Source organism: Variovorax sucrosi, from assembly GCF_051216635.1.
Classification (GTDB): Bacteria; Pseudomonadota; Gammaproteobacteria; order Burkholderiales; family Burkholderiaceae_C; genus Variovorax.
This window is the reverse complement of sequence record NZ_JBPJZU010000014.1, coordinates 54,927-110,687: the sequence shown is the minus strand read 5'-3', so window position 1 is coordinate 110,687 and position 55,761 is coordinate 54,927. Positions and strand designations below refer to the sequence as shown.

Sequence of the window (55,761 nt, the reverse complement as noted above, 5' to 3'; positions counted from 1 at the left end):
CGTACGACTTCGGCAGCGGTGTGGCGCTGTACGGCGGCGTGCAGGGCGCCAACAAGAAGGACTTCTACGGCTTCGTGAACAAGGCGCGTGGCATCGTCACGCTCAGCAAGACGCTGTAAAGAACAAAGGCGCGACCCATGCTGCCGCGCCGACTCATTTCATCTCTAGGAGAAACGCCATGAAGCTGGTCACAGCCATCATCAAACCATTCAAGCTCGACGAGGTGCGCGAAGCCCTCTCGACGATCGGTGTCCAGGGGATCACCGTGACGGAAGTCAAGGGCTTCGGTCGCCAGAAGGGCCACACCGAGCTCTACCGCGGCGCCGAGTACGTGGTCGACTTCCTGCCGAAGGTCAAGATCGAAGCGGCCGTGGCCGACGAACTGGTCGAGCGCGTGATCGAGGCGGTCGAGGGGGCCGCCCGTACCGGCAAGATCGGCGACGGCAAGATCTTCGTCTACAACCTGGAACAAGTGGTGCGCATCCGCACCGGTGAAACCGGCCGCGAGGCACTCTGATCTCGCATCGAGGCACGAAAGAACAATCGACATGAAAAAACTGCTTGTCTCACTCGCGCTCGGCCTGAGCGTGCTCACCGCCGGCGTGACCGGTTTCGCACAGACACCCACGCCGAACGCACAGGAAGCCGGCGCAACGTCCGGCGCCGCACCCGCCGCCACCGCACCTGCGGCCGCACCGGCCGCTGCCGCTGCACCCGCGGCTGCCGGCGCGCCCGCTGCCGACGCTGCAGCGCCTGCTGCCGCCGCCCCGTCCTTCAACAAGGGCGACACCAGCTGGATGATGCTGTCGACGCTGCTGGTCATCATGATGACCATCCCCGGCCTCGCCCTGTTCTACGGCGGCCTGGTCCGCAGCAAGAACATGCTGTCGGTGCTCATGCAGATCATGGTCACCTTCTCCCTGATCGTGGTGCTGTGGCTCATCTACGGCTACAGCCTGGCGTTCACCGAGGGGAATGCCTTCATCGGCGGCTTCGACCGGCTCTTCATGAAGGGCATCTTCGATGCGGCCACCGGCACCTTCGCACCGGCCGCAACCTTCAGCAAGGGCGTCTACATCCCCGAACTGCTGTTCGCTGCCTTCCAGGCCACCTTCGCCGGCATCACCTGCTGCCTGATCGTCGGTGCCTTCGCCGAACGCGCCAAGTTCTCGGGCGTGCTGGTGTTCATGGTCATCTGGTTCACCTTCAGCTACGCGCCGCTGGCGCACATGGTCTGGTTCTGGATGGGCCCGGACGCCTACACCGCCGCGAACGTGGTGGACGCCACCAACGCCAAGGCCGGTCTGATCTGGCAATGGGGCGCGCTCGACTTCGCCGGCGGTACCGTCGTGCACATCAACGCAGCCGTCGCCGGCCTGGTGGGTGCCTACGTGATCGGCAAGCGCATCGGCTACGGCAAGGAAGCCTTCACGCCGCATTCGCTGACGCTGACGATGGTCGGTGCCTCGCTGCTGTGGGTGGGCTGGTTCGGCTTCAACGCCGGTTCGGCCCTCGAAGCCGGCACCAGTGCCGTGCTCGCCTTCATGAACACCTTCTCGGCCACCGCCGCTGCGGTGCTGGCCTGGTGCCTGGGTGAAGCAATGATGCGCGGCAAGGCCTCGATGCTGGGTGCAGCGTCGGGTGCGGTCGCCGGCCTCGTGGCCATCACCCCGGCTGCCGGCAACGTCGGCCTGATGGGCGCGCTCATCATCGGCTTCGTCGCCGGCTTCGCCTGCCTGTGGGGCGTGAACGGCCTGAAGAAGCTGTTGGGTGCGGACGACTCGCTCGACGTGTTCGGTGTGCACGGTGTCGGCGGTATCGTCGGCGCGCTGCTCACCGGCGTGTTCAACACGCAGGCCCTCGGCGGCCCGGGCCTCGTGGGTGACTGGGTCACGGCGGGCGTCGTCTCCAACGGCATCGGCGCCCAGGTCTGGATCCAGCTCAAGGGCGTGCTGCTGACCATCGTGTGGTCGGGCGTCGTGGCCTTCATCGCCTTCAAGATTGCCGACCTCACCGTCGGTCTGCGTGTGACGGAAGAAGAAGAGCGCGAAGGCCTCGACATCTCCGCACACGGCGAAACCGCCTACAACCGTTGATCGGCTGAAGCGGCCGCTGCACCGCGCAGCGGCTTCTTCGTCAGAGAATTTTCAAAGAGTTTTCAAGCGAGAGTCTCCTTTGGATGTTCAGCCCGCAGTGCCTCGGCACCGCGGGCTTTTTTTTGCCCGCATGCCGCACCGCCTCGGCGGCCCCCACAATGGGTTGCATGAACTGGACACCTCTGCACGACAGCGCCTGTGCGCTCGGCGAATCGCCGTTCTGGCACCCCGACGAACAGGCGCTCTACTGGCTGGACATCGTGGCGTGCACCGTGCTGCGCACCCGTGGTGCCGGCAGCGCGATGCGCATCGAGCGCTGGCCGCTGCCCAGCGAGCCCGGCTGCATGGCGCCGGCCCGCAGCGGCGGCCTGGTGCTGGGCCTGCGTGACGGCATCTACCGTGCCCGCACCTGGGGCGCTGAGCTGCAACTGCTGGCGCGGGCCGAGCACGACACCCGCACCATGCGCTTCAACGACGGCAAGTGCGACCCGCTCGGCCGCTTCTGGGCCGGCACCCTCAACGAGGCCAAGGACCGCGCCAGTGCGGCGCTTTTCTGTCTCGACGCACGCGGTGGGGCCACGCCGACGCTCACGAAGCGGATCGACGGCGCCACCACCGCCAACGGCCTGGCCTTCGCGCCGGACGCCCGCACGCTCTACTGGGCCGACACCCCGTCGCATGCGGTGCGCGCGTGGGACTGGGACGCGGCGGCCAACACGCTGTCGGGCGAGCGGGTGTTCGCGCGCGTCGCGCCCAAGCCCGCCGGCTGGAGCGCCGAGGCCGGCGGGCCCTACGACGGACGGCCCGACGGCGCCACCGTGTCGGCCGACGGCCACTACTGGGTCGCGATGTTCGAAGGCGCGCAGCTGCTGCGCTTCGCCCCGGGCGGCGAGCGGGTCGACGCGCTGCCGGTGCCGGCGCAGTGCCCGACCATGCCCTGCTTCGGCGGCGACGACCTGCGCACCCTGTTCGTCACCAGCGCCGCCAAGGGCCGCAGCGATGCCGAGCGGGCACGGCTGCCGGCGACCGGCAGCGTGTTCTGGACGCGCACCGAAACGCCGGGCCTTCCGGTGAACTTCTTCGAGGACTGACCCTGCCCGGCAGCCCCTGGCGCGGCAGTACCATCGGTCGCATGGACCCCGAGCTTCACGCCATCGCGCAGCGCATCCGCGCTGCCACCGCCGCCGCGACGCCGCTGCGCATCCGCGGTGGCGGCACCAAGGACTTCTACGGCGAGCCGATCGAAGGTGAATCGCTGGACACCCGGGCGCTGTCGGGCATCACGAGCTACGAGCCGAGCGAACTGGTGGTGACGGTGCGTGCCGGCACCCCGCTGATCGAACTCGAAGCGGTGCTGGCAGAACAAGGCCAGTGCCTGCCTTTCGAGCCGCCGCATTTCGCTGCACCCGACAACGAGGGCGGCACCGTGGGCGGGATGGTCGCTGCGGGCCTGTCGGGGCCAGCGCGCGCGAATGTCGGCGCGGTGCGCGACTATGTGCTGGGCGCGACGCTGATCAACGGCCGTGGCGAACTGCTGAGCTTCGGTGGCCAGGTGATGAAGAACGTGGCGGGTTACGACGTCTCGCGCGTGCTCGCCGGATCGCTCGGCGTGCTGGGCCTGATCACCGAGGTGAGCCTCAAGGTGCTGCCGGTGCCGCCGGCCGAGGCGACGCTGCGCTTCGCCTGCGGGCAGGCCGAGGCGCTCGAGCTCCTGCATGGCTGGGGCGGTCGGCCGTTGCCGCTCAATGCGAGCTGCTGGGTGCCAGAAGGCGGCGACGGCGTGCTCTACCTGCGCCTGCGCGGCGCGGTCGCGGCGGTCGAGGCCGCCTGCGCCCAGCTGGGCGGCGAGCGACAGGCCGATGTGCGGGCCGATTGGGATGCCTGTCGCGACCATCGCCTGCCCTGGTTCGCGGAGACACCGGCGGGGCACGACTTGTGGCGCCTGTCGGTGCCGCAGACGACACCGGTGCTGGCGCTGGACAGCCCGCCGCTGGTCGAGTGGCACGGCGGCCAGCGCTGGTACTTCGCGCCCGGCGGCGCGGGCGCCCGGTTGCGCGCCGCGGCCCGGGCGGCCGGTGGCCATGCCACCTTGTTCCGCGCCGCGCAGCCGGCCACCGACCTGCCGCGCTTCGATGTGCTGACGCCGCCGCTGGCGCGCATCCACCAGGCGCTGCAGCGCGAGTTCGACCCGGCCGCCATCTTCAACCGCGGTCGGCTGTACCGCGTCGAGCCCGCGCGCGGCTAGCCGGCGTCGACCGCCGTCGCCATGCGCCGCCTGCTCCACCTCACCGGACAGCACCGAACCGCGTCGATCGATCGGCTCTTCGGCCTGCTGCTGGCCTTCAATGCGGGCGCGGTGAATGCCGGCGGGCTGCTGGTGGTGCACATGTACACCTCGCACATGTCCGGCTTTGCCTCCCAGCTGGCCGATGGGCTGGTGCTGGGCAATCTGCCGCTGCTGTTGGGTGCGCTGGGTGCGCTGCTCGCCTTTGTGGCCGGCGCCGCGACCACCGCGATCGTGGTGCACTGGGCGCAGCGGCATCGCCTGCGCAGCGCCTTCGCCATGCCGCTGATGCTGGAGGCCGCGCTGCTGCTGGTCTTCGGCCTGCTCGGCGCCATCACGCTCAGCTGGCCGACGCCCTTCGCGGTGCCGCTCACGGTGCTGCTGCTGTCGTACATCATGGGCCTGCAGAACGGGTTGAGCTCCACCATGTCGCACGGCAAGATGCGCACCACGCACATGACGGGCCACGTCACCGACCTGGGGCTCGAACTCGGCCGGCTCTTCTATCGCAACCACCGCCACACGCCGCCCGAACAGCGGGTGCGGGCCAATCGCGTCGCCCTGCGTTTCTACGGCGGACTGCTCGGCATGTTCATCGCCGGCGGCGTCATCGGCGCGGCCGGCTTCAAGTACATCGGTTTCGTGTGGGTGGTGCCGCTGGCCGCGCTGCTGCTGGCGCTGTCGCTGCCGCCCTTCCGTCGGGACCTGCGGCGCTCGGTCTACCTGCAACTGCTGCTGGGCTCGGTGGCGCGGCGCTTTCGCGGCCGCGCGCCCCCCTCCAGTTCCTAGTCGCCGACAATCGACGGTACAACGAGACAACCACGATGCAAACCGAACTGGCCCCCGAATTCCAGGGTACCGCGGACGGCCGCGAGGCCGAGGCCATCCTGCGCAAGTGCGTGCATTGCGGTTTCTGCACCGCCACCTGCCCGACGTACCAGCTCCTCGGCGACGAGCTCGACGGCCCGCGCGGCCGCATCTACCTGATGAAGCAGGTGCTCGAGGGCCAGCAGCCCACCCGCGCCACGCAGCTGCACCTCGACCGCTGCCTGACCTGCCGCAACTGCGAGACCACCTGCCCGAGCGGCGTGCAGTACGGGCACCTGGTCGACATCGGCCGCAAGATCGTCGACCAGAAGGTGCCGCGCCCGCCGATGGAAGCGGCCACGCGCTGGCTGTTGAAGGAAGGCCTGAGCTCGCCGCTGTTCGCGCCGGCGATGAAGCTCGGCCAATCGGTGCGCAGCCTGCTGCCCGAGAAGCTGCGCGCCAAGATCCCGGCCAAGCAGGATGCCGGCAGTTGGCCGACGCGCACGCATGCCCGCAAGGTGCTGCTGCTCGCCGGCTGCGTGCAGCCGTCGATGATGCCCAACATCAACAGCGCGACGGTGCGGGTGCTCGACGCCGCCGGCATTCAGACCGTCGTCGCGCCCGCGGCCGGCTGCTGCGGCGCGGTGAAGTTCCATCTCAACGACCATGACGGCGCCAAGGCGCAGATGCGGGCCAACATCGATGCATGGTGGCCGCATGCCGAGCGCGACGACGTGGAAGCCATCGTCATGAACGCGTCGGGCTGCGGCGTCACGGTGCGCGACTACGGCCATGTCTTCAAGGACGACCCGGCCTATGCGCTGAAGGCACAACGCATCAGCGCGCTGACGCGCGACCTCAGCGAACTGCTGCCCGACCTCGTACCGGCGTTGAAGGGTCGCGTTGCGGCCCCTGCGGGCGTGGTGGCCTACCACCCACCCTGCACGCTGCAGCACGGCCAGAAGCTGCGCGGCGGCGTCGAGGTGAACCTGCGCGCGTTGGGCTTCGACGTGCAGGTCGCGAAGAGCGAATCGCACCTGTGCTGCGGCTCGGCCGGAACCTACTCGGTGCTGCAGCCCGAGCTGGCCTACCCGCTGCGCGACCGCAAGCTCGGGCATCTGAACCAGTTGCAGCCGACCACCATCGTGTCGGCCAACATCGGCTGCATCACGCACCTGCAGAGCGGCAGCCAAACGCCGGTGCGGCACTGGGTCGAGCTGCTGGATGCCGCGCTGACGCCGGCTTGATCGCACAGACGCCGGCGTCTTCGGCCGACGTGCGCACGCTGCGGCGTGCGGCATGCTGGGCGCATATCAAAACTTGAGGAGCCTCGCATGTCCCCCCGCCGTCTGCTGGTCGTTCAATCGTGTGTCGCGCTCGCCTGTGTAGGCGCGAGTGCGCTCACGCAGGCGCAGGCGCAGGCGCAAGGTGGGGTGCCGGCACTGCGCAGCGAAGGACCGGTGCGCTACGCTTGTGGCGGCATCGGCGTGGATGAGTCCACCGCCATGCGGGCCGCGACCAAGTCGCACCCGCTTTCGCTGCTGTTCGCCCGCGCGGACGGCGCCTACCTGGCGGACGTGGCGGTGACGCTGACCCGCTCGGGGGGCGCGCCGGTCAGCCTGCGCGCGGGCGGGCCGGTATGCCTGATCGATCTGCCGGCCGGCAATTACACGGTGGAAGCCGTCGCCGACAGCATGAGCAAACGCCAGACGGTGACGGTGGGCGGCGCGCCCAAGACGCTGGACTTCCGCTTCTAGCGCCTCAGCTGCCCGCCTCAATCGCCGCGGGCGGGGGGGATTCGGGCCCGCACTGCGGCAGGCCGATCATGAACTGGGTGCCGGCGCCCGGCTTGCTCGTCACGTCGATCCAGCCGCCATGGCGGGCCACCACCGTGTTGACCACCGCCAGGCCCAAGCCCCAGCCGTGCTCCCTGCCGGCACCCGTGCGGCGGTGGCCGGCTTCGCGCACGCGCGAGAGGCCTTCGCTGTCCATACCTTCCCCTTCGTCGCGAATCGCGATCAGCACAACGCCGCTCTGGCCGTCTTGTGCGGGGCTGGCGGCCAGGCAGACGTGCACCTCGGTGCCCGGCGCACTGTGGCGAATGGCGTTGTCGAGCAGGTTGCGCAGCGCGCGCATCAGCAATGCGCCGTCGGCGAGCACGAAGGTCTCGTCGTCGTGCAGCCGCTCGCGCAGGGTCACGCCGCGCTTTTGCGCAGAGGCCCACACCGCGTCCAGCGCGTCCATCACGACGCTGGCGATCGACACCGGCACGATGCGGTAGTCGGACGACTCGGCCTCGAGCATGGTCATGAAGCTCTCGGCCATGGTGAGCGTTCGCTGCGCCTCCCGCGCAACGGCGGCGTTCAAGTCCTTGGAGGCCATGGCCGCATCGCCGGCGTCGTTCAGCTCCAGCAGGCTCAGGATCGACACCTGCGGCGCGCGCAGGTCGTGCGAGAAAAAGGAGAACAGTGCCGCGCGTTCGCGTTCGCCTTGCCGCTCGCGGGTCAGGTCGCGCAGCACGACGATCCAGCGCGCCGATTCCGGCCCCGGTCCGCCCTGGCCCAGGCAGACGGCCTGGGCCCGGAACACCGCGCCCAGCGGCGTGGTGTATTCGCCGCTCACCGCTTCGCGCCAGAGCGACGGCAAGGCGGCGGACGGCAGCGCATCGACCACGTCGACCCGCTGCAGCGGCGCCAGAAGCCCGAACAGCTGGCGACCGGCCAGCGTGTCGCCCGGCCGGTCGGTGGGAACGCGGCCCCAGGACGACGGCGTCAGCAAGGCGCGTGCGGCCCCGTTGCTTTGCCCGATCAGGCCGTCGCCGCGGCAGATCAGCACCGGCACCGGCATCAAGGCCAGGCTGTCGCTGAGGGTGGACTGCAGCGCCACGAGCCGGGCGATGGCACGGTCGAGCGATCGGGTGCGCTGCTCCAGCGAGTCGATCGCCGGCCCCTCGGCCGCGGGCACCGGCTCGAACGCGCCGGCAGGCACGGCATTCAGCGCGTCCACCCGCTGGCGGAAGAACTGCATCAGCGCGGCCAGCCGGCGCCAGCTCCAGATCACGTAGGCGCCCGCGATGCTGGCGAGCGGCGTGCCAAGCGGCAGCGCCATGCGCGCCTCGTGCAAGGCGACGATGCCCAGGCTGGCGGTCGCCAGACCGAGGGCCAGCGCGCCGACGGCCGCATGGCGCGCCACGACGAGGAAGAGAACCATCGCCGTCCACAGCGGCACAGCGATCCACAGCCACAGCGTCTGCATCTCGGGAAATTCGATCGCCCGGCCCTGCATCAGCACATCCATCGCGTTGGCGTGCACCTCCACGCCCGGCAGCGCGGCGCCCCGCACCCCCGTGCCCATGACCGCCAGCTGATCGTCGAGCCGCGAGTCCTCGACCGCCCCGATCAGGAGGTTCTTGCCGCGGAAGCTTTCCAGGGGCACCGTGCCCAGCAGCACGTCGATGTAGGACACGGTGCGATAGCTGCCCGCCGGCCCGGCGAGCCGGAAGCCGAAGCGCGACAGCCGCGTCCACCGGCCCTCGGGCTCGAAGCTCGGCCGCGCCGGCGTGGCGTCCTGTGCGCCCGACGCGATCAGCACGCCGACATAGGGCGCCAGACGCGCCGCCGTGCCTTCGTAGCGGAACAGGGTGCGCACCCGATCGTCGCTGTCCGCGTTGGCGTTGACATGGCCCAGGCCGCGGGCGGCCCGGGCCAGCACCGGCACGGGTTCGCCGTAGCCGACCGTCTCGGGCGCGAGCCGGGTCGTGGTGGCCGGCACGGCGCCGAAATTCATCGGCAGGTAGACCGGCAGCTTGGCCATGGCGGTGGCGAGCCAGACGTCGTCCTCCGGCGGGCCGGGCGTGTCGAAGAACACGTTGAACAACACACTGCGCGGCGCGTACGGCGCCAACTGCTCCAGCAGGTGCGCATGCATCGTGCGGGACCACGGCCAGGGGCCGAGCGCCGCGATGCTGCGTTCGTCGATGCCGATGATCACGATGTCGGGCGAAGGGGCGGCGCGCTCGTCGGCCCGCATCACCTGGTCGTACAGCATGCGGTTGACATCGCCGAGCCCGGGCCGCTCGTTGGCCCACAGCAGCAACAGCGGCAGCAGCGTGGCGGTGAGCAGCGACTCGATCAGGAAGCGGCGGCGCATCAGCGGGAGGGCAAGGGTCGCGACCGTTGCCCCCTCAGGCGCCGGCCGCGGTGGCCACCGAATAGACCCACTCGAGCCGATAGCCTTGGCCGTAAACCGTTTGCAGCTGCACGCCATTGGCGGGATGCAGACCGAGCTTGCTGCGCAGCCGGTAGATGTGGCTGTCCAGCGCGCGCGACGACAGCGTTTCGCCGCGATGGCCCGCGTGTTCGAGCAGGTAGGAGCGCGACACCGGCCGCCCGATGTGGCGGAACAGTGCCAGCGCCAAGCGGAACTCGCCGTCGGTGACCTGGCAGCGCTGCGGAATGTCGCTGCACGCCGTGGTGATTTCCACCGTCAGCAACCCGCGGTCGAACAGCCAGGCCCCGTAGCGCTCCAGCGAGGGCTGCGTCGTCGTCGCCTTTGCCTGCGCCGCATCGCTGTGCTGCTTGAGCAGCCGCCGGATGCGGGCACACAGCTCCATCGTGCGGAAGGGCTTGACCACGTAGTCGTTCGCGCCCTCGTCCAGCGCCTGGGCGATCTGCCGCTCGGAACCGTGCACGCTCAGCATGAGCACCGGGGTCGTGTCCTTCTGATAGTCGCGCATCCACCGGAGCAGATCGATGCCGTCGAGGTCGGGCACGCTCCAGTCCAGCACCAGCAGGTCGAAGGTGTCCAGCCGCAGCGCCCGCCGCAACGCTTCGCCCTTGTCGAAAGGCACGACGGTGATGTGCTCTTCCGGCAGTTGCATCTGCTGGTTCAGTGCCCTGATCACATGCACCCGTTGGTGGGTGTCGTCTTCAAGAACAGCAATTCTCATGGGCTGAATGTCCTACTTACGGTCACATGGCTCGAATGTAACTTCCAAGTGAGGAATGCGAAAAAGTCACACGATCGTTTCCGAATTGATCACAAATCTCGCGAAATCTGACAATTTCCCCCCGTGCGGCGCGTGGTCCGACACCATCGGGCCCATCAAGCAGCCCCGGCGAAAGCGCAATGAGACCCGCGTTTAACCGGCGCCTTCGACAACACAACGGAAAACCGACGCGACCATGACCAACCCACACCGAACCGTCTCGAACGATTCGCTGCGTGTTGGGACTATGGGCCGCCGGTACGCCAACCCAAGACGCCGTCATGGTGCGCCAACGCTCGGGCGCACCGCAACCCTTCGCTGTCACGCCGACGCTGTACTTCCACGCCAACTCCCGCGGTATTGCTCGCGGGTCGTTGGCGTGGAATCCGTCGCGATCGGACTTTAGACGACTCGGCCCGGCCGACGGGCCCTGCCACTGCGCAATAAGTGGCGTCCTCCTGGTTTGTTGTGGCGAGTTCCTCGCGAATTGTCGCAACGGAAATATTTGCTCGCTTCCCCCGACGACCATCGCGCCCGCCGTCAAGGGCCTTCCTGGCCTCGGCAGTCCATTCACGGGCAAGTGCACACAGGGGGAACACATGAACAAGACACATCGATCGGTATGGAACGAGGCGCTGGGCGCCTGGGTAGCGACGTCCGAACTGCAGTCCGGACGCGGCAAGACGGCGCGCAGCACGCGGGCCATCAAGACAGCGGCCGTAGGCCTGGCGGTCAGCGCGCTGATGCCGATGGCTGCATGGTCTCAGGCGGCAGGCGGCGGCGTGGTCGCGCCGGGTACCAATGGCACGGCTGCGTCCGACGTCGGCTGCGCGGCACCTGCAACGGTCTCGGCGCTTCAAGGCATTGCCGTGGGTTGCGATGCCAAGGCGTCCACGACCAACAGCATCGCCGTCGGTGTGTCCGCTGGGGTGGTGAACGTCAACGACGTGTCGATCGGTGCGCAGGCCGGGAACGGGTCCACGCCCTTGGCGGCGGGCGCCGAGCCCAACGTGTTTGTCGGCGCCAGCGCCGGCGCTGGTTCGTCGCAAGGCGGTGGCGTGGCGATCGGCCTGCGTGCCGGCCAGGGCATCGTGGGCTACGGCAACCTGATGTTCGGCTACCAGGCCGGCCTGGGCACCCAGGGCACCGACAACGTCGGCGTCGGCCGCGACGTGGCGTCGGGGATTCAAGGCAACAGCAACACGGCCCTCGGCGCCTTCACGATGCAGAGCATCTCCGGCAATTTCAACACCGCGGTCGGTTCGCGCGCCGGCCAGAACTACACCGGCGGCCCCCTCGGCACCTATTGGGCTAACACGGCCCTCGGCTTCCGCGCCGGCCAGAACATGCGAGCGGGCGTCAACACCGCCATCGGCGCCAACGCCGGCCGCGAGATCCAGGGCACGGCCCACGGCATCACCTACGCGGACGGCACCAGCACCTACGAAGACGGCACACCGATCAGCGGCACCTTCAACACCGCCGTCGGCGCCGATGCCGGCGCACAGGTCAACGGTACCGACAACACCGCCATCGGCACATCGGCCGGCATCAACGTGGTGGGCGTGGGCAATGTCGCCATGGGCCTGCGAGCGGGCCAGGCTGTCACGGCGAGCAACACGGTGTCGATCGGCACCGACGCCCGCGCCACGGCCGACCGTGCCATCGCCATCGGCACCGGGGCGCAAGCCAATGGCCTCCAGTCGATCAGCGTGGGCACCGGCAACGTCGTGAACGGCGCCAATTCCGGCGCTTTCGGCGACCCCAACACCATCAACGGGACCGGCGCCTATGCGGTCGGCAACAACAACACGATCAACGCCAACAACGCTTTCGTCCTCGGGAGCAATGTGACCATCGCGGCAGGGCTCGATGGCGCCGTCGCGCTGGGTAACGGCAGTAGCGTTGCAGCCTCCAATCCGACGGCGAGCACCACCATCCTCGGGACGACCTACACGTTCGCCGGCGCGACGCCAGCAGTCGGTGGCGTCGTGAGCGTCGGGGCTGCTGGCGCTGAACGCCAACTCACCAATGTGGCCGCCGGCCGCATCAGTGCCACCAGCACCGATGCCATCAATGGCTCGCAGTTGTATGCCACCAACTCGGCGATCGAAAACCTGTCGACGACCGTGGCGGCCAACAAGACCAAGTACTACAGCGTCAATTCGACCGGCGGGGCCAACGAAGACAACCTGGGCGCCACCGGCGTTGATGGCATCGCCGCAGGCAAGAACGCCGTGACCAGTGCCGACGCGGGCGTCGCCATGGGGCTCGGCGCCACCGCCAGCGGGGCCGGCAATGCTGTCGCCGTCGGCAGTGGGGCTGTGGCCTCTGCGCAGAATGCACTCGCCTTGGGCGCGGGTTCGACCGCCAGCGCCGACAACACGATTGCGATGGGCTCGGGCTCGCAGAGCACCGCGGTCCAGGGCACGGCCATCGGCAACGGAGCCCAGGCCCTGACGGCATCGAGCGTGGCGCTGGGCAGCGGCTCGGTGTCCGACCGCGCGGTCGTGCCGACGCAGGGCCAGATCCCGGTCGCGCTGACGCCCGAAGGCGGCAGCATCAGCGTGCCCTACAACACCACCGACAAGACGCTGCTCGGCGCGCTGTCCGTCGGCAACGCCACCGGCTACCGGCAGATCATCAACATGGCCGACGGCACGGAGGCGAGCGACGCGGTCACGGTCCGTCAACTGACCGGTGCGCTTACCGCGTTCTCGACGACGCCGACCAGATACTTCCACGCCAATTCCAGCGCCGCCGATTCGCTGGCGGTCGGCGCCGAATCCGTGGCGGTCGGCCCGCAGACGGTGGTCAACGGCGACAACGGCGTGGGCATCGGCAACGGCGCCATCGTGCAACAGACGGCACCGGGTGGCATTGCGATCGGCCAGGCGGCGACGTCGCACCAGGCGGATTCGATTGCCGTCGGCACCGGCGCCTCGGCGGCGGCTGTGCAGGGCGTGGCGGTCGGCCGGGGCAGCAGCGTGACGCAGGCCGGTGGCGTGGCACTGGGCGCAGGCTCGGTGGCAAGCACGGCATCCGGCGTGGCGGGCTACATCCCGCCGACGGCGACGGCCGATCAGCGCATGGCGATCGGCGCCACCACCAGCACGCTGTCGGCGGTGTCGGTGGGCGATGCGGCCAACGGCCAGTTCCGCCAGATCACCGGCGTGGCGGCCGGCACGGTCGACAGCGACGCGGTCAACGTGAGCCAGTTGAAGGGGGTGCAGGCCCAGGTCACGCAGATCGATCAGGGCTCGGTGAAGTACGACACCAATGTCGACGGCTCGGTCAACTACAACAGCGTGACCATGGGCGGCAACAACACGACCGGCCCGGTCAGCATCCACAACGTGGCACCGGGCGTGGCCGGCACCGACGCGGTCAACGTGAACCAGCTGACGGCCGTCAACAACAACCTGAACAGCCGCATCGATTCGGTCAACAACCGTATCGACGGCGTCGCCAAGAACGCCTATGCGGGCGTGGCCTCGGCGATGGCGCTGCAGATGCCGGCCAGCTATGTGCCAGGCAAGACGGTCATGCGCATCGGCGTCGGCGCCTTCAAGGGCCAGGGCGCCGTCGGCGTCAGCTTCCGCCGCACCTCCGACAACAACGCGTGGAGCCTGACCGGCGGTGTCGCCACCAGCCGCGCGGGCGTCGGCGCCACCATCGGCGCCGAGTGGGTTTTCAACTGAACACAAGACGGACGAACTTCATCATGAACAAGCGCTTTCAAACCAAGAAGCCCTTCGCCGCCCGTGCGATGTCCCTGGCCGCCGCCTGCCTGGTGGCGCTGATGGCGGGCGGCTGCGCCAGCCCGAGCCACACCATCACGCCCGAAATGCAGGCCAAGGCCGCGGCCGAGAACCCGGTGCCGCCGAAGGACGCCGACTTTCCCGCGCTGAACACCGCCAATTGGCAGCAGGGCGCCTTCCCGAGTCTCGAGGCCCTGCGCGCGATGCGCACCGGCATGGGCAAGGACCAGGTCCGCGAGCTGCTGAGCTTTCCGCACTTCAGCGAAGGCCTGGGCGGCGTGCGCGAGTGGAACTACATCTTTCACTTCCGCACAGGTGCGGGGCCCGACTACATCACCTGCCAGTACATGGTGCGCTTCAACCAGGACGTGTTGACGCAGGGCATGTACTGGAAGGGCCCGGGCTGCGCCGACCTGCTGAAGCCGCCGGCGCCGGCGATCCAGCCCGTGGCCGTGGTCGCGCCGCCGGTGCGGCCGACCCGGATGACGCTGGGCACCGATGGCCTGTTCCGCTTCGATCGCAGCACCGAGCGCGACCTCTTGCCCGACGGCCGCGAGCGGGTGGCGAAGCTGGCTGCCGACCTGCGCGGCCAGACCTTCGACCGCGTGCTCGTCACCGGACACACCGACCGGCTGGGCAGCGATGCCTACAACGATGCCCTGTCGCTGGCACGCGCCCAGACGGTGCGCCAACTGCTGGTGCAAAACGGCGTCGACGCCGCCAAGCTGCGCGCGGAAGGCAAGGGCAAGCGCGAGCCAGTGGCGACCTGCGCCGGCACGCAGAAGACGCCTGAACTGGTCGCCTGCCTGCAGCCGAGCCGCCGCGTCGAGATCGAAGTCCTCGGTCTGCAGTAAGCGCCGACCTCGTGGGCGCCCTCTGGCTCTGCCTGCTGTCGGTGTGGAGCCTGGCGGTTCTGCTCGTGCTGCGCGGCGTGCTCGCCTGCAGCACGGCATCGCTGTGGCCCGCGTTGAACTTCGCGCCGACCGAGTCGGTCTCGCCGCGGCAACTGGGTGCCTACCTGCTCAGCGCCAACCTGGCGCTGCTGGCGAACGACGACTTCAACCAGTTGAAGAGCGCGCTGCCCAAACGCAAAGTGCGGCAGCTGCTGCGTGGTCAATGGCAGATCCGCTCGCGGCAGGATTTCGAATGCGTGCTGGCCGATCGCCTCGAATGGTGCGGCGTCGGTACGGCCGAGGAAATGCAGGCCCTGTCGACCTGGCACCAGGGCCACGCCCAGACAACGCCGGCCGGCGCCGCGCTCGAAGACATCTGCAGGTTCCTGTCGGTGCACGCGGGCATCGTTCATCCGCGCACCATCGGCGACTTTCACCTGAACCTGGTGGCGTGGGATGTGCAGCAACTGGCCTACATGGTTCGGCTGGGCGCCAGCCTGGACTACCTGTCGACGTCGCGCGCGCACGCACTGCTGACCATGCTGCATCGCGAAGCCCGCATGCATTACACCTCCTGGGGCGAGTACTCCTTGTCCTCGCTGATCGGCATGGGCCTGCGCAGCCCGGTCGACCTGCACCAGGCCAGCGGCTGGCACCGCATCGCTGCGAGCCATGCCGCCTTGCTCCGCACGCCCACCAGCCCGATGGTGCGGCTCGGCCTGTGGAGCACGGCGGCGTCCCCGGCCCCACCGGCCCCGCCGACGGCAGCGCCGCATGCGCAGCCCTGGCACGTCAGGCCGCTGTCGAGTTTCTTCGACACCCTGCGTTAGCCGATGTCGCCGCGCGGCCCTGCGCCAAACCGTATGCGATGGCCCGACATCGATGCGAAGCCTTTTGTTTTAGTCCACTGATTGTTGCGAACTAGTTTGCAATTTCGATGCGGAATGCAGCCGCAATCTCGCTGAATCTCGCCAACCCCACTCAACCCGATGGTCGCTTGCCACCATCCGCTCCCTCAACAAGTCAGGGCCAGCGCAGCGGCGCAAACGTTCGCGATGGGCCCTCCATTCGCAAACACAGGGAGCGAGAAGACCATGAACAAGACACATCGAACCGTTTGGAACGCGTCACTGGGTGCCTGGGTGGCCACCTCGGAAATCGCCGGCCGCCAGGGCAAGGGAACGTCGCGCGCCGGCATGGGGGTCGCGCTCCTGTTGCTGGCAACCGGGCTGGCGCATGCGCAGGTCAAGATCGGCAACAACCCGACCACCATCAACCCCGGTTCCGTGCTCGAAGTCGAAAGCACCAACCGCGGCGTCCTGATGCCGCGCATTGCGCTCACGGACCGCGCGACCTGGACCCTCAACGGCAACCAGCCGGTCGACGGCATGATGGTCTACAACACGAACGCCACGGCCGGCGCGAACGGTCTGCAGGCCGGCATGGCCGTCTGGAAGGGCGGCCAGTGGGTCAGCGTCGACGAGACGCCTTACTTCCATGTCAATTCCACGGCGGTGGGCAATTCGACCCTTGCAAACTCGGGCGCGTTCGGGGCGAACGCCCTGGCGGCGGGTGTCAATGCCATGGCCACGGGCATCAGCAGCGTGGCCGTGGGTGACACTGCCCGGGCTGCGTTCACATCCGCTATTGCGGTAGGCGCTAACGCCACTGCCTTTGGGGATAATGCGCTGGCGCTAGGCAGCCAGAGCATGGCACTGGACAAAAACACCGTTGCGATCGGCTCCAGCGCCATCGCCACTGTCGCACAAGCCACTGCAGTTGGATATCAGGCCAATGCCAGCTATGCCAATGCAAGCGCATTCGGTGATCGGGCCACGGCCGGCGGCGTAGGCAGTACGGCGCTCGGCAGCCAGGCGATGACCAGCGGGGCGAGGGCCACTGCCGTGGGGTATGGCGCGTCCGCCGCAGACGCCGATGCCACGGCAATCGGTTCCGGTGCGACGGCCGCCCTCTCGGCCACAGCCGTCGGTAACGGTGCCGGGGCGTATTACGACAGAGCCGTTGCCATGGGCAACGGTGCCACTGCTTCGGGATTCGATGCCATTGCCATCGGCACCAATTCTGTTGCCGATTCCGACGAGGCCGTTGCCATCGGCACCGGCGCGGTCGCCACCGGCGGCCGGGCGGTGTCGATCGGGTCGGGCAATGTCGCCAACGGCGATGGCGCCGTGGCCATCGGCGACCCCAACACCGCCACCGGCACCGGCACCATCGCAGCGGGCCGCGACAACACAGCCACCGGCGACGGTTCGGTGGCGATGGGCAACACCAACATGGTCGGCGGCGGCGGCCAGGCGGTCAGCGCCCCGGGCACCGCGGCGCAAGGCGCCGTTGGCATCGGCTACCAGAACACCGTGGTCGGCCAGGGGGCCGTGGCCGTCGGCAACAGCAACACTGCCCAGGGACAAGGCGCGGTGGCGCTGGGCAACGCGTCCTCGGTGACCGCCGCCGGCGGCGTCGCCTTGGGCGATACCGCCAGTGCCAGCGCAAGCAACGCCCTGGCACTGGGCTCAGGCGCTGTGGCAAGCAATGCGGGCGCCGTGGCGCTGGGCGCAGGCTCGACCACGGTCGCAGCGGTCGGCACCACGAGCACCGTGATCCATGGTGTCACCTACAACTTCGCGGGCACCACGCCGGCCAGCACGGTCAGCGTGGGCGCGGTGGGGGCTGAGCGCACCATCACCAACGTGGCGGCTGGGCGGATCAGCGCCACCAGCACCGACGCCATCAACGGCTCGCAGCTCTATGCCACCAACTCGGCGATCGCGAACCTCTCGACGGCCGTGGCGGCCAACAAGACCACGTACTACAGCGTCAATTCGACCGGCGGCACCAACGAAGCCAACGAAGGCGCCAGCGGTGTCGACGCGATCGCGTCCGGCAAGAACGCCGTGGCATCGGGTGCCAACAGCTATGCAGCAGGCTTGGGCGCCACGGCCGCGTCCGCCAACGGCGTGGCACTCGGCGCCGGCAGCAACGTGACGCAGGCCGGTGGCGTGGCACTGGGCGCAGGCTCGGTGGCATCGACCGCGGCCGGCGTGGCGGGCTACATCCCGCCGTCGGCCACGGCCGAACAGCGCACCGCGATCGGCGCGACCACCAGCACGCTGGCGGCGGTGTCGGTGGGCGATGCGGCCAACGGCCAGTTCCGCCAGATCACCGGCGTGGCGGCAGGCACGGTCGACAGCGACGCGGTCAACGTGAGCCAGTTGAAGGCGGTGCAGGGCCAGGTCGCGCAGATCGACCAGGGCACGGTGAAGTACGACACGAACGTGGACGGCACGAGCAACTACAACAGCGTGACCATGGGCAGCAAAGGCACCGGCGCGGTGACGGTGCACAACGTGGCCGCCGGTGTCGAGGGCACCGACGCCGTCAACGTCGACCAGCTGAACGCCGGCCTCGAGGGCAACCGGCAGTACACCGACCAGCGCTTCAACCAGCTGAGCGGCGACCTGCGCAAGAACGCCAAGCGCGCCAGCGCCGGCACGGCCGGCGCCATCGCGATGGCGAACCTGCCGCAGGCCTACATCCCCGGCAAGAGCATGGTGTCGGTGGGCGTGGGCGGTTACGACGGCGAGGCCGGGCTGGCCCTGGGCGTCTCGAAGCTGTCGGACAACGGCCGCTGGGTCATGAAGTTCAGCGCCACCGGCAATTCGCGCGGCAAGTTCGGTGTGGGCGCCGGTGCCGGCTTCCACTGGTAAGCCGTGCACGACCAACGCATCACAGAGGAAACGAACATGACGAACAAGATGATTCAACGCACCGCGCTGGCCACGGGGCTGGTGGCACTGCTGGCCCTGCAGGCCTGCGGCACGTCAACCGTGAGCAAGCGCATTTCGGACGAGGGGGTGGCGGGCGAGGTGGTCTTTCCGGCGCAGAAGGACGCCTGGTTCCGGGAGGGCACCTTTCCCAACCTCGACAACCTGCGCCGCATTGCGCCGGGCGTGACCAAGGACCAGCTGTACGACTTCGTCGGTCGGCCGCATTTCAGCGAGGGGATGGGGGCGGTGCGCGAGTGGGACTACATCTTCCACTTCCGCACGCCCACCGGCGTGAAGACCTGCCAGTACAAGGCGATCTTCGACAAGAACGTGGTGGCGCAGACCTTCCATTGGCTGCCGACCGACTGCGCCGACGTGCTCAAGAGCGCTGCCGCGGCGGCCGCCCCGGTGCCTGCATTGGCGGCACGCCCGGCACCCCAGCGCATGGAGCTGTCGGCCGACGCACTGTTCGCCTTCGACGGCGCCCGCCAGGACGACCTGCTACCGGCGGGCCGCGGCGAACTCGACGCGCTGGCGGCCAGCTTGCGCAACGCGAAGAGCATCGAGCGCATCGACATCACCGGCCACACCGATCGGCTGGGTTCGCCCCCCTACAACCAGCAGTTGTCGATGGCCCGGGCCGCCACGGTGCGCGACTACCTGGTGAAGGCCGGCGTGCCGGCGCGCGGTATCCAGGTGCGCGGCCTGGGCGAGACGCAGCCGAAGGTCCAGTGCGCACAGGCGGATCGGCGCGCACTCATTGCCTGCCTTGCACCCAACCGGCGCGTGGACATCAGCGTCCAGTCGGCGTCCTGAGCCGTGGGCGGGCCGCAGCCGCGCTCAGGCCGGTGCGACCGGTACGGCCAGCGCGGCCTCGATGTCCTTGGCCAGCGAGGCGGGTGTGTCCAGCGGTGCGTAGCGCCGGATCACTGCGCCGTCGCGGCCGACCAGGAATTTCGTGAAGTTCCATTTGATGGCGGTGCTGCCGAGCAGGCCGGGCTTTTCCGCCGTGAGCCAGCGGTACAGCGGCGACGCCGCGGCGCCGTTGACCTCGATCTTCGCCATCATGGGAAAGCTCACCCCGTAGTTCTTGGTGCAGAAGGCGCCGATCTCCTCGTTGCTGCCGGGGTCCTGCGCGCCGAACTGGTTGGATGGGAAGCCGAGCACGACCAGGCCGCGCTTCGCGTATTGCTGGTGCAAGGCTTCCAGGCCGGCGAACTGCGGCGTGAAGCCGCACTGGCTCGCGGTGTTGACGATCAACAGGACCTGGCCGCGGTAGCTGCCCAGTGCCACCGGCTGGCCATCGATCCGCTGGGCTTCGAAGTCGTAAAGGCGGGTCATCGCGGCGCTCCAGGGTGAGAGAGAGCTGCGCATCCTACGCCGGGCCGTGCAGGCCCCGCCTGCTCAGTGGTGCTTGTCGCTGCGCGCGATCGACAGCAGCCGGTCGACCTCTTCGGGGTGGCGGCGCAGGTTGTTCTCGTGCCAGCGCTTGATGAGCCACATGAAGCCCGCCACGACGACGCCGAAGGCGGTGATCGCCGTATAGGCCGACAGGCCCAGGCCGGTGCATGCGCTGTAGAAGGCGCCGAGGATCAGGATGCAGGCCTGTTCGTTGAAGTTCTGCACCGCGATCGACCGGCCGGCGCCCATCAGGTTGTGGCCGCGGTGCTGCAACAGCGCGTTCATCGGCACCACCAGGAAGCCGCCCAGGCCGCCCAGCAGGATCAGGAATGGCACGGCCACCCAGATGTTGCCGATGAAGTTCATGCCGATCACCAGCAGGCCCATGCTGATGCCCAGCGGGATCACGCGCGTCGCCATGTCCAGGCGCATCTTCATCGACGCCACCACCGCACCGACGGCCGTGCCGATCGCGACCACGCCGGTCAGCGAGGACGCCTGCGCCGTGTTGTAGCCCAGCGCCAACGAGGCCCAAGCCAGCACGATGTACTTGAGGTTGCCGCCGGCGCCCCAGAACAGCGTGGTGGTGGCCAGGGAGATCTGGCCCAGCTTGTCGCGCCAGAGGCGCGCGTTGCAATGCCAGAAGTCGGGCAGCAGCGCCACCAGGTTGCGCGCAAAGCTGTGCTGCGGGTTGGCGCGCAGCGGGCGCATCTCGACACCGGTGTGCGGGATGCGTGTGTTGAACCATGCCGCCAGCATGTAGACGAAGATGAGCGCGCCGATGGCGGCTTCGGGCGGCGTGTCGATGCCGGTGTCGAGCACCGGGAAGTCCCAGGCCAGCAGATGGCTCGACACCGCGTGGCCCACCAGCTGGCCGCCCAGCACGATGCCCAGGATGATCGACGCGATGGTGAGCCCCTCGATCCAGCCATTGGCCTTGACCAGCTGCGATGCGGGCAGCAGTTCGGTGAGGATGCCGTACTTGGCCGGCGAGTAGGCGGCGGCGCCCAGGCCGACGATGGCGTAGGCCAGCAGCGGGTGCGAGCCGAACAGCATCATCAGGCAGCCCACCACCTTGATGGCGTTGCTGATGAACATGACCCGCCCCTTGGGGTAGGCGTCGGCGAAGGCGCCCACCAGCGGTGCCAGCGCCACATAGAAGAGCGTGAAGATCGGCACCAGGGCCGCTCGCTGCCATTCGGGGGCGCCCGAGGACCGCATCAGTTCGACGGCCGCCACGAAGAGCGCGTTGTCGGCCAGTGACGAAAAGAACTGGGCCGACATGATCGTGTAGAAACCGCGCTTCATCGATGGGCTGGCTGGCCAGGAGGGACTCTGGCGGTGTGTGGGTGCGGTAGAAAAAAGACCTCGCCCGCTGGCGAATGCGCGGTTATAGCATGGGGGTGCGATGCCAAAATGGCGTTCCCCTGTGGGGGCATTCCCCCATTTCGCAGGGCTTTCCCGCAGCCTGAGAGGTCCTTGTTTCGTGCCCCGTCCCATCCTCGCCACCATCCATGCCGGCGCCCTGCGCCACAACCTCGAGCGCGTGCGCCGCTCGGCGCTCGAATCGCGCGTCTGGGCCGTCGTCAAGGCCAACGCCTATGGCCACGGCATCGAGCGCGTTTTCGATGCGTTCCGCGGCGCCGACGGCTTCGCGCTGCTCGACCTGGCGGAGGCAGAACGCATTCGCGCACTGGGCTGGCGCGGCCCGATCCTCCTGCTCGAAGGCGTGTTCGAGCCGCGCGACCTGGAGCTCTGCTCGCGCCTCGGTCTGTGGCATGCGGTGCACTGCGACGCGCAGATCGACATGCTCGCCGCGCACAAGACGCAGGTGCCGCACCGCGTCTTCCTCAAGATGAACTCCGGCATGAACCGCCTGGGCTTTTCGCCCGAACGCTTCCGTGCCGCCTGGACCCGGCTCAATGCGCTGCCCCAGGTCGACGAGATCTCGCTGATGACGCACTTCAGCGACGCCGACGGCCCGCGCGGCATCGCCGATGCGTTGGCCGCCTTCCACCGCGCCACGCAAGACCTGCCGGGCGAGCGCTCGATCGCCAACAGCGCCGCCGTGCTGCGCCATGCGCCCGAGACGCGCATCGACTGGGTGCGCCCCGGCATCGTCCTCTACGGCGGCGTCCCCGACTTTCCGGAGCACGACAGCGCGCATTGGCAATTGCAGCCGGGCATGACGCTGTCGACGCGGCTCATCGGCACGCAGGAACTGCAGGCCGGCGCGACCGTCGGCTACGGCTCGCACTTCGTGGCCGAGGCATCGATGACCATCGGCGTGGCCGCGGTGGGCTATGCCGACGGCTACCCGCGCCATGCGCCGACGGGCACGCCGGTGCTGGTCGACGGCGTGCGCACCCGCGTGGTCGGCCGCGTCAGCATGGACATGGTCACCGTCGACCTCACGCCCCTGCAGGCGGCCGGGCGCCCGGTCGGCTTCGGCAGCGAGGTCACGTTGTGGGGCCGCGCGTCGAACGGCGCGGCGGTGCTGCCGATCGACGAGGTAGCGCGCGCCGCCGGCACCGTCGGCTACGAGCTGATGTGCGCGGTGGCGCCACGGGTGCCGGTGGTGCTGGGCGACTGACGCACCGCTGGCCGCGCAGCGGCGGTGCGTCAGTACAGCCCGAGCTGCCGCGTGCGCAGGCGCGCCAGCCCGAGCAGGGCGGCGGTGAAAGGCGCCGGCACGCCGGTTCGCTGGCCGAGCTCGTGCACGACGGTCACCAAGGCATCGAGCTCGACCGGCCGCCCGGCCTCCACGTCCTGCAGCATCGAGGTCTTGAAGGCGCCGAGCTTTCGCGTCACCACGTGGCGGTCTTCGGGCATCTCGGCGATCGGGATGCCGATGCGCGCGCCGATCTCCTTGGCCTCCAGCATGACGGCCGAGATGAAACCACGCACCTCGTCGTCGGCCAGGATCAGGTCGGTGGTGGCACCGGTCAACGCGCTGATCGGGTTGACCGTCATGTTGCCCCAGAGCTTGTACCAGACGTCTTTCTGGATCTGCGGCGACACCTTCGCATCGAGGCCGCCGCGCACCAGCAGCGCCGCCAGGGCGTTCACGCGCTCGCTCGCTTCGCCCGATGGCGTGCCGATGATCAAGCCGCTGCCGAAGTGATGGCGCACCACGCCGGGCGCATCGAGCGCGCAGCTTGCGTGCACCACGCCGCCGACCACCTGGCGCGACGGGATGGCCGCCGCGATCGCGCCGTCGGGGTCGATCGCCTGCAGCCGCGTGCCCGCCAGCGCACCACCGAAGCCGCCGTCGAGGAACCACCAAGGCACGCCGTTCATGGCCGTCAGCACGAGGGTGTCGGGGCCGATCAGCGGTGCGATGCGCGCGGCCACGGCAGCCAGCGATGGCGCCTTCACCGCGATGACGACCACGTCCTGCACGCCGAGCGCGGCCGGGTCGTCGACCGCGTTGACGGGCACCTGCGTGCGCTGGTCGCCGCGCAGCAGCACCAGCCCATCGCGCCGCAAGGCGTCGAGCGTGGCGCCGCGCGCCACCACGTTGAGTCGTTCACCGGCCTGCGCGAAGGCAGCACCGATCCATCCGCCGATCGCGCCGGCGCCGTAGATGCAGATGTTCATGGGTGCGATGGTGCCAGATGCGCGGCGCTCTACCGAACGCCTAGCCTTCGGCCGTGAAGCCGACCTCCTTGACGATCGGGCCCCACTTCGCCGTGTCCTTCTTGACGAGGTCGGCCAACTCGGTGGGCGACGAGGCCATCGCTTCCAGGCCGAAGGTGCTCAGGCCGTCGACCACATCCTTCGAGGTGAGCGCCGCCTTCATCGAGGCGTTCAGGCGCGCGACCAGTTCCGGCGACGCCTTGGCCGGCAGGAAGAAAGCGAACCATTCGCTGTGCGCCATGTTCGCGATGCCCTGCTCGCCGTAGGTCGGCACGTCGGGCGCGAAGCGGCTGCGCTTGGCGCCGGAGACGCCCAGGATGCGCACCTTGCCGCTGGGCAGGTGCTGCGTCAGGTCGCCGATCGGGCCGGACACCGCCGAGACGTTGCTGCCAAGCAGGTCGAGCATGGCCGGCTGCGTGCCGCGGTAGGCCGCGTGCTTCAGCTCGACCCCGGCGCTCTTGCCGAGCAGCGCGCCGATGAAGTGCGGCGTGGAGCCGGCGGCCGGCGAGCCGAAGTTGGCGCCCGCCGGGTTGGCTTTGGCCCAGGCCAGGAACTCGGGCACGGTCTTGACGCTGAGCGGCACCGCTGGCCCCACCGCCAGGCCGAAGTCGAACACGCAGCCCAGCGACACCGGCGTCAGGTCGACCTGCGGGTCGTACGCCAGCTTCTTGTAGATGTGCGGGTAGATGGTGAGCATCGACGTCGGCGTCTGCAGGATGGCCGAGCCGTCGGCCGGGCGGCCCTTGATGTAGCCGATGGCGATCTGGCCGCCGGCGCCGGTGCGGTTTTCCACCACCGCCGCCTTGGCGAATTCGGGGCTCAGCTTCTGCGCCACGCGGCGGCAGATGGTGTCGGACGTGCCGCCGGCGGCGAAGCCGGTGACGATGGTGGTGGTCTCGAGCGTGGCCTGTGCGAAGGCGTGCTGGCCGATGCCGGCCAGCAGGACCGAGGCACCGGTGCCTTGCAGCAGATGGCGGCGGGTGAAATTCATGGCGTCTGTCTCCGAGGGTTGAAGGTCGCAGCGCAGAGCGAAGCCCGGCGCGCGCCGAACCGGTATTTTTCCAGCAGGGCGGGTGCCTCGACCCCCGCGTTTACGCCACGTCGGGCCGACTTTTTCAGTAGCCGTTGGGTGGTGCGGCCGGCGCGTCCTGCTTGTAGCGGGCCAGCAGTTGCCGGGCGGCGGTCGTCAGCACCGCGGTGTCGACGCCGACGGCGACGAAGAGGGCACCGGCGGCCAGCCACTTGCGCGCCTGCTCCTCGGTGGTCGCGAGGATGCCCGGCGCCTTGCCGGCCTTCAGGATGCGCGCGATGCCGTCGGCGATCGCGGCCTGCACCTCGGGATGGTTCGGCTGGCCGGAGAAGCCCATCGAAGCCGACAGGTCGGCCGGGCCGATGAAGACACCGTCGACGCCCGGCGTGCCGGCGATGGCGTCGAGGTTCTTCATGGCCTCGACCGTTTCCGCCTGCACCAGCAGGCAGGCCTGCGCATTGGCTTCATGGATGTAGTTGGGATGCGCCTGCCAGCGCGACGCGCGGGCCAGGCCGCTGCCCATGCCGCGGATGCCCTCGGGCGGGTAGCGCATCGCCTGCACCAGCTGCGCGGCCTGCTCGGCGGTGTCGACCATCGGCACCAGCAGCGTCTGCGCGCCGATGTCGAGGTATTGCTTGATCAGCGCCGTCTCGCCGACCGGCACCCGCACGATCGGCTGCGAGCGGTGCGGCAGCGCCGCCCAGGCGCTGGAGATGGCCTGCAGCTGCGCCAGCACCGAGCGCAGGTCGTTGGGCGCGTGCTCGCCGTCGATCAGCAGCCAGTCGTAGCCGACGCCCGCGAGCAGCTCGGCGGCATAGCCGTCGGCCAGGCCGACCCACAGGCCGATCTGGGCCTGACCGTCCTGCATGGCTTTCTTGAAGGGGTTGAGTGGTGTCTGCATGGGGTCAGCCGGCGAAAAGCGGCGTGAGATTGTTGTGCTTGCCGTTGTAGACCATGCCGGGGTTTTCGTCGATCTGCAGCGTGAGCCCCAGGTGCTGTCGCGCGAAGACCGGCGCGAAGTGGGCCTGGGCCGCGGCCAGCACGGCATCGCCGATGCGCTGATGTGTGGCGCTGGTGCGCCCGGCCGCCATGCGCAGGTTCAGGTAGACGAAGCCATGGTCGCCCGAGCCGTCGGCCACCGCGTAGTGGGCGGCCGGGTAGGCCAGCACGCGCGTGCCGTCGATCGGGAAGACCTGCTTGTCGGCGTCGTCGCGCTGGGCGAGCAGGGTGTCGCACAGGGTGCGGCACAGCGCGTTCATGTCGGTGCCTTCGGCCACGTTCGGCGTGTAGAGGATCACGAGATGGGGCATGGCGGTCTCCGTTCGTTCGGGTGAATGGCCGATTATTGAATGGCGTGGCCGCCTGCTCCCTACACTCGTGCGATGGCCAAGGAAAAAACCAACTACGTCTGCACCGAGTGCGGCGGCACCAGCGCCAAGTGGCTGGGCAAGTGCCCCAGCTGCAACGCCTGGAACACGCTGATCGAACAAGTCGCGCAGCCCGCCGGCGCCGCCAACAACCGCTTCGGCACGCAGTTCGCGGCGCTCGGCGGCACGGCCGACCTGGCGGTGCTGTCGGAGATCGAGGCCAGCGACGTCGATCGCACGCCCACCGGCATCGACGAGCTCGACCGCGTGCTGGGCGGCGGCATCGTGCCCGGCGGCGTGACGCTGATCGGCGGCGACCCGGGCATCGGCAAGTCGACGCTGCTGCTGCAGGCGGTCGATGCGCTGCAGCGCCAGGGGCAGAACGCGCTCTATGTGTCGGGCGAAGAGAGCGGCGCACAGGTCGCGCTGCGCTCGCGCCGGCTCGGGCTGGAGCGCTCGCAGGTGCAGGTGCTACCCGAGATCCAGCTCGAGAAGATCATCGCCACGCTCGATGCGCACCGGCCGGGCATCGCGGTGATCGACTCGATCCAGACGGTGTATTCGGACCAGCTCACCTCGGCGCCCGGCTCGGTGGCGCAGGTGCGCGAATGCGCGGCCCACCTCACGCGCTTCGCCAAGGCCAGCGGCACGGCGATCGTGCTGGTCGGCCACGTCACGAAGGAGGGCGCACTGGCCGGCCCGCGGGTGCTGGAGCACATGGTCGACACGGTGCTGTACTTCGAGGGCGACACCCATTCGAGCTTCCGCCTGGTGCGCGCCATCAAGAACCGCTTCGGCGCGGTCAACGAGATCGGCGTGTTCGCCATGACGGAGCGCGGCCTGAAGGGCGTGAGCAACCCCAGCGCGATCTTCCTGAGCCAGCACAGCGAGCCGGTGCCGGGCAGCGTGGTCATGGTCACGCTCGAAGGCACGCGGCCGATGCTGGTCGAGATCCAGGCGCTGGTCGACAACGGCGGGCCGAGCCCGCGGCGCCTGTCGGTCGGCCTCGATCGCGACCGGCTCGCGATGCTGCTGGCCGTGCTGCATCGCCATGCCGGTGTGGCCTGCATGGACCAGGACGTGTTCGTGAATGCAGTGGGCGGTGTGCGCATCACCGAGCCTGCAGCCGACCTGGCCGTGATGCTGTCGATCACGTCCAGCCTGCGCGGCAAGCCGCTGCCCAAGGGCTTCATCGCCTTCGGCGAAGTTGGCCTGGCCGGCGAGGTGCGGCCCGCGCCGCGCGGGCAGGAGCGGCTGAAGGAAGCCGCCAAGCTCGGCTTCAGCGTCGCCGTCGTGCCCAAGGCCAATGCGCCGAAGAAGGGCAGCAAGGAGATCGAGGGTCTGACGATCCATGCCGTCGAGCGCGTGGAAGAAGCGTTGGACATCGTGCGCCGGCTGGACTGAAGCCGCTGGCCGTGGACCGTCGGCCGCCACAGCGACAATGCGCCCCATGAATTTTCAGAAAGTCTTCGTACCGCTGGGCGGACTGGTGCTGCTCGGGCTGGCCTACCGCAGCTTCGGCTGGCAGGGCGTGCTGGTGACGGCGGGCGGCATCGTCATGTTCCTGCTGCTGCACTTCACCCGCACGATGCAGGTGCTCAAGCGCGCGGCCAACCGGCCGATCGGCTATGTCGCCAGCGCGGTGATGCTCAACGCCAAGCTGAAGCCCAAGGTCACGCTGCTGCACGTGGTGGCCATGACGCATTCGCTCGGCGAGCTCAGGACGCCGAAAGACCAGCAGCCGGAAATCTACCGCTGGACCGATGGCGGCGAGTCGTATGTCGAAGCCGTCTTCGTGAGCGGCAAGCTCCAGAGCTGGGCGCTGTCACGGCCGCCGGTCGAGCCCGACGCGGCGCCCGCCGGCGGGCAGGACGACAGCGCCCCGCCGGCTGCCTAGAAGGGCGCGTCTTCGACTTCGGCTGCCGACGCGGCCGCCGGCTGCTGCGGCTCCGCCACCGCGGCGGTGAAGGCGGCTTCGCCACCGAGCGCCTCGAGCAGCGCCGGTACCAAGTCGCCCAGCTCGCCGGTGGCGATGGCCACGTCGGCATCGAAGTTGTCTTCCTTCTTGCCGTCCTGGGCGCCGTCGGTGCCCTCGAGGAACACGATCTTGCGCAGCTGCATCGCTTCGCTGAGCTCGAAGGACACGCGGTCTTCCCAGGTCATGGCCAGCCGCGTCGGGCGCTTGCCGGCGGCGATGTGCTGCTTCACTTCCTCGATGTCGAGCGGGTGCTTCGCGTAGCGCACCACCGCTTTCGATTCGTCGGTGGCCTTGAGCTCGCACTCGCGGTCGATGGTGAAGCCGGCCGGCGGCTCCTGGCTCGACAGCCAACCCGACATCGCGGTGGCTGGCTCGATCTGCGTGTTGATCTGTGTCACCGCGAAGCCGTCGAGCGATTTCACCAGGCTGGTCACCACCTCGTCGGCGCGCGCCGCGTTGCTGGCGTTGACGACCAGGCGGCGTGCCTGCGGGTCGATCCACACCGCCACGCGTGCGTGGCGGGTGAAGGCCATCGGCAGCAGCTCGTGGGTGATCTCTTCCTTCAGTTCCTTCTTTTCCTTCTTGCCCGGTTTGCGGCCGGTGGTGGTCTCGATCTGCGCGCAGCGCTCGTCGACCTTTCGGCGCACCACCGAGCCGGGCAGCGTCTTGGCTTCGATCATGAATTCGAGCACCCACTGGCCGCCGACGGATTCGACCAGCGGGCCGTGGTCCTGCCCGCGCGGCTCGGACCAACCGGTGGACTTTTCCTGCGAGGGGCTGCACGGCACGAAACGGAACTTGTCCAGGCCTGCCTCGGCGTCGGTCAGCGATTGCGACCAACCGGCTTCGATGCGATAGACGATGACGTTCTTGAATACGGACACGGAATCCCTTTTCTGGCTGATTGGCAAAACCCGCCATTGTCGCGGCCCCGGCTCCGGGCGCCGCCGTAAAATCGAAAGCTTTTGCGACATCTCCCCCCGGAGGTCCCCGGATCTCCCACCCCCCAAGGACAACCCAACATGAGCGTGCTCCCCCCTTCGCTGGAAGACCGTGACGGCAAGATCTGGATGGACGGCCAACTCGTGGAGTGGCGCGACGCCAAGATCCACGTCCTGACGCACACGCTGCACTACGGCTGCGGCGCCTTCGAGGGCGTGCGGGCGTACAAGACGGTCGACGGCACAGCGATCTTCCGCCTGCAGGAGCACACCGACCGCCTGTTCAACAGCGCGAAGATCCTGCGCATGACGCTGCCCTTCAGCAAGGAAGAACTGAACGAGGCGCAGAAGCAGGTGGTGCGCGAGAACAAGCTCGAAAGCTGCTACCTGCGTCCGCTGGTCTGGATCGGCTCCGAGAAACTCGGCGTGAACCCGCGCGGCAACCGCATCCACGCGATGGTCGCGGCCTGGGCCTGGGGCGCCTACCTCGGCGAGGAAGGCATGAAGCGCGGCATCCGGGTGAAGACCTCGAGCTACACCCGCCACCACGTGAACATCACGATGACGCAGGCCAAGGCGGTCAGCAACTACAGCAACTCGATCCTCGCCAACATGGAGGCGCTGGACGATGGCTACGACGAAGCCCTGCTGCTCGACGCGAGCGGCTTCGTCTCCGAAGGCGCCGGCGAGAACGTGTTCGTGGTGAAGGACGGCGTGGTCTACACGCCCGATCTGTCGGCTGGTGCGCTCAATGGCATCACCCGCAACACCATCCTGCACATCTGCAAGGACCTTGGCATCGAGCTGGTGCAAAAGCGCATCACCCGCGACGAGGTCTACATCGCCGACGAAGCCTTCTTCACCGGCACCGCTGCCGAAGTGACGCCCATCCGAGAGCTCGACCGCATCGAGATCGGCAACCGTGGCGATGGCGGCTCGCGTGGCCCGGTCACCGAGAAGATCCAGGCGGCCTTCTTCGACATCGTGAACGGCAAGAACCCCAAGTACGCCCACTGGCTCACCAAGATCTGATCATGGCCACCACCGCTGTCGTCGAACTCCTCGCCACCGACCTGAACCACCAGGGCGGCGTCTTTTGCCCGAGCCCGAAGGCCGACATGAAGCTCTGGAACACCCACCCCAAGGTGTACCTGGACATCGCCCGCACCGGCGAGGGACGGTGCCCGTACTGCGGCACGCTGTACCGGCTGAAGGCCGGTGAAGCCGTCGGCCACGGCCATTGAGCCCGCGCGCGTGCCCGAGGCGACCCGCGCCCGACCGACGCTGACCATCGGCGTCCTGGCGAAGAACGAGGCGCACCGCATCGAGGCCTGCCTGCGCAGCGCTACCTTCGCCGACCAGTTGCTGCTGGTCGACAGCGGCAGCACCGACGACACCGTCGCGCGCGCGGAAGCTGCGGGCGCCACCGTCGTCGCCTACCCCGACTGGCAGGGCTTCGGCGTGCAGCGCACGCGGCTGCTGGCGCACGTTCGCAGCGACTACATCTTCTTTCTCGACGCGGACGAAGTCGTCACGCCGGAATTGCGCACGAGCATCGAGGCGGCAGTGGCCTCCGGCGAGGCCGGCGTCTGGCGGGTGCGTTGGCGGATGGTCGCCTATGGCCATGAGCTCAAGGCCTACCGGGCCGGGGGGCCGGAGCGCCTGTTCCGGCGTGACACCGTTTCCTCTTTCGAGGGCGCGGTGCACGAAGAAGCCGTGCTGCTGCCCGCCTTCGTCGACGTGCCGCGGCACGTGTTGTCCGGCAAGCTGCTCCACCATTCGTGGCAGACCGTGCGCGGAAGCCTCGAAAAGCTGACGCAGTACGCGATGCTGGGCGCCGCCAAGCGCGCGGCACTCGGCAAGCGGGGCGGCGTGCTGCGCGGCATGGCCGGCGGCACGGCCATGTTCGTACGCTTCTATTTCCTGCGCCTGGGTTTCCTCTGCGGCGGCGCCGGTTTCCTCTTCTGCTTTTTCGTCTCGCTCGAGGCGTTCTTTCGTTATGCCGCGCTCCATTACGACCGCGAGCAACTCAGCAACCAGGTGGGCCGATGAAGGGTGAGCAAGGTTGGCGGCTGACGGCTTCGGCCGCCGCTTTTCTGTTTCCGGCGTTGAGCATCGCGGTCGCCAACGGCTACTCGGTCGCCGCCGTGTTTCTTCTGGTCGGCGCGCTGGCCGCTCTACCGACGTGGTGGAACAAGCCGCTCGAACCGCGGACGGTCTGGGGGCTGGTCGCGGCCTTCCTGTTGATGGCCGCGGTCTGGCAGGTCGACGGTTTGCGCAGCCACGGGGGGTGGCGATCGGTCGACAAGCCGATCAAGTTCCTGATCGTGCTGCCGTGTCTGTTCTTCCTGCTGCGCTTCCCGCCTCGGCAGGCGTGGCTGTGGGCCGGCATTGCCTGTGGTGCGGTGGCGGCGGGCCTGCGGGCCTTGTACGAAGTTCTGTGGCTGCATCTGCCGCGCGCCGAGGGTGCGATCAACGCCATCCAGTTCGGCGATCTCAGTCTTCTGCTCGGCCTGATGTCCATCGTTGGCTTGATGATGTGGCGGCCGCCGCAGCGCCCGCGCGTTTGGGCCGTCCTGTTGGCCGCCGGTGCGGCCATGGGCCTGCTGGGTTCGCTGCTGTCGCAGGCGCGCGGCGGCTGGCTGGCGTTGGTGCTGCTGGTGCCGGCGATGGTGGCGATCAAGGCGCGCTTCCTCGATCGCCGCTATCTGCTGATCTCCGGCCTGATCGCGTTGCTGCTGGGCGCGGCCCTGGTGTCGCTGGCGGCGCGGCAGCTCGGCGAACGCCTCGAGCGCGCGCGTCTGGAGGTCGATGTGTACGAGACGACCGGCAATGCCGAGTCGTCGGTGGGGCAGCGCCTCGCGCACTGGAAGGCGGCCTGGCACATGGGCCTTGAAAAGCCGCTGGTCGGCTGGTCGCAGCAGGGTTACGAGACAGAGAAGAAGCGCATGGTGGCGGCCGGGCAGGTGCATCCCTTCGTGCTGAAGTTCAGCCATGCGCACAACGAGTTTCTGGATGCGTTTGCCAAGCGTGGCCTTGTCGGGCTGGCGGCGCTGCTGCTTCTCTACGGCGTTCCCTTGCTGATCTTCTGGCCGAGAAAAAGCGATGACGCGTCCGCTGCCGCTGCTGCGATCGCGCCGCTGCAACTCATCGGCGTGCTGGTTCCCGTGGGCTACATCGGCTTCGGGCTGACGCAAGGCTTCCTGGGCCACAACAGCGGCACGATGTTCTTCCTCTTCATGACGACGCTGATCTTCTGCGCCATCCAGGGCGAGCGCGCCGCCGCGTCAGCGCACGTCGCGCGGTAGCTCGATCACGAAACTCGCCCCGCCGCCCGGCCGGTCTTCGCAGCGCACGCTGCCGCCATGGCGCTCGGCAATCGACTTCACCAGCGCCAGGCCCAGGCCCACACCCCCTTCGCGCTCACTCGCGCCGGGCAGGCGGTAGAAGGGTTCGAAGATGCGCTCGCGCAATGCGGCGGGTACGCCCGGGCCGCGGTCGTCGACGCGGACACGGGCCCAGTGGCCGTCGGATTCGAGACGCAGCTCGATCGTGCCGGCGCCATAGCGGCCCGCGTTCTCCAGCAGGTTGCGGATCGCGCGGCGCAGCAGGCGCGACACGCCCTGCACCTGCAGCGTGGCGCTGTCGGTGCCTTCGGTCAGGTCGAGTTCGGCGTCGACACGCGCGCTCTCCTCGGCGGCCAGGCCGATCAGGTCGACCGTTTCGATCGTGCCCAGGTCGGCCTCGCTGGCGTCGAGCCGGCTCGACAGCAGGATCTCGTCGATGAGCTGGTCGAGCTCGCCGATGTTGCGCGAGATCTCGTCGCGCGCCGCCACGCTAGGGCGTTCACCCATCAGCTCGAGCCCCATGCGGATGCGGGTGAGTGGCGAACGCAGTTCGTGCGAGGCATTGGCCAGCAGCGACTTGTGCGAGCGCACCAGCGTCTCGACCCGCGCTGCCGCCGAATTGAAGCGGATCGAGAGGTCGGCTACCTCGTCCTGCCCGTCTTCCGGCACGCGCGCGGACAGGTCGCCGTCGCCCCAGCGCTGCACACCGCGCTGCAGGGTTTCCAGGCGCTGTGTCAGGCGGCGCACGATGGGGAAGAGGCCGATGGCCGTCGCCAGGCCGACCAGGCCGAGCAGCCAGAAAAAACCGGTCTGCGGGCGCACCCACGGCGGCGGGCCGCCTTGGCGGTCCTGACGCGGGCCGAACTGCATCTGGAACACCTGGCCGTCCTTCAGCGAGATGGTGAACTCCAGCGCTTCGCCCGGCCGGCTGGTGCGCAGCGAGGTGCCGGTGCCGATCACCCGGTCCTGGGTGTCGCGCAGCACCACCTCGCGCGGCAGCGGCGCCGAACGTTGCTCGTCGGCCATCTGCCAGGCCCAGCCGGCCGCGAAGGTGACCACCGCCACGCCGGCCAGCACCGCCAGCCAGATGCGGACGTAGAGGTGGCGCGTGAACAGCTGGATCATCGGTGGCGTCAGTCCTGCTGCTTGGCGAAGACGTAGCCCACGCCGCGCACGGTGAGGATGCGCTTGGGGTTCTTGGCGTCGGCCTCGATGGCGGCGCGGATGCGGCCCATGTGCACATCGATCGAGCGGTCGAAGGCCTCGAGCTCGCGGCCGCGCACCGCTTCCATGATTTGGTCGCGTGTGAGCACCCGGCCGGCGCGCTCGGCCATCGCGACCAGCAGATCGAACTGATAGGACGTGAGGTCGGCCAGCGCGCCACCGACGCTCACGGTGCGCGCGTTGCGGTCGATCTCGAGCGTGCCGAAACGCATCATCGTCGCCGCGGTCGCGTCGCTGCTGTGATCGCCACGACGGCGCAGCACGGCGCGGATGCGCGCCAGCAGTTCGCGCGGCTCGAAGGGCTTGGGCAGGTAGTCGTCGGCGCCGATCTCCAGGCCGATGATGCGGTCCATCGGGTCGCCCTTGGCCGTGAGCATGAGGATCGACACCTTGGCCATCGCGCCAGGCAGCGCGCGGATGCGGCGGCAGACTTCGAGGCCGTCGATGTCGGGCAGCATCAGGTCGAGGATGACCAGGTCGGGCGCATGCTGCTGCAGCTGCTCCAGGCCGGCGTGGCCGTCGGCCGCGTGCGCCATGCCGAAGCCCGACTGCGCCAGGTACTCGCTCACCATCTGCGCCAGGCGGGCGTCGTCTTCGATCATCAGGATCTGGGGAGTGCTCATAGCGGCCATGATGGATCGGCGCCGCCAAGGCGGCTTGAATGCTCCGTAAAGTTAAGGTAAATGGCTCGCCCCCAGGGCCGCGCACTGCGTGTCGCTTCGCCAACCCCTGCCGGGGCAGCGCCAGCGGGCCGGCTAAGCCGGTTCCGCGGTGTTCCCGGAACTGGCTTCGGAAGCCGCTTCGAACAGCATGGTGCATTCGGCGGCTGCGCTTGCGGGCCAGGACTGGGTGAGCAGGGCGCGCAGTGCGCTGTCATCGAGCGCAGGATCGCAGCCCAGCGCGCGCTCGCGGATCTCGGCAGCCAGCTGGCGCAGCAGCGCGACCGAGGCATGGATGCGAGCGCTGAACTGCGCGTCGTCCAGCGTGTCGGTCAGGCTGCGGTTGAGCTCGGCGAACCAGGGCAGCGCGGCGTGGTCGAGCATCGCGGGCGGGTTGCGCTTCTCGCTCGAACCCGACCACGCGCGCAGCAGTGCCTGCACCGCGATGTTCAGCCGCTGGCAGTGCTGCAGCTCCTCTTTCAGGCTGCCGAGCAACGCCAGGTCGGTCAGGCGGTCGTGGAAGAAGATCTGCGAGAGCACGCCCCAGTAGTAGCTGTAGTCCCAGATCACCTTCACCGGCAGCACCTCGGGGTCGCCGAACAGGCCGTACTGGTCCTGGTAGAGCGCCAGGGTGCTCTCGTAGAACGAGTGGTAGATCTGGTCGTAGAGCTGCGCCCGCGCTTCCACCGAATGGCCGGCGCGGTCGTGGCCGATCAGATCGGTGATGTAGGTGTTCGCGATGGCGATGAAATCGCTGCCCGGCGAATAGAACGGGTCGAGGAACAGGCCGGCCTCGCCGGTCAATGCCCAGCGCTGGCCCGAGAACACCTGCTTGCAGCCGTACGAGAAGTTCTTGAAGAAGGCGAAGTCCTGCAGCAGGTGGCGCTTGCCGTCGAGCTCGTCGAACAGGCGCGGCTGGTACTGCGCGAACCAGTCCATCGCTTTCTCGAAGCTGTCCATGGTGTCGAGCGCGTGGTAGCGCGGGTCGGCCACGATGCCGACCGAATGCGAGCCCGAAGCCAGCGGAATCAGCCACACCCAGTAGCCCGCGCCGACCAGGTGGTTGGTCGACAGCCAGCGCGCCTGCGGCGTGCAGCGGGCGCGCCATTCGGGGTCGTCGCTCCAGCTGTCGAGCGTGATGCGCTCGCCGATGCGAAACCACACCGCGTGGGCGTCGTGCGCATTCGGCTCGGCCAGGCCCAGCTTGCGCTTGAGCAGGCCGGCGCGCCCGCAGGCGTCGACGATCCAGCGCGCGGCGATGACGTTGGTCTGCCCGTCCTGCGTCCAGCTCAGGCGGTGCAGGCCCTGCGCGTCGTCGGCCAGATCGATCTGTCGCACCATCGCGTGGTCGGTGAACTTCACGCCGCGACGCGCGGCCTCTTCGGCCAGGTAGTTCTCGAAGATGCCGCGGTCGATCTGGTAGCTGGGCACCGAGAGGTAGCGGCTGGCGCCGATCTCGGTGACCTGGTCGATGTCGCGGCGGCCTTCGCTGAAGAAGAAGCGGAAGCCGAACTTGCGCAGCTGTTCGCCATGCATGTGCGGCTCCAGGCCCAGCACCGTGTCGAAGTAGTGAGCGCCGATCTCCACCGACGACTCGCCCACCTTGTGCGCCGCATGCGGCACCGGGTGAGCGCGGCGCTCGAGCACCAGCACGTCGATCTCGGGAAAGCGCTTCTTGAGCTGCAGCGCCAACGTCAGCCCGGCCAGGCCGCCGCCCATGATCACCACGTCGTGCTGCTGTTCCTGCGTTGTCGTGGCGATCGTCATCGGCTTCAGCCTTGGGTGAGTTGGAGCTGCAGCGACAGGCGCGCCGACAGCGGCATCGCGAGTGTCTCGCTGCGGCCCGCGGCCAGCGCCTCGAACAGCGGCAGCGCGTCGGCCATTGCGTTGGTGGCCAGCGCCTGCGCCGCCTCCGAGCGCGGTGCGATCGGTTGCGACGCGCCAGGCAGCAGCGACCAGTCGAAGGCCGCCACGGTGCGCTCGGTGCGCTGCGGCGCGATCACCAGCGCCACCGCCAGCAGGCCGCGGCTGCGCGTGATCGACGCGAGCGCGCCCACGGCCGGCATGTCGTAGCCCACCAGCAGCACCGGTTGGTCGTCGGCTGCGCACTGCGCCGCGGCTTCGAGCAGGGCCGACGCGAAGGTCGTCTCGTAGGCCGCGATCGAATTGCTGGCCGCCATGCAGCCGACGCCGATCGTCCAGTAGCCGACCGCGGCGTTGTGCACCGAGTTGTGGAACTTGATCGGCGACAGCACCGTCGGGTCGCTGGCGAGCACGCTGCACATGTAGTCGTTGATGCCGAGGTCGCCGTGCGCCGAGGCGAAGATGCAGGGCAGGTCCTTGGCGTCGCGGCCCGATGCAGCGATGGCGTGGGACGCCACCTCGAGCGCGAGCGCCACGGTGTCGGGCGCGCGGCGGCGCTCGGCCGGGGCCAGCACCTGCGGGGAGGGCCGCTTGGCCGGCGGGTCGACCGGCGCGCCGGTGCCGGTGAAGGCGGCGCGGGCAATGTCCCAGCCGGGCAGCGTGGGCGCCCAGAAGGCCGGGCCTTCGATGTACAGCGTCGGGGTCTTCACAGTGGTGCTCATGCTTGCACTCCCTTGCCGAAGACCAGCGCGCAGTTGTTGCCGCCGAAGCCGAAGGAATTGGACAGCGCCACCTTCACGTCGCCGCGTGCGGGCGCGAGCTTGATCTGCGGGCCGCAGTCGGTGTCGAGCTGCGTGGTGTTCACGGTGCCCGGCATCAGGCCGGTCTCCAGCGACAGCAGGCTGATGGCGGCCTCGACGATGCCGGCCGCGCCGAGCGTGTGGCCGGTGAAGCCCTTGGTCGAGCTGGCGTGCGTGCTTTCAGGGAAGCGCCGGGTCACCAGCGCGCCTTCGACCTCGTCGTTCTTCATGCTGGCCGTGCCGTGCATGTTGATGTAGTCGACCGCATCCGTCGTCAGGCCGGCGCGGGCCAGCGCGTCGTCGAGCGCCCGCTCGGCGCCCAGGCCCTGCGGGTGCGGCGTCGACATGTGGTGCGCGTCGCTCGCCTCGCCGTAGCCCAGCAGGTACAGCCCGTCGGCCGTCGTCGACTCGGCGCGTTCCACCAGCGCGAAGCCCGCGGCCTCGCCCAGGCTGATGCCGTCGCGCGTGGCGTCGAAGGGCTTGCACGGCTGGGGCGACACCAGCTCCAGCGAGTTGAAGCCGTACAGCACGCTGCCGCACAGCGTGTCGACGCCGCCGACCACGGCCGCGTCGATCAGGCCCAGGCGAATCAGCCGCTCGGCCGACGCGAAGACCTTGCCACTCGACGAGCAGGCGGTCGAGATCGTTTCCGACGGCCCCTCCAGGCCCAGTGCGGCCTGCACGAACATGCCCAGCGAATGCGGCGTGTGCACCAGCGGGCGCTCCTGGCCGGGCGGGAAGCGGCCATCGGCGGTCAGGTGCGTGTAGGAATCCTCGGTCTCGCCGATGCTCGACGTCGACGTGCCGAGGATCACCGCGATGCGCGACGGCCCGTACTTGGCGCGCGCCGCCGCCACCGCGTCCATGAAGCCGTCGGCCTGCAGGCCCATCCAGGCCAGCCGGTTGTTGCGGCAGTCCCAGGCGGCGAGCGATCCGGGCAGCCGCGCCTCTTCGACGCCGGCCACGCGGCCGATCCAGGTCGTCAGGCGCGCGCCGCTGGCGGGCACCTCGCCGAAGTCGTTGGCCCGCAGGCCGCTGCGGGAGGTTTCGAGCGCGTCGAGCAGCGACGCCTTGCCCACGCCGACGGCCGAAGTCGCGGTGTAGGCGCTGATCTGGAGGGGGGGGATGCGGGACGGCACGATGGTGGAAGGTAAGTGGCGGAGCGCGAACAATGCCACAGACTAGCAGCCGGCCGGGCACCCGCGCGTCGGCCGGCATCCCGTGCCGGGGGCTTGGTCGGGGCTTGATCGGGGCTTATGCGGCGCCGTTGCGCTGCGAGCGCGCGGCCAAAGCCACCAGCACCAGCACCGGCAGACCGAGCAGCGCCGTGCCGACGAAGAAGGGCACGTAGCCGTAGGCGTCGACGAACACGCCCGAATAGCCGGCGATGAACTTGGGCAGCAGCAGCATCAGCGAGCTGAACAGCGCGTACTGCGTGGCCGAGTAGCTGATGTTGGTCAGGCTCGACAGGTAGGCGATGAAGGCCGCCGACGCGATGCCGCCGGCCAGGTTGTCGGCCGACACCACGAAGACCAGCATCGTCAGATCGTGCCCGCGCGAGGCCAGCGCCGCGAAGAGCAGGTTGCTCGCGGCGCTGAGCACCGCACCCAGCATCAGCACGCGCATCACGCCGAAGCGCATCGACAGCACGCCGCCGACGAAGGCGCCGACCAGCGTCATCACCACGCCGTAGATCTTGCTGACCGTGGCCACCTCGTCCTTGCTGAAGCCCATGTCGACGTAGAAGGGGTTGGCCATGATGCCCATCACGACGTCGCTGATGCGGTAGATGGCGATCAGCGACAGGATCAGCACCGCCTGCCACTTGTAGCGACGCACGAAGTCGGCGAAGGGCTCGACCAACACGTTCTGCAGCCACTCGGCTGCGTTGCGCGCCCGGGGCATCACGCGCTGCGCCGGTTCGGACGACAGCAACACCGTGACCACGCCGATCGCCATCGAGGCCGCCATCGTGAGGTAGGCGGCGCGCCAGCCGATGTTCTGGTAGCCGGCGCTGCCGCCCAGCTCGGCCCAGGCCGCGATCCACAGCACGCCCGCGCCGGCCCAGATCATCGCCAGGCGGTAGCCCGTCTGGTAGGCGGCGGCCAGCGCGGCCTGCTTGCGCGTCTCGGCCGATTCGATGCGGAAGGCATCGAGCGCGATGTCCTGCGTGGCCGAGCCGAAGGCCACCAGCAGCGCGCACCACACCAGCGGCGCCAGCCCGCCGCGCGGGTCGGCCGTCGCCATGCCGACCAGCCCGCCGATCACCAGCGCCTGCGCCAGCAGCAGCCAGCTGCGGCGGCGGCCCATCAGCCGCGTGACGATGGGAATCGGCAGCCGGTCGACCAGCGGTGCCCAGGCCCATTTGAAGGCGTACACCAGGCCGACCCAGCTGAGGTACCCGATGTCGCTGCGCGCCACGCCGGCTTCGCGCAGCCGAAAGCTCAGCGTGCCCAGTACCAGCAGCAGCGGCAGACCGGCCGAGAAGCCCAGCGCCAGCATGCGCAGCGTCGCCGGTTCGAGGTACACCGTGAGCGCGTCGCGCCACGAGAGCGGCGCTGCAGGCGCAGGGGTGGGCGTGGGGGAGGTTTCGGCAGCCGAGGGTGGGGACATTGAAGGGTCGATCGGGGTGACTGCTTATTATTCCCGCATGTGTACACGCTGCGAACTCTCCATCGGTCCCTGGCACGCGCGCCGGGCTTTCCTGGCGTTGGCGGGGGCTGCCGCAGTGACGACGGCAGCGACCCCCGCGCTGGCGCAAGTCGCGGTTGGCAAGGCCTCGGTCGCGCGCAACCTGGTGCCCGCTGACGCCATCGAGCAGGCCGGCGTGCAGCAATACGACCAGTTGCTCCAACAGGCGAAGGCCAAGGGCGCCTTGGCGCCCGACGGCCACCCGCAACTGCAGCGGCTGCGCACCATCGCTGCGCACCTCATCCCCTTCGTCGGCCCGTGGAACGCGCGTGCCGCGGAGTGGAAGTGGCAGATCAGCCTGATCGGCAGCCAGCAGATCAACGCCTTCTGCCTGCCGGGCGGCAAGATCGCCTTCTACACGGGCATCCTCGACCAGCTCAAGCTCAGCGACGACGAGGTCGCGATGGTGATGGGCCACGAGATGGCGCATGCCCTGCGCGAGCACGCCCGCGCACGCCTCGCCAAGAGCGCCGGCACCGGCGCGGCGCTGTCGATCACCGCGCAGCTGCTCGGCCTGGGACAGATGGGCGACATGGCAGCGCGCGCCGGCACGCAGCTGCTGTCGCTGAAGTTCAGCCGCGGCGACGAGACCGACGCCGACCTGGTCGGGCTCGAACTCGCGGCGCGGGCCGGCTACGACCCGCGGGCCTCGGTGGCGCTGTGGAAGAAGATGGCCACCGCCTCGAAGAACCAGGGTGGCCTGAGCTTCCTCTCGACCCACCCCAGCGGCACCGACCGCATCCGCATCCTCGAAGCCAACATCGGCAAGGTCGACGGGTTGTACCGGGCGGCCAAGCGCGGCTAAGGCTGCACCCACTTTTTTCCTGACGCACCGAATCCGACCTGCCAGGGCTCCCTGAGCCCCGGCAGGCGTTGGCACGCCACTTGCATCTCAACATGTACACAAGACAGGATGCTTGATGATGGTGCATACGACGACTTCGCAGACGACCGATGACGGGCTCGACACCAACCCCGGCGCCGCCGCCTGGATCATGCGGATCGACCCGCCGATCGCCGCCTCGGACGCTGCGGCGGACGGCCCGCTGGCCGGGCTGCGCTTCGCGGTCAAGGACAACATCGACGTGGCCGGCCTGCCGACCACCGCCGCCTGCCCGGCCTTCGCCCGAGACGCGACGGCCCACGCCCAGGTGGTGCAGCGCCTGCTCGACGCCGGTGCGGTACTGGTCGGCAAGACCAACCTCGACCAGTTCGCCTGCGGCTTGAACGGCACACGGTCGCCCTACGGCGCCGTGCCGAACAGCTTCGATGCGCGCTATGTGTCGGGCGGATCCAGTTCCGGCTCGGCGCGGGTGGTGGCCACGGGCGAGGTCGACTTCGCGCTCGGCACCGACACGGCCGGCTCGGGCCGCGTGCCGGCGGGGCTCAACAACATCGTCGGCCTCAAGCCGACCAAGGGATTGATCAGTACGCGCGGCGTGGCGCCGGCGGCGCAGAGCGTCGACTGCGTGTCGATCTTCGCGCGCACCGTCGAGCTGGCGGCCCGCGTGCTGAGCGTCGCGATGGGGCACGACGCGCACGACCCGTACTCGCGCGCACTCACGCCGATTACCGCACCGCTGCCGCTGCGCCTGCGCATCGGCGTGCCATCGACGCTCGAATTCTTCGGCGATCACGACTCGGCTGCGGCCTTCGAGCGATCGCTCGCGCAGCTCGAGGCGCTCGGTGCCACGCGCGTGCCGATCGACTACGCCCCGCTGGCCGAAGCCGCGGCGCTGCTCTACGACAGTGCGCTGGTGGCCGAGCGCTACGCGGCGGTGCGCCCGTTCTTCGACGCACATGAGGCCGAGGTCATCGAACCGGTGCGCAGCATCCTGGCCAAGGGCCGCAGCTACAGCGCCGCCGACTTCGTCGACGCACAGACCCGGCTGCGTGCGCTGGCGCAGCAGGCCGCACCGATGTGGAAGCACATCGACCTCCTGGTGGTGCCGACCTCGCCCACGCACTACACCATCGAGGCGATGCAGGCCGACCCGGTCGCGCTCAACCAGAACCTCGGCGCGTACACCAACTTCGTCAACCTGCTCGACTATGCGGCGCTGTCGGTGCCGACGTGCCTGCGCAGCGACGGCCTGCCATTCGGCCTGACGCTGATCGGCCCCTGCGCCAGCGACTTCCAGCTGGCCGAACTGGGGCAGCGCCTGCACCACGCGAGCGGGCTCACGCTCGGCGCGACCGGCGCACCGATGCCGTCGCCCGTCGCCCTGCCGCTGCTGAAGCCGGTCGCCACCGTGAAGGTGGCCGTGGTCGGCGCGCACCTGTCGGGCATGCCACTCAACGGCCAGCTCACCGAGCGCGGCGCCGCGCTGCTGCGCGAAACCCTCACCGCCCCGCAGTACCGCCTCTACGCGCTTCCCGGCACCGTGCCGCCCAAGCCCGGCATGGTGCGCGTGCCCTCAGGTGGCGCATCGCTCCTCGTCGAGGTGTGGGAGATGCCGGCCACCGCCTACGGCTCCTTCGTCGCACTCATCCCCGCGCCGCTGGGCATCGGCACGCTGACGCTGGACGACGGCAGCAGCGTGCAGGGCTTCGTCTGCGAGTCGATCGCGCTCGAGGGCGCCGAAGACATCACGCACCACGGCGGGTGGCGCGCGTACATCGCTTCACGCCAGGCGGCGCTCGCCTGAGCGCGTCCTCTTTCCTTTTCGCTTCAACCATCACGCAGGAGTCGGCCCATGGAATCCCCGAACAAGTCATTTGCGACGCGCGCGCCCCACCCATCGCGCCGCCATGTGCTGCAGGCCGGTGCCGCGGGCATCGCCGCGCTCGCCGCGCCGTCGCTGGTGCGGGCCCAGGCCACGCCCAAGATCCGCATCGGCTTCTGGCCGGTGGCCGCCGGCCTGCCCTTCTTCGCTGCGGTCGACAAGGGCTACTTCAAGGAGGCCGGCCTCGACGTGGAGCCGCTCAAGTTCGCCGGCGCGCAGCAGGTGATGGAAGCGATGCTCTCGGGCCGCTCCGACGGCAGTTCGAACGGCACCGGCTCGGCCAACCTCGCCATCGGCGAGATCGCGCAGCCGGGGCTCTTCAAGATCTTTTGCACCAACCCGAGCAACGCCAAGTTCGTGCTCGACGAGTTCATCACCGCCAAGGACAGTCCCATCAAGACGATGGCCGACCTCAAGGGCAAGAAGGTCGCCTCGGGTCCCGGCATTCAGAACGTGACGCTGTGCAAGACCATGCTCGAACGTGCTGGCGCCACCGGCGCCACGGTGACCGAGCTGCCCATCGGCCAACACGTTGCCGCGCTGGTCGCGGGCCAGGTCGACGCCTGCTACACGCTGGAGCCCACCGGCACCATCGGCCGCATGAACGGCACCACGCGGGTCATCGAAGCGGGCGTGGTCGCGAAGTACATCCTGGGCGACCCGATGGCCCCGTGGCATGGCGGCGCGGCCAGCCTCACGACCGAGTTCATCAAGAAGAACCCCGAGGCGACGAAGAAGTACATCGCCGCGTATGCGCGCGGCGTCGAGCTGGTGCGCACGAAGCCCGACGAGGCCCGCCAGTTCATGAAGGGCTACACCGCCATCGAAGGCGCGCTCACCGCCGAAGTGCCGCTCGCGTCGTACATGCTCTACAACGAATTCAAGCCGAGCGACGTCGCCTACTTCCAGAAGTTCTACGACCTGTTCACCGAGAAGGGCATCTTCGAGAAGAAGGTCCTGGTGGACGGCTTGCTCTACAAGGCCTGAACCATGGCCGATTCAACCGTCGCGCCCGTCGGCGCCGCCACCAAGCCCTGGTCGCCGCCCGCCAACGGCGCGGCCTCGGCCGTGCCCAAGCCGCCGCTGTGGGACAAGCTGCTGCCCTTCATCGGGCCGGTCGTGCTCTTCATCCTGTGGGACCTGGTGGTGCGGCTCGGCTTCATCAAGCCGATCCTGCTGCCGGCGCCGGCGGACACCGTCACCACGCTGATCACCGGCCTGGCCGGCGGCCCGCTGCTCACCGACTTCGCGGTGACGGTGTGGCGCACGCTGCAGGCCTTCCTGATCGCGGCCATCGTCGGCGTGCCTTTGGGCGTGCTGCTGGGCAGCAACGAGCGGGTGTACCGCAGCGTGGAGTTCCTGATCGACTTCTTCCGCTCCACGCCGTCGTCGGCGCTCATTCCGCTGTTCCTCTTGATCTTCGGCGTGTCGGACATCAACAAGGTCGCGATCGCGGCCTTCGGTGCGTTCCTCATCGTGATCTTCAACAGCGCCTACGGCGTCATCAACGCACGCAAGCAGCGCGTGATGGCGGCCAAGGTGATGGGCGCCTCGCGCTGGCAGGTGTTCAAGGACGTGCTGATCTGGGAAAGCCTGCAGCCGTCCTTCGTCGGGCTGCGCTCCGCCGTGTCGATGGCATTGGTCATCGTGATCGTGGCCGAGATGTTCATCGGCTCCGACGCCGGCCTGGGCAACCGCATCATCAACGCGCAGCAGGTGCTCAACGTGAAGAGCATGTATGCGGCCATCCTCGCGGCGGGTGCGTTGGGCTATGCGCTCAACATCCTGTTCCTCATTGCCGAACGCAAGATCGTTCACTGGAGTGGAAGATGAGTGCAGTCCTCAACGGCCCGGTGTACGCCGACGTGCCCGCCCCCGCGTTCCAGCCCGGCCCGGCCGGCACGCACATCACCATCCGCGGCCTCACCAAGTACTTCGCGGGCTGGCCGCTGTACGAGAACTTCGACCTCGACATCCCGAAGCACAAGATCGTCTCGGTGTTCGGGCCGAACGGCTGCGGCAAGTCGACGCTGATCAACATGATCGCGGGGCTGGTGCCCATCGACAGCGGCGAGATCCTGTTCGACGGCAAGTCGCTCAAGGACACCAAGATCGGCTACGTGTTCCAGAACTACCGCGAGGCGATGTTCCCGTGGATGCGCACCATCGACAACATCGCCTATCCGTTGAAGCTCGAAGGCCGGTCGAAGGCGGAGGTCGATCGCCGCATGGAAGAACTGGTCGCGTCCTTCGACGTCAAGTTCGACCTCAAGCGCTTTCCGTACGAACTCTCGGGCGGTCAGCAGCAGACCGCGTCGATCATGCGGGCGCTCGCACCCAACCCCGAGGTGCTGTTCCTCGATGAGCCCTTCTCGGCGCTCGACTTCGAGATGACGCTCTTCATCCGCGAGAAGCTGCAGGAGGTGTTCATCCAGACCGGCACCACCATGCTGCTGGTGTCTCACGACCTGGAAGAGGCGGTGTACCTGGCCGACGAGGTGCTGCTGCTGACCAAGCGCCCGACCAAGGTGGCGGAGATCCTGAAGTACGACGACGCGCGCCCGCGCACGCTCGAGACGCTCAGCTCTGCGAGCTTCGTCGCAATGAAGAAGCTGAGCCTCGAAATCTTCCAGCGCGAAGTGCGCCGCTGACCATTCGCACCGAAGGAGAGCCTGCATGACCCCCGCCCAGACCGAAGCCTATGTCGATGCGGCGGCCGCCGCGCTCGACCTGAACTTGCGCCCCGACCACCGCCCCGGCGTGCTGCGCTTCTTCGCGCTGGCCGCCGAGATGGCGGCCGTGGTCGACGCGGTGCCGCTCGAACCGCACGCCGAATCGGCGGTGTCCTTCGTGCCGGTGAGTCCGTCGGAGAGGGATGCATGAACGCCGATGCACTGCTGTTGAAAGACGGCGCGGCCATGGCCGAGGCCGTACGCAGCGGCGCCGTGAGCGCGGTCGCGCTGGCGCAGGCCAGCCTCGACCGCATCGCGGCGACCGAGGGTCGCGTCAACGCCTTCACCGACGTGGTGCGCGAACGCGCGCTGCGCCGCGCCGGCCAGGTCGATGCATCGCTGGCCTCGTCGCATGGCGACCGCACCCGCACGCTGCCGCTGCTAGGCGTGCCCTTCGCGGTGAAGAACCTGTTCGACATCGCCGGCCTGCAGACGCTGGCCGGCTCGAAGATCGAGCGCGACAGCACGCCCGCGCGCAGCGACGCGCTCCTGGTGCGCCGACTCGAAAGCGCCGGCGCGGTGCTGGTCGGTGCGCTCAACATGGACGAGTACGCCTACGGCTTCACCACCGAGAACAGCCACGTCGGCCCGGCCCACAACCCGCACGACCTGACGTGCATCGCGGGTGGCTCGTCGGGCGGTTCGGGCGCCGCGGTGGCGGCTGGCCAGGTGCCGCTCACGCTGGGCTCCGACACCAACGGCTCGATCCGCGTGCCGGCCTCGCTGTGCGGCATCTTCGGCCTCAAGCCGACCTTCGGCCGGCTGCCGCGCACCGGCAGCTACCCTTTCATTTCCAGCCTCGACCACCTCGGGCCCTTCGCGCGTTCGGTGCGCGATCTGGCGCTGGCCTACGACGCGATGCAGGGCCCCGAAACGCCCGCGCCACTCGACCCGGGCTGTGTGCAGCGTGCCGTCGAGCCGGTGGCGGCGCAGCTGTCGCACGGCACGCACGGTCTGCGCATCGGCGTACTCGGCGGCTACTTCCGCGAGCGCGCCCAGCCCGAGGCGCTGAGTGCGGTCGACCGCGTGGCCGAAGCGCTGGGTGCCCCGCAGATGGTCGAGCTGCCGATGGTCGAAGCCGGCCGCGCTGCCGCCTTCCTCATCACCAACGCCGAAGGCGCCGCGCTGCATCTGCACGACCTGCGCCAGCGCCCGCAGGACTTCGAGCCGCTGTCGCGCGACCGCTTCCTGGCTGGCGCGCTGATCCCGGCCGCCTGGGTGGCGCGTGCGCAGCGCGTGCGGCGCCTCTATGCCGAGCAGGCCGCCAAGCTCTTCGAGCGCTTCGACATCCTGCTGGCGCCATCGACGCCCTGTGCCGCGACCCCCATCGGCGCCGAGTGGTTCGAGCTCAACGGCCAGCGCCTGCCGGTGCGCCCCAACATGGGGGTGCTGACCCAACCGATCTCGTGCATCGGCCTGCCGGTGTGCGCCGTTCCGGTGTGGGGCGCGCACGCCAGCCTGCCCATCGGCGTGCAGGTGATCGCGGCGCCGTGGCGCGAAGACCTGGTGTTGCGCGTGGCCGCGGCGTTGGAGGCCGCGGGCGTGGCGCAGGCACCGGTCGCCGCGCTGGCCTGAAGGCGTACGCCTCATTCGACACGGGCACACTTTATGCACACCGTCTTGTATCCAAGAAGGAACAAGCCGATGACCTTGCCGCGTTCTATCTCCGTCGAGTCTTCTTCGCGCTGCGATGCGCTGCCGCGTCGCACCGTGCTCAAGGCCGCTGCGCTCGCGCCGCTGCTGGGGCAGGCGGATTTCGGTATGGCGCAGCCCACTGCCTATCCGAATCACGCCTTGAAGATGGTGATCCCGTTCCCTGCGGGAGGCGCGACGGACTACGCGGGCCGCGCGATCGGCACGGCCCTGTCGACCACCTGGAAGCAGTCCGTGGTCTTCGAGAACCGCGTCGGCGCGGGCTCGACCATCGGCACCGAGGCCGGTGCCCGAAGTGCGCCCGACGGCTACACGCTGGTGATGGGCATCCCGGCGGGCGTGACCATCGCGCCGCACATCTACCCCAAGCTGGGCTACGACCCGATCAAGGACCTGGTGCCGGTGGCCGGCTTCGCGACCTCGCCGCTGGTGGTGGTGGTGCCGGTCGATTCGCCCTTCAAGACCTTTCCCGACCTCGTCGCGTATGCCAAGGCGCACCCCGGTGAACTGAGCTACGCGTCCAACGGCAGCGGCTCGCTGCCGCACCTGACGGCCGAGTGGTTCCTGTCCGAGGCCAAGCTGAAGATGACGCACGTGCCCTACCGCGGCAGTGCGCAGGCGCTGCCCGACCTGATCGCGGGCCGCACGCAGGTGATGTTCGACATCATCGTGTCGGCCCTGCCGCTGATCGAAGGCGGCAAGCTGCGCGTGCTGGCCGTCACCGGCGCCAAACCGACCACGCGCTTGCCCGGCGTGCCGACCGTCGCAAGCTTCGGCTACCCGGGATTCGCAGCCGACCAGTGGTACGGCCTCTTCGTGCCCGCCGGCACGCCCGACGCGATCGTGCGCAAGGTCGAGGCCGACGTGCAGGCCGCCACCGCCGACCCGCGGCTGCGCGGTCAGATGTGGCAGCGCGGCGCAGAAATCCAGTACCTGCCGGCCAAGGCGCTGTCGGACGCGGTGCGCGCCGACTCGCAGCGCTGGGCCGTCATCGCCAAGGCCACCGGTGCGCGTGCCGAGTAGCCGGCACCGCCATCGATTCACCCCTCTCGTTCGTCCCCGTTCTCCAATCCATCCTTCGGAGCCAAGCCATGAGCCAGATCAATCGTCGCGATTCCCTCAAATCCATCGCCGCGCTCGGCGCCGCCGGCACGCTGGGTAGCTGGGGCGTGCTCGCCAACGCGCAGGCCAAGCCGCTGACCGTGGGCGTGATCTACGTCGGCCCGCGCGACGACTATGGCTACAACCAAGCGCATGCGCAGGCCGCGGCCGAGGTGAAGAAGATGCCCGGCGTGAAGGTGGTCGAGGAAGAGAACGTGCCCGAGACCGCGGCGGTGCAGAAGACCATGACCGGCATGATTTCGCAGGACGGCGCCAAGCTGCTGTTCCCCACGTCCTTCGGCTACTTCGACCCGCACATCCTGGCGCTGGCACCCAAGAACCCCGACGTGCGCTTCTCGCACTGCGGCGGCATGTGGACCGAAGGCAAGCACCCGAAGAACGTCGGCAGCTTCTTCGGCTACATCGACGAGTGCCAGTTCCTGAACGGCGTGATCGCCGCGCACATGACCAAGAGCAACAAGATCGCCTTCGTCGCGGCCAAGCCCATTCCGCAGGTGCTGCGCAACATCAACGCCTTCACGCTCGGTGCGCGCTCGGTCAAGCCCGGCATCACCTGCAGCGTGATCTTCACCGGCGACTGGTCGATGGCGGTGAAGGAAGCCGAAGCCACCAACAGCCTGGCCGACCAGGGCTGCGATGTGTTCACGATGCACGTCGACGGCCCGAAGGTCGTCGTCGAGACCGCAGCCAAGCGCGGCAAGATGGTCTGCGGCTACCACGCGAGCCAGGCCAGGCTGGCGCCGCAGGCCTACCTCACGGGCGCCGAGTGGAACTGGCTCACTGCGTACAAGACCATCATCGACGCGGCCCAGGCCGGCAAGCCGCACCCCAACTTCCTGCGCGGCGGCCTGAAAGAAGGCTACGTGAAGATGTCGGCCTACGGTCCGGCCGTGACCGACGCCGCCAAGAAGCAGGCCGACGGCATCAAGGCCCAGATGATCGCGGGCAGCTTCGACATCTTCAAGGACGGCATCAAGGACAACAAGGGTGCCGTCGTGGTGCCGGCGGGCAAGTCGCTCAAGCAGACCGACCTCGAACTGGAGAAGATGAACTACCTGGTCGAAGGCGTTCTCGGTTCCATCTGATCGCACGGCCATGCGCACCGCGCTGAAGGAAATTGCCCTGCCGGCCTTCGCCATCGCGGCGGCGCTGCTCGTGTTCGGGGTGCTTGTCTGGTTCGCCGGCGTGAGCCCGGTGGACGTCTGGGTCACGCTCTTCAAAGGCGCCTTCGGCGACTGGTTCTCGTGGCAGAACACGCTGCAGCGCGCCGCACCGCTGATGCTCACCGCGCTGTGCGTGGCGATCCCGGCGCGCGCGGGCCTGGTGATCATCGGCGGCGAAGGCGCGGTGGTGCTGGGCGGACTGGCCTGCGCGGCGCTGCCCTATGCAATTGCGCTGCCGGGCAACTTCGTCGGCACGGTCGCCATCTGCATCGCTGGCGCGGCGGCGGGGGCGCTGTGGATCATGCTGGCCGGCTGGCTGCGCCAGTACCGCGGTATCAACGAAACCATCAGTAGCCTGCTGCTGGCCTACATCGCCATCGGCATCTTCAAGCACCTGGTCGAAGGCGCGCTGCGCGACCCGGCCAGCCTGAACAAGCCGTCGACGCGCTCGCTGCCCGAGGGGCTGGCCATCGGCGGCATCGCGGGGTCGGACGTGCACTGGGGCCTCGTCATCGGCATCGTGGCCTGCATCGGGCTCGGCCTGTGGTTGCGCGCGACCGCATCGGGCTTCTCGGTGCGCGTGGTGGGCGGCAACCCGCGCACCGCGCAACTGGTCGGCCTGCCGGCCACGCAACTGATCCTGGTGGCCTGCGGCGTCGGCGGCGCCTGTGCCGGCGTGGCAGGCGCGGTCGAGGTGGCGGCGGTGCACACCAACGCCAACGCATCGATCATCGCGGGCTACGGCTATGCGGGCATCCTGGTGTCGTTCATCGCGCGGCACAACCCGATCGCGATCATTCCGGTGGCCATCTTGTTCGGCGGTTTCGGCGCGGCGGGCAGCTTGCTGCAACGCCGGCTCGGGTTGCCCGATGCGTCGGTGCTGGTGCTGCAGGGCATCGCCTTCGTGCTGATCCTGGCGAGCGAAGGGCTGCGCATGATCGATTGGAGGACGCTGCTGAAGAATCGCATGCCGCGCGCGGTGCAGCCCAAGCTGGTGAAGGAACGCGCATGACCGCCGACCAGTGGATCGCGTTGGTCGCCGGCATCGTCGGCGGCGCGCTGCGTGTGGGCGCACCCTTTCTCTTCGTGAGCCTGGGCGAATGCCTCACCGAGAAGTCGGGCCGCATCAACCTCGGCCTCGAAGGCGTGTTGGTGCTGTCGGCCATGGCGGCCTTCGGTGGCGCCTACCTCACCGACTCGGCCTGGCTCGGCGTGCTGATCGGCGCGGCGGCCGGTGCGGTGCTTGCGCTGCTGCACGGCCTGCTGTGCTCGCTCGATCGCGTGAACGACGTGGCCACCGGCATCGCGTTGATGCTGCTGGGCACCGGGCTCGCGTTCTACCTCGGCAAACCGCTGATCCAGCCGCAGGCGCCGCAGCTGCCGTCCATACCGCTTGGCTTCTGGAGCGACAACACGGTCGTGCAGTCGGCGCTGCAGATCAACGCGCTGGTGCCGATCGGGATCGCGCTGGCCGGGCTCATGGCCTGGGGCTTCGCGCGCACCCGCGCTGGTTTGCTGGTGCGTATGGCCGGTGATTCGGCCAATGCGACACGTGCGCTGGGCTATTCGGTGTCGGGCATCCGCATCGCGGCGACCACGGCGGGCGGCTTCATCGCCGGGCTCGGCGGCGCGTCGCTCACATTGTTCTATCCCGGCAGCTGGAACGAAGGCATTTCCAGCGGGCAGGGCCTGATCGCGGTGGCGCTGGTGATCTTCGCGCGCTGGAGCCCGCTGCGCTGCGTGGGCGCGGCCTTCCTCTTCGGCGGCGCGGGCGCGATCGGCCCCGCGCTGCAGTCGATCGGTGTCGGCTGGGGCTACCACCTGTTCAACACCGTTCCCTACGTGCTCACGCTGGTCATTCTGGTACTCACGTGCAAGCCGGGCAGTGTCGCCATCGGCAGCCCGGGCGAGCTTTCGTCGACCCGATAAGGAACTGGAATGAGTGGTTTTGGTGGACTGAACAAATCGGCCAACGGCGTGGTCATCGGCCTCGTGCAATGCCAACTGCCGGTGGTGCGCACCCCCGATGAACTTGCTGCGCAGACGCAGCGCATCGTCGAGCTGGTCGGCAAGGCGCGGCGCAACCAGGGCACGATGGACCTGGTCGTGTTCCCCGAGTATTCGCTGCACGGCCTGTCGATGGACACCTCGCCGGAGATCATGTGCACGCTCGATGGCCCGGAGGTCGCGGCCTTCCGCAGGGCCTGCATCGACAACACCATCTGGGGCTGCTTCTCGATCATGGAAGCCAACCCCGGCGGCAATCCGTACAACAGCGGGCTGATCATCGACGACATGGGCGCCATCCGCCTGTACTACCGCAAGATGCACCCGTGGGTGCCGGTCGAGCCTTGGGAGCCGGGCAACCTGGGCATCCCGGTGTGCGACGGCCCCAACGGCAGCAAGCTCGCGCTCCTCATCTGCCACGACGGCATGCTGCCCGAGATGGCGCGCGAGGCCGCGTACAAGGGCGCGGAGATCATCATTCGCACGGCCGGCTACACCGCACCCATCCGCCACGCCTGGAAGATCACCAACCAGGCCAACGCCTTCTGCAACCTGGCCTACACCACGAGCGTGTGCATGTGCGGCAGCGACGGCACCTTCGACTCGATGGGCGAAGCCATGTTCTGCAGCTTCGACGGCACGGTGATGGTCGAGGGCGGCGGCCGCGTCGACGAGATCATCACCTGCGAACTGCGGCCCGACCTGCTGCGCGAGGCCCGCACCGGCTGGGGCGTGGAGAACAACATCTACCAGCTCTACCACCGTGGCTACGTGGCGGTAAAGGGCGGCGCCCAGGACTTTCCGTACACCTACATGCAGGACATGGCGTCGGGCCAGTACAAGCTGCCGTGGAGCGACCAGGTGAAGGTGGTCGACGGCACCTCGTGCGGTTTCACCGCGCCGCTGCGCGCGTACAAGGGCCCCGAGTCGCACCCACTGGTGCCCCAGGTGCCCAAGACCGTGCCCGACATTCCGGATCAACCCGACTCCTCGCATCGCAAGGCCACCGGTTCATGACGACCGTCTCAGCCCAACCCTACGCGTGGCCGTACAACGGCGACCTGCGCCCGGAGAACACCGCGCTCATCGTCATCGACATGCAGACCGACTTCTGCGGCAAGGGCGGCTATGTCGACGTGATGGGCTACGACCTGTCGCTGGTGCAGGCGCCCATCGAGCCGATCAGGAGGACGATGGCGCGCCTGCGCGAACTCGGCTTCCCCATCATCCACACGCGCGAAGGTCATCGGCCCGACCTGGCGGACCTGCCGGCCAACAAGCGCTGGCGCTCGCGGCAGATCGGCGCCAACGGCGTGGGCATCGGCGACAACGGGCCGTGCGGGCGCATCCTGGTGCGCGGCGAGCCGGGCTGGGAGATCATTCCCGCGCTGGCGCCGCTGCCCGATGAAGTCGTCATCGACAAGCCGGGCAAGGGCTCGTTCTACGCGACCGACCTCGAACTGATCCTCCGCACGCGCGGCATCGAGAACCTGATCCTGGCCGGCATCACGACCGACGTGTGCGTGCACACGACCCTGCGCGATGCCAACGACCGCGGCTTCGAATGCCTTCTGTTGTCGGACTGCACGGCAGCCACCGACCACGGCAACCACCTCGCGGCGCTGAAGATGATCACGATGCAGGGCGGCGTGTTCGGCGCGCATGCCGATTCCGCCGCGCTGCTGGCCGCGCTCGAGTGACGCCCCTCGCACCTTCGCCAAGGACCGAGCCCATGAACGCTGTCGCCACCCCCATCGGTGCCTTGCCCGCCGCCACCGGCGCCCTCGCGCTCGACACCTACCAGCTCACCAAGCGCTTCGGCGCCTTCACCGCGATGGACAGCGTGACCATGCGCGTCGAACCGGGCACGGTGCACGCACTGCTCGGCGAGAACGGCGCGGGCAAGAGCACGCTGGTGAAGTGCGTCGCCGGCTTCCAGCGTGCGGAGGAGGGCAGCATCCTGATCGACGGGCGCGAACAGGACATCGCCAACCCCATCGTCGCGCGCGCGCTCGGCATCGGCATGGTCTACCAGCACTTCACGCTGGCACCGGGCATGACGGTGGCCGAGAACCTGCTGCTGGCCGGCGGCAAGACGCCCGCGCTGATCGACTGGAAGAAGAAGCGCGCCGAACTCGAAGCCTTTCTTGCGACCACACCCTTCAGCCTCGACCTCGACGTGACGCCCTCGTCGCTCGCGGCTGGCGAGAAGCAGAAGCTCGAACTGCTCAAGCAGTTGTACCTGCGCCCGCGCCTGCTGATCCTCGACGAGCCGACCTCGGTGCTGACGCCGCAGGAGGCCGACGAGGTGCTGGGCCATGTCCGCGACTTCGCGAAAAGCGGCCTGTGCACCGTGCTCATCATCACGCACAAGTTCCGCGAGGTGATGGCGTACGCCGACAGCGTGACGGTGCTGCGCCGCGGCAAGGCGGTGCACCATTGCCAGGTGAGTGATACCACGCCGACGCTGCTGGCCGCGGCCATGATGGGTGCCGGCGCGGCACCGCCGCCCGAGGGCGACACGCCGGCCATTGAAGCGGCGACCGGCCGCGCGCTGCACACCCTGAAGACCGTGGCCCCTGACGCGCCGATCGCGCTGAACGTCGAGCGCCTGCAAGCCATGGGCGACCGCGGCACGCTGGCCGTTCACGACCTGAGCCTGTCGGTGAAAGCGGGCGAGATCCTCGGCGTCGCCGGCGTGTCGGGCAACGGCCAACGCGAGCTGGTCGAAGCGCTGGTCGGCCAACGCGCGCGACTGTCAGGCCAAGTCACGGTGATGGGCCAGCCCTACGCCGCCACCCGCAGCGAGAACCGCGAGCTGAAGGTGCGCAGCCTGCCGGAAGAGCCGCTGCGCAACGCCTGCGTCGGCGACCTGAGCGTGGCCGAGAACATGGCGCTGCGCGACTTCGACCGGCCGCCACTCGCGCGGGGCGGCCTGCTGAACTTTCCGATCTGGCGCAGCCGCGCGCGCGAGTGGATCGCCGAGTACGGCGTGAAGACCCAGGGCGAGGGCGCTCCGATCCGCAGCCTCTCGGGCGGCAACGTGCAGCGGGCGGTGCTGGCCCGCGAACTGGCCGGCGACATCAACGTGCTGATCGCGGCCAACCCGGTGTTCGGCCTCGACTTCGCGGCCGTTGCGGAGATCCATTCACGCATCGTGCAGGTGCGGGAGAAGGGCGGGGCGGTGCTGCTGATCAGCGAAGACCTCGATGAGCTGCTGGAGCTGTCGGACCGCATCGTCGTGATGAGCGAAGGGCGCGTGGTGTTCGAGACGGCGGCGGCGACGGCGGAGCGGCATGAGTTGGGGGCGCATATGGGTGGGGGGCATCACTGATGCTCTCTTTCGCTAGCTTTGGTGAGGGCTTGAGGTGGCGCAATCGCTCCGCCCGCCGACGCCCCACGCACGACCCAAGCAGCACGTCCAGAGGTAAGAAATGCGCATAGACCAAGCCCAACCTTTCCCCTACGATTTCGACCTGCAGACAACCGCGCTGGTCCTCATCGACATGCAGCGCGACTTCATCGAACCCGGCGGCTTCGGCGAGACCTTGGGCAACGACGTGTCGCTGCTGGAAGCCATCGTGCCGGCGACGAAGAAGGTGCTGCAGTCGTGGCGCGCGGCCGGTGGCCTGGTGGTGCACACGCGCGAGGCGCATCAGCCCGATCTGTCCGACTGCCCGCCCGCCAAGTTGAACCGCGGCAACCCGACATTGCGCATCGGTGACGAAGGCCCGATGGGCCGTATCCTCGTGAGGGGCGAGCCGGGCAACCAGATCATCGACGCGCTCGCGCCCATCGTCGGCGAGTGGGTCATTGACAAGCCCGGCAAGGGCATGTTCTACGCGACCGGTCTGCACGAAAAGCTGCAGGCACGCGGCATCACGCACCTGCTGTTCGGCGGCGTGACGACCGAGGTGTGTGTGCAGACCAGCATGCGCGAGGCCAACGACCGTGGCTACGACGGCTTGCTGCTCGAGGACTGCACCGAGAGCTACTTCCCCGCCTTCAAGGCCGCCGCCATCGAGATGATCCGCGCGCAGGGCGCCATCGTCGGATGGACGGCGCCGAGCGCGCAGTTGCTGGCTGCGCTCAAGGGCTAACATCGACCCCGTGTCCGCCCTCGCTCCCACCTCGACCCCCGAACCCGACGTCGCCGTGTTCCGCACGCGCGCCGACGAGGTCTACGCGCAGCTCAAGCGCGACATCTCCGAGTTCAAGCTCGTCCCCGGCGACCGCTTCACCGAGAGCGAGATCAGCGAACGCCTGGGCGTCTCGCGCACGCCGGTGCGCCAAGCATTGTTCCGACTGCAGCAGGAAGGCTTCGTCGAAGTGCTGTTCCGCAGCGGCTGGCGCGTGCTGCCCTTCGACTTCGACCAGTTCGAGCAGTTCTACGACCTGCGCATGATTCTGGAAACGACGGCCGTGCACCGCCTCTGCGAAACGGATCGCCATGTCGACCGCGGCATGCTCGATGCGCTCGCCGGCATCTGGCTCGTGCCGGCCGCACAGCGCAGCAGCGATACCGTGCAGGTCGGCCTGTGGGACGAAGACTTTCACTGCGCGTTGGTGGCCGCGGCCGGCAATGCCGAGATGGCCCGCGTGCACCGTGACGTGACCGACCGCATCCGCATCATCCGACGGCTCGACTTCACCAAGCAGCCGCGCATCGACGCCACCTACGACGAGCACGCGAAGATCCTGAAGGCCGTGCGCGCCAACCGCGGCGACCAGGCCGCGATGCTGCTGCGTGCGCACATCGAGACCAGCCAGGCCGAGGTCCGCAAGATCACGCTGCACCAGATGCA

50 protein-coding genes (1 of these 50 cut by a window edge) are annotated in these 55,761 nt (G+C 68.8%); 35 read left to right on the top strand and 15 right to left on the bottom strand.

All coding sequences use genetic code 11. The annotated features are described in order from the left end of the window. Positions 1 to 178 precede the first annotated feature (178 nt). From glnK to ACSFBE_RS23310, 7 genes are all read left to right on the top strand, one after another. The gene (glnK, locus tag ACSFBE_RS23340) at positions 179 to 517 is read left to right on the top strand and encodes a P-II family nitrogen regulator (RefSeq protein ID WP_140844855.1); all 339 of its coding nucleotides are present in this window, start codon (positions 179 to 181) and stop codon (positions 515 to 517) included. A gap of 31 nt (positions 518 to 548) precedes the next feature. Next, positions 549 to 2,096, top strand: coding sequence for an ammonium transporter (locus ACSFBE_RS23335; RefSeq protein WP_435492783.1), 1,548 nt, complete (start codon positions 549 to 551; stop codon positions 2,094 to 2,096). Between the two features lie 167 nt (positions 2,097 to 2,263). Beyond that, entirely contained in the window at positions 2,264 to 3,187 is a 924-nt protein-coding gene (locus ACSFBE_RS23330; protein WP_435492782.1) for an SMP-30/gluconolactonase/LRE family protein, read from the top strand. 41 nt (positions 3,188 to 3,228) lie between these two features. Continuing rightward, on the top strand, positions 3,229 to 4,341 hold the full coding sequence (glcE, locus tag ACSFBE_RS23325) for a glycolate oxidase subunit GlcE (RefSeq protein ID WP_435492781.1): 1,113 nt from the start codon (positions 3,229 to 3,231) through the stop codon (positions 4,339 to 4,341). Positions 4,342 to 4,362: 21 nt separating this feature from the next. Further along, positions 4,363 to 5,169 carry a YoaK family protein gene (locus ACSFBE_RS23320; protein ID WP_435492780.1) on the top strand — a complete coding sequence of 269 codons (807 nt, stop codon included), beginning with the start codon at positions 4,363 to 4,365 and terminating at the stop codon, positions 5,167 to 5,169. Between the two features lie 35 nt (positions 5,170 to 5,204). After that, complete coding sequence (gene glcF / locus ACSFBE_RS23315) at positions 5,205 to 6,434, top strand: glycolate oxidase subunit GlcF (protein WP_435492779.1); 1,230 nt, start codon at positions 5,205 to 5,207, stop codon at positions 6,432 to 6,434. Between the two features lie 87 nt (positions 6,435 to 6,521). Continuing rightward, entirely contained in the window at positions 6,522 to 6,944 is a 423-nt protein-coding gene (locus ACSFBE_RS23310) for a carboxypeptidase regulatory-like domain-containing protein (RefSeq protein WP_435492778.1), read from the top strand. 4 nt (positions 6,945 to 6,948) lie between these two features. Here ACSFBE_RS23310 and ACSFBE_RS23305 read toward each other — a convergent pair whose 3' ends face one another. Together ACSFBE_RS23305 and ACSFBE_RS23300 are read right to left on the bottom strand one after the other, a co-directional pair. After that, a complete protein-coding gene (locus ACSFBE_RS23305; protein ID WP_435492777.1) occupies positions 6,949 to 9,336 on the bottom strand; it encodes a CHASE2 domain-containing protein in 2,388 nt (795 codons plus the stop codon). A gap of 34 nt (positions 9,337 to 9,370) precedes the next feature. Further along, positions 9,371 to 10,135, bottom strand: a complete 765-nt coding sequence (locus ACSFBE_RS23300; protein WP_435492776.1) for a response regulator transcription factor — start codon at positions 10,133 to 10,135, stop codon at positions 9,371 to 9,373. A gap of 638 nt (positions 10,136 to 10,773) precedes the next feature. Between ACSFBE_RS23300 and ACSFBE_RS23295 the strand changes: the two genes are divergently transcribed. The 5 genes from ACSFBE_RS23295 to ACSFBE_RS23275 all read left to right on the top strand — a co-directional run bounded on the left by ACSFBE_RS23295 (position 10,774) and on the right by ACSFBE_RS23275 (position 19,429). Further along, the gene (locus ACSFBE_RS23295) at positions 10,774 to 13,875 is read left to right on the top strand and encodes an ESPR-type extended signal peptide-containing protein (RefSeq protein ID WP_435492775.1); all 3,102 of its coding nucleotides are present in this window, start codon (positions 10,774 to 10,776) and stop codon (positions 13,873 to 13,875) included. A gap of 23 nt (positions 13,876 to 13,898) precedes the next feature. Beyond that, complete coding sequence (locus tag ACSFBE_RS23290) at positions 13,899 to 14,789, top strand: OmpA family protein (protein WP_435492774.1); 891 nt, start codon at positions 13,899 to 13,901, stop codon at positions 14,787 to 14,789. A gap of 11 nt (positions 14,790 to 14,800) precedes the next feature. Beyond that, on the top strand, positions 14,801 to 15,658 hold the full coding sequence (locus ACSFBE_RS23285; RefSeq protein WP_435492773.1) for a DUF1266 domain-containing protein: 858 nt from the start codon (positions 14,801 to 14,803) through the stop codon (positions 15,656 to 15,658). Between the two features lie 264 nt (positions 15,659 to 15,922). Then, positions 15,923 to 18,553, top strand: coding sequence for a YadA-like family protein (locus ACSFBE_RS23280; protein ID WP_435492772.1), 2,631 nt, complete (start codon positions 15,923 to 15,925; stop codon positions 18,551 to 18,553). A 36-nt stretch (positions 18,554 to 18,589) separates the two neighbouring features. Then, on the top strand, positions 18,590 to 19,429 hold the full coding sequence (locus ACSFBE_RS23275) for an OmpA family protein (protein WP_435492771.1): 840 nt from the start codon (positions 18,590 to 18,592) through the stop codon (positions 19,427 to 19,429). A gap of 24 nt (positions 19,430 to 19,453) precedes the next feature. Here the strand turns inward: ACSFBE_RS23275 and ACSFBE_RS23270 are convergent, their stop codons facing one another. Both ACSFBE_RS23270 and lplT read right to left on the bottom strand, forming a co-directional pair. Further along, the gene (locus ACSFBE_RS23270) at positions 19,454 to 19,954 is read right to left on the bottom strand and encodes a glutathione peroxidase (RefSeq protein WP_435492770.1); all 501 of its coding nucleotides are present in this window, start codon (positions 19,952 to 19,954) and stop codon (positions 19,454 to 19,456) included. Between the two features lie 63 nt (positions 19,955 to 20,017). Beyond that, entirely contained in the window at positions 20,018 to 21,322 is a 1,305-nt protein-coding gene (gene lplT, locus ACSFBE_RS23265; protein ID WP_435492769.1) for a lysophospholipid transporter LplT, read from the bottom strand. Positions 21,323 to 21,500: 178 nt separating this feature from the next. On the opposite strand from lplT, the gene alr reads away from it, so the two are divergent. Beyond that, positions 21,501 to 22,607 (top strand): alanine racemase, encoded by a 1,107-nt coding sequence (alr, locus tag ACSFBE_RS23260; protein ID WP_435492768.1) that lies wholly within the window; start codon positions 21,501 to 21,503, stop codon positions 22,605 to 22,607. A gap of 29 nt (positions 22,608 to 22,636) precedes the next feature. Here alr and ACSFBE_RS23255 read toward each other — a convergent pair whose 3' ends face one another. The 4 genes from ACSFBE_RS23255 to ACSFBE_RS23240 form a co-directional block, all read right to left on the bottom strand. Next, complete coding sequence (locus tag ACSFBE_RS23255; protein WP_435492767.1) at positions 22,637 to 23,614, bottom strand: 2-dehydropantoate 2-reductase; 978 nt, start codon at positions 23,612 to 23,614, stop codon at positions 22,637 to 22,639. A 40-nt stretch (positions 23,615 to 23,654) separates the two neighbouring features. Then, the gene (locus ACSFBE_RS23250) at positions 23,655 to 24,644 is read right to left on the bottom strand and encodes a Bug family tripartite tricarboxylate transporter substrate binding protein (RefSeq protein ID WP_435492766.1); all 990 of its coding nucleotides are present in this window, start codon (positions 24,642 to 24,644) and stop codon (positions 23,655 to 23,657) included. A gap of 124 nt (positions 24,645 to 24,768) precedes the next feature. Further along, complete coding sequence (gene hpaI, locus ACSFBE_RS23245; RefSeq protein ID WP_435492765.1) at positions 24,769 to 25,584, bottom strand: 4-hydroxy-2-oxoheptanedioate aldolase; 816 nt, start codon at positions 25,582 to 25,584, stop codon at positions 24,769 to 24,771. A gap of 4 nt (positions 25,585 to 25,588) precedes the next feature. After that, positions 25,589 to 25,993 carry a 5-carboxymethyl-2-hydroxymuconate Delta-isomerase gene (locus tag ACSFBE_RS23240; protein WP_435492764.1) on the bottom strand — a complete coding sequence of 135 codons (405 nt, stop codon included), beginning with the start codon at positions 25,991 to 25,993 and terminating at the stop codon, positions 25,589 to 25,591. Positions 25,994 to 26,065: 72 nt separating this feature from the next. Here ACSFBE_RS23240 and radA point away from each other — a divergent pair, with 72 nt between their 5' ends. Both radA and ACSFBE_RS23230 read left to right on the top strand, forming a co-directional pair. Then, the gene (radA, locus tag ACSFBE_RS23235) at positions 26,066 to 27,454 is read left to right on the top strand and encodes a DNA repair protein RadA (RefSeq protein WP_435492763.1); all 1,389 of its coding nucleotides are present in this window, start codon (positions 26,066 to 26,068) and stop codon (positions 27,452 to 27,454) included. A gap of 37 nt (positions 27,455 to 27,491) precedes the next feature. Further along, entirely contained in the window at positions 27,492 to 27,947 is a 456-nt protein-coding gene (locus ACSFBE_RS23230) for a glycerate kinase (protein ID WP_435492762.1), read from the top strand. Here the strand turns inward: ACSFBE_RS23230 and ACSFBE_RS23225 are convergent. Next, positions 27,944 to 28,912 (bottom strand): recombination-associated protein RdgC, encoded by a 969-nt coding sequence (locus ACSFBE_RS23225; RefSeq protein WP_435492761.1) that lies wholly within the window; start codon positions 28,910 to 28,912, stop codon positions 27,944 to 27,946. The genes ACSFBE_RS23230 and ACSFBE_RS23225 overlap by 4 nt on opposite strands. Positions 28,913 to 29,050: 138 nt before the next feature. Between ACSFBE_RS23225 and ACSFBE_RS23220 the strand changes: the two genes are divergently transcribed. From ACSFBE_RS23220 to ACSFBE_RS23205, 4 genes are read left to right on the top strand one after another with little or no spacing between them, the layout of a single operon-like run. Further along, positions 29,051 to 30,001: a branched-chain amino acid transaminase gene (locus ACSFBE_RS23220; RefSeq protein WP_435492760.1), complete on the top strand. Its 951-nt coding sequence runs from the start codon at positions 29,051 to 29,053 to the stop codon at positions 29,999 to 30,001. Between the two features lie 2 nt (positions 30,002 to 30,003). Continuing rightward, complete coding sequence (locus ACSFBE_RS23215) at positions 30,004 to 30,213, top strand: zinc-finger domain-containing protein (protein WP_435492759.1); 210 nt, start codon at positions 30,004 to 30,006, stop codon at positions 30,211 to 30,213. Positions 30,214 to 30,223: 10 nt separating this feature from the next. Beyond that, positions 30,224 to 31,021, top strand: coding sequence for a glycosyltransferase family 2 protein (locus tag ACSFBE_RS23210; RefSeq protein ID WP_435492786.1), 798 nt, complete (start codon positions 30,224 to 30,226; stop codon positions 31,019 to 31,021). Continuing rightward, positions 31,018 to 32,277, top strand: a complete 1,260-nt coding sequence (locus ACSFBE_RS23205) for an O-antigen ligase family protein (RefSeq protein ID WP_435492758.1) — start codon at positions 31,018 to 31,020, stop codon at positions 32,275 to 32,277. Before ACSFBE_RS23210 ends, ACSFBE_RS23205 begins: the two co-directional genes overlap by 4 nt. Here ACSFBE_RS23205 and ACSFBE_RS23200 read toward each other — a convergent pair. The 6 genes from ACSFBE_RS23200 to ACSFBE_RS23175 form a co-directional block, all read right to left on the bottom strand. Next, on the bottom strand, positions 32,257 to 33,441 hold the full coding sequence (locus ACSFBE_RS23200) for an ATP-binding protein (RefSeq protein WP_435492757.1): 1,185 nt from the start codon (positions 33,439 to 33,441) through the stop codon (positions 32,257 to 32,259). The genes ACSFBE_RS23205 and ACSFBE_RS23200 overlap by 21 nt on opposite strands. A gap of 8 nt (positions 33,442 to 33,449) precedes the next feature. Next, on the bottom strand, positions 33,450 to 34,172 hold the full coding sequence (locus ACSFBE_RS23195) for a response regulator (protein ID WP_435492756.1): 723 nt from the start codon (positions 34,170 to 34,172) through the stop codon (positions 33,450 to 33,452). A 123-nt stretch (positions 34,173 to 34,295) separates the two neighbouring features. Continuing rightward, positions 34,296 to 35,966, bottom strand: a complete 1,671-nt coding sequence (locus tag ACSFBE_RS23190) for an NAD(P)/FAD-dependent oxidoreductase (RefSeq protein WP_435492755.1) — start codon at positions 35,964 to 35,966, stop codon at positions 34,296 to 34,298. A 5-nt stretch (positions 35,967 to 35,971) separates the two neighbouring features. Beyond that, entirely contained in the window at positions 35,972 to 36,784 is an 813-nt protein-coding gene (locus ACSFBE_RS23185; RefSeq protein ID WP_435492754.1) for a beta-ketoacyl synthase chain length factor, read from the bottom strand. Further along, positions 36,781 to 38,001, bottom strand: coding sequence for a beta-ketoacyl-[acyl-carrier-protein] synthase family protein (locus ACSFBE_RS23180; protein WP_435492753.1), 1,221 nt, complete (start codon positions 37,999 to 38,001; stop codon positions 36,781 to 36,783). Before ACSFBE_RS23180 ends, ACSFBE_RS23185 begins: the two co-directional genes overlap by 4 nt. 115 nt (positions 38,002 to 38,116) lie before the next feature. Continuing rightward, positions 38,117 to 39,475 carry an AmpG family muropeptide MFS transporter gene (locus ACSFBE_RS23175; protein ID WP_435492752.1) on the bottom strand — a complete coding sequence of 453 codons (1,359 nt, stop codon included), beginning with the start codon at positions 39,473 to 39,475 and terminating at the stop codon, positions 38,117 to 38,119. Positions 39,476 to 39,512: 37 nt separating this feature from the next. On the opposite strand from ACSFBE_RS23175, the gene ACSFBE_RS23170 reads away from it, so the two are divergent. The 16 genes from ACSFBE_RS23170 to ACSFBE_RS23095 all read left to right on the top strand — a co-directional run. Next, positions 39,513 to 40,358, top strand: coding sequence for a M48 family metallopeptidase (locus ACSFBE_RS23170; RefSeq protein ID WP_435492751.1), 846 nt, complete (start codon positions 39,513 to 39,515; stop codon positions 40,356 to 40,358). 115 nt (positions 40,359 to 40,473) lie between these two features. Further along, on the top strand, positions 40,474 to 42,201 hold the full coding sequence (atzF, locus tag ACSFBE_RS23165) for an allophanate hydrolase (protein ID WP_435492750.1): 1,728 nt from the start codon (positions 40,474 to 40,476) through the stop codon (positions 42,199 to 42,201). Between the two features lie 48 nt (positions 42,202 to 42,249). After that, positions 42,250 to 43,266, top strand: a complete 1,017-nt coding sequence (locus ACSFBE_RS23160) for an ABC transporter substrate-binding protein (protein ID WP_435492749.1) — start codon at positions 42,250 to 42,252, stop codon at positions 43,264 to 43,266. Between the two features lie 3 nt (positions 43,267 to 43,269). Continuing rightward, positions 43,270 to 44,112, top strand: coding sequence for an ABC transporter permease (locus ACSFBE_RS23155; RefSeq protein WP_435492748.1), 843 nt, complete (start codon positions 43,270 to 43,272; stop codon positions 44,110 to 44,112). Then, the gene (locus ACSFBE_RS23150; RefSeq protein ID WP_435492747.1) at positions 44,109 to 44,930 is read left to right on the top strand and encodes an ABC transporter ATP-binding protein; all 822 of its coding nucleotides are present in this window, start codon (positions 44,109 to 44,111) and stop codon (positions 44,928 to 44,930) included. The genes ACSFBE_RS23155 and ACSFBE_RS23150 overlap by 4 nt, the downstream gene beginning before the upstream one ends. A 25-nt stretch (positions 44,931 to 44,955) precedes the next feature. Beyond that, positions 44,956 to 45,162, top strand: coding sequence for an AtzG-like protein (locus ACSFBE_RS23145; RefSeq protein ID WP_435492746.1), 207 nt, complete (start codon positions 44,956 to 44,958; stop codon positions 45,160 to 45,162). Further along, entirely contained in the window at positions 45,159 to 46,586 is a 1,428-nt protein-coding gene (locus tag ACSFBE_RS23140) for an AtzE family amidohydrolase (RefSeq protein WP_435492745.1), read from the top strand. Before ACSFBE_RS23145 ends, ACSFBE_RS23140 begins: the two co-directional genes overlap by 4 nt. Before the next feature lie 69 nt (positions 46,587 to 46,655). Further along, positions 46,656 to 47,687 carry a Bug family tripartite tricarboxylate transporter substrate binding protein gene (locus ACSFBE_RS23135; RefSeq protein WP_435492744.1) on the top strand — a complete coding sequence of 344 codons (1,032 nt, stop codon included), beginning with the start codon at positions 46,656 to 46,658 and terminating at the stop codon, positions 47,685 to 47,687. A gap of 68 nt (positions 47,688 to 47,755) precedes the next feature. Then, a complete protein-coding gene (locus tag ACSFBE_RS23130; protein WP_435492743.1) occupies positions 47,756 to 48,871 on the top strand; it encodes a BMP family ABC transporter substrate-binding protein in 1,116 nt (371 codons plus the stop codon). Between the two features lie 10 nt (positions 48,872 to 48,881). Continuing rightward, positions 48,882 to 49,961: an ABC transporter permease gene (locus ACSFBE_RS23125; RefSeq protein ID WP_435492742.1), complete on the top strand. Its 1,080-nt coding sequence runs from the start codon at positions 48,882 to 48,884 to the stop codon at positions 49,959 to 49,961. Further along, a complete protein-coding gene (locus tag ACSFBE_RS23120) occupies positions 49,958 to 50,878 on the top strand; it encodes an ABC transporter permease (protein WP_435492741.1) in 921 nt (306 codons plus the stop codon). Before ACSFBE_RS23125 ends, ACSFBE_RS23120 begins: the two co-directional genes overlap by 4 nt. 9 nt (positions 50,879 to 50,887) lie before the next feature. Beyond that, a complete protein-coding gene (locus tag ACSFBE_RS23115) occupies positions 50,888 to 51,973 on the top strand; it encodes a formamidase (RefSeq protein WP_435492740.1) in 1,086 nt (361 codons plus the stop codon). Next, positions 51,970 to 52,656: a biuret amidohydrolase gene (gene biuH / locus ACSFBE_RS23110; RefSeq protein ID WP_435492739.1), complete on the top strand. Its 687-nt coding sequence runs from the start codon at positions 51,970 to 51,972 to the stop codon at positions 52,654 to 52,656. The genes ACSFBE_RS23115 and biuH overlap by 4 nt, the downstream gene beginning before the upstream one ends. A gap of 32 nt (positions 52,657 to 52,688) precedes the next feature. Continuing rightward, positions 52,689 to 54,290 carry an ABC transporter ATP-binding protein gene (locus tag ACSFBE_RS23105; RefSeq protein WP_435492738.1) on the top strand — a complete coding sequence of 534 codons (1,602 nt, stop codon included), beginning with the start codon at positions 52,689 to 52,691 and terminating at the stop codon, positions 54,288 to 54,290. A 100-nt stretch (positions 54,291 to 54,390) separates the two neighbouring features. After that, on the top strand, positions 54,391 to 55,056 hold the full coding sequence (locus tag ACSFBE_RS23100; protein WP_435492737.1) for a cysteine hydrolase family protein: 666 nt from the start codon (positions 54,391 to 54,393) through the stop codon (positions 55,054 to 55,056). Positions 55,057 to 55,066: 10 nt separating this feature from the next. Beyond that, positions 55,067 to 55,761: the 5' portion of a GntR family transcriptional regulator gene (locus tag ACSFBE_RS23095; RefSeq protein WP_435492736.1), read on the top strand. 34 nt of this gene lie beyond the right edge of the window; only the first 695 of its 729 coding nucleotides appear in the window; the start codon lies at positions 55,067 to 55,069; the stop codon falls past the right edge of the window.

Excerpts from the sequence above, each read along its gene's own strand:
- glnK (WP_140844855.1), top strand. The coding sequence starts at position 179 with ATGAAGCTGGTCACAGCCATCATCAAACCATTCAAGCTCGACGAGGTG.
- ACSFBE_RS23335 (WP_435492783.1), top strand. The coding sequence starts at position 549 with ATGAAAAAACTGCTTGTCTCACTCGCGCTCGGCCTGAGCGTGCTCACC.
- ACSFBE_RS23330 (WP_435492782.1), top strand. The coding sequence starts at position 2,264 with ATGAACTGGACACCTCTGCACGACAGCGCCTGTGCGCTCGGCGAATCG.
- glcE (WP_435492781.1), top strand. The coding sequence starts at position 3,229 with ATGGACCCCGAGCTTCACGCCATCGCGCAGCGCATCCGCGCTGCCACC.
- ACSFBE_RS23320 (WP_435492780.1), top strand. The coding sequence starts at position 4,363 with ATGCGCCGCCTGCTCCACCTCACCGGACAGCACCGAACCGCGTCGATC.
- glcF (WP_435492779.1), top strand. The coding sequence starts at position 5,205 with ATGCAAACCGAACTGGCCCCCGAATTCCAGGGTACCGCGGACGGCCGC.
- ACSFBE_RS23310 (WP_435492778.1), top strand. The coding sequence starts at position 6,522 with ATGTCCCCCCGCCGTCTGCTGGTCGTTCAATCGTGTGTCGCGCTCGCC.
- ACSFBE_RS23305 (WP_435492777.1), bottom strand. The coding sequence starts at position 9,336 with ATGCGCCGCCGCTTCCTGATCGAGTCGCTGCTCACCGCCACGCTGCTG.
- ACSFBE_RS23300 (WP_435492776.1), bottom strand. The coding sequence starts at position 10,135 with ATGAGAATTGCTGTTCTTGAAGACGACACCCACCAACGGGTGCATGTG.
- ACSFBE_RS23295 (WP_435492775.1), top strand. The coding sequence starts at position 10,774 with ATGAACAAGACACATCGATCGGTATGGAACGAGGCGCTGGGCGCCTGG.
- ACSFBE_RS23290 (WP_435492774.1), top strand. The coding sequence starts at position 13,899 with ATGAACAAGCGCTTTCAAACCAAGAAGCCCTTCGCCGCCCGTGCGATG.
- ACSFBE_RS23280 (WP_435492772.1), top strand. The coding sequence starts at position 15,923 with ATGAACAAGACACATCGAACCGTTTGGAACGCGTCACTGGGTGCCTGG.
- ACSFBE_RS23275 (WP_435492771.1), top strand. The coding sequence starts at position 18,590 with ATGACGAACAAGATGATTCAACGCACCGCGCTGGCCACGGGGCTGGTG.
- ACSFBE_RS23270 (WP_435492770.1), bottom strand. The coding sequence starts at position 19,954 with ATGACCCGCCTTTACGACTTCGAAGCCCAGCGGATCGATGGCCAGCCG.
- lplT (WP_435492769.1), bottom strand. The coding sequence starts at position 21,322 with ATGAAGCGCGGTTTCTACACGATCATGTCGGCCCAGTTCTTTTCGTCA.
- ACSFBE_RS23255 (WP_435492767.1), bottom strand. The coding sequence starts at position 23,614 with ATGAACATCTGCATCTACGGCGCCGGCGCGATCGGCGGATGGATCGGT.
- ACSFBE_RS23250 (WP_435492766.1), bottom strand. The coding sequence starts at position 24,644 with ATGAATTTCACCCGCCGCCATCTGCTGCAAGGCACCGGTGCCTCGGTC.
- hpaI (WP_435492765.1), bottom strand. The coding sequence starts at position 25,584 with ATGCAGACACCACTCAACCCCTTCAAGAAAGCCATGCAGGACGGTCAG.
- ACSFBE_RS23240 (WP_435492764.1), bottom strand. The coding sequence starts at position 25,993 with ATGCCCCATCTCGTGATCCTCTACACGCCGAACGTGGCCGAAGGCACC.
- radA (WP_435492763.1), top strand. The coding sequence starts at position 26,066 with ATGGCCAAGGAAAAAACCAACTACGTCTGCACCGAGTGCGGCGGCACC.
- ACSFBE_RS23230 (WP_435492762.1), top strand. The coding sequence starts at position 27,492 with ATGCGCCCCATGAATTTTCAGAAAGTCTTCGTACCGCTGGGCGGACTG.
- ACSFBE_RS23220 (WP_435492760.1), top strand. The coding sequence starts at position 29,051 with ATGAGCGTGCTCCCCCCTTCGCTGGAAGACCGTGACGGCAAGATCTGG.
- ACSFBE_RS23215 (WP_435492759.1), top strand. The coding sequence starts at position 30,004 with ATGGCCACCACCGCTGTCGTCGAACTCCTCGCCACCGACCTGAACCAC.
- ACSFBE_RS23205 (WP_435492758.1), top strand. The coding sequence starts at position 31,018 with ATGAAGGGTGAGCAAGGTTGGCGGCTGACGGCTTCGGCCGCCGCTTTT.
- ACSFBE_RS23200 (WP_435492757.1), bottom strand. The coding sequence starts at position 33,441 with ATGATCCAGCTGTTCACGCGCCACCTCTACGTCCGCATCTGGCTGGCG.
- ACSFBE_RS23195 (WP_435492756.1), bottom strand. The coding sequence starts at position 34,172 with ATGGCCGCTATGAGCACTCCCCAGATCCTGATGATCGAAGACGACGCC.
- ACSFBE_RS23190 (WP_435492755.1), bottom strand. The coding sequence starts at position 35,966 with ATGACGATCGCCACGACAACGCAGGAACAGCAGCACGACGTGGTGATC.
- ACSFBE_RS23185 (WP_435492754.1), bottom strand. The coding sequence starts at position 36,784 with ATGAGCACCACTGTGAAGACCCCGACGCTGTACATCGAAGGCCCGGCC.
- ACSFBE_RS23175 (WP_435492752.1), bottom strand. The coding sequence starts at position 39,475 with ATGTCCCCACCCTCGGCTGCCGAAACCTCCCCCACGCCCACCCCTGCG.
- ACSFBE_RS23170 (WP_435492751.1), top strand. The coding sequence starts at position 39,513 with ATGTGTACACGCTGCGAACTCTCCATCGGTCCCTGGCACGCGCGCCGG.
- atzF (WP_435492750.1), top strand. The coding sequence starts at position 40,474 with ATGATGGTGCATACGACGACTTCGCAGACGACCGATGACGGGCTCGAC.
- ACSFBE_RS23160 (WP_435492749.1), top strand. The coding sequence starts at position 42,250 with ATGGAATCCCCGAACAAGTCATTTGCGACGCGCGCGCCCCACCCATCG.
- ACSFBE_RS23155 (WP_435492748.1), top strand. The coding sequence starts at position 43,270 with ATGGCCGATTCAACCGTCGCGCCCGTCGGCGCCGCCACCAAGCCCTGG.
- ACSFBE_RS23150 (WP_435492747.1), top strand. The coding sequence starts at position 44,109 with ATGAGTGCAGTCCTCAACGGCCCGGTGTACGCCGACGTGCCCGCCCCC.
- ACSFBE_RS23145 (WP_435492746.1), top strand. The coding sequence starts at position 44,956 with ATGACCCCCGCCCAGACCGAAGCCTATGTCGATGCGGCGGCCGCCGCG.
- ACSFBE_RS23140 (WP_435492745.1), top strand. The coding sequence starts at position 45,159 with ATGAACGCCGATGCACTGCTGTTGAAAGACGGCGCGGCCATGGCCGAG.
- ACSFBE_RS23135 (WP_435492744.1), top strand. The coding sequence starts at position 46,656 with ATGACCTTGCCGCGTTCTATCTCCGTCGAGTCTTCTTCGCGCTGCGAT.
- ACSFBE_RS23130 (WP_435492743.1), top strand. The coding sequence starts at position 47,756 with ATGAGCCAGATCAATCGTCGCGATTCCCTCAAATCCATCGCCGCGCTC.
- ACSFBE_RS23125 (WP_435492742.1), top strand. The coding sequence starts at position 48,882 with ATGCGCACCGCGCTGAAGGAAATTGCCCTGCCGGCCTTCGCCATCGCG.
- ACSFBE_RS23120 (WP_435492741.1), top strand. The coding sequence starts at position 49,958 with ATGACCGCCGACCAGTGGATCGCGTTGGTCGCCGGCATCGTCGGCGGC.
- ACSFBE_RS23115 (WP_435492740.1), top strand. The coding sequence starts at position 50,888 with ATGAGTGGTTTTGGTGGACTGAACAAATCGGCCAACGGCGTGGTCATC.
- biuH (WP_435492739.1), top strand. The coding sequence starts at position 51,970 with ATGACGACCGTCTCAGCCCAACCCTACGCGTGGCCGTACAACGGCGAC.
- ACSFBE_RS23105 (WP_435492738.1), top strand. The coding sequence starts at position 52,689 with ATGAACGCTGTCGCCACCCCCATCGGTGCCTTGCCCGCCGCCACCGGC.
- ACSFBE_RS23100 (WP_435492737.1), top strand. The coding sequence starts at position 54,391 with ATGCGCATAGACCAAGCCCAACCTTTCCCCTACGATTTCGACCTGCAG.